At 71.4% G+C, this 44,808-nt stretch carries 41 protein-coding genes and 2 pseudogenes; 12 read left to right on the top strand and 31 right to left on the bottom strand.

Annotated features, from left to right (window positions below; genetic code table 11):
* Nucleotides 1-350: 350 nt before the first annotated feature.
* From ABZX96_RS14380 to ABZX96_RS14305, 16 genes are all read right to left on the bottom strand, one after another.
* A complete protein-coding gene (locus tag ABZX96_RS14380; protein ID WP_355543219.1) occupies nucleotides 351-3,107 on the bottom strand; it encodes a BTAD domain-containing putative transcriptional regulator in 2,757 nt (918 codons plus the stop codon).
* A complete protein-coding gene (locus ABZX96_RS14375; RefSeq protein ID WP_355543216.1) occupies nucleotides 3,104-3,583 on the bottom strand; it encodes a hypothetical protein in 480 nt (159 codons plus the stop codon). The genes ABZX96_RS14380 and ABZX96_RS14375 overlap by 4 nt, the downstream gene beginning before the upstream one ends.
* Nucleotides 3,580-4,041 carry a TadE family protein gene (locus tag ABZX96_RS14370; RefSeq protein ID WP_355543213.1) on the bottom strand — a complete coding sequence of 154 codons (462 nt, stop codon included), beginning with the start codon at nucleotides 4,039-4,041 and terminating at the stop codon, nucleotides 3,580-3,582. Before ABZX96_RS14370 ends, ABZX96_RS14375 begins: the two co-directional genes overlap by 4 nt.
* A 5-nt stretch (nucleotides 4,042-4,046) precedes the next feature.
* Nucleotides 4,047-4,496 carry a TadE/TadG family type IV pilus assembly protein gene (locus ABZX96_RS14365; protein WP_355543210.1) on the bottom strand — a complete coding sequence of 150 codons (450 nt, stop codon included), beginning with the start codon at nucleotides 4,494-4,496 and terminating at the stop codon, nucleotides 4,047-4,049.
* Nucleotides 4,496-4,693: a hypothetical protein gene (locus ABZX96_RS14360; protein WP_355543207.1), complete on the bottom strand. Its 198-nt coding sequence runs from the start codon at nucleotides 4,691-4,693 to the stop codon at nucleotides 4,496-4,498. The genes ABZX96_RS14365 and ABZX96_RS14360 overlap by 1 nt, the downstream gene beginning before the upstream one ends.
* Nucleotides 4,694-4,720: 27 nt before the next feature.
* Nucleotides 4,721-5,626, bottom strand: coding sequence for a type II secretion system F family protein (locus ABZX96_RS14355; protein ID WP_355543204.1), 906 nt, complete (start codon nucleotides 5,624-5,626; stop codon nucleotides 4,721-4,723).
* A complete protein-coding gene (locus ABZX96_RS14350; protein ID WP_355543201.1) occupies nucleotides 5,623-6,528 on the bottom strand; it encodes a type II secretion system F family protein in 906 nt (301 codons plus the stop codon). The genes ABZX96_RS14355 and ABZX96_RS14350 overlap by 4 nt, the downstream gene beginning before the upstream one ends.
* Nucleotides 6,525-7,835 (bottom strand): ATPase, T2SS/T4P/T4SS family, encoded by a 1,311-nt coding sequence (locus ABZX96_RS14345; protein WP_355543261.1) that lies wholly within the window; start codon nucleotides 7,833-7,835, stop codon nucleotides 6,525-6,527. The genes ABZX96_RS14350 and ABZX96_RS14345 overlap by 4 nt, the downstream gene beginning before the upstream one ends.
* Nucleotides 7,836-7,882: 47 nt before the next feature.
* Nucleotides 7,883-8,719 (bottom strand): hypothetical protein, encoded by an 837-nt coding sequence (locus ABZX96_RS14340; RefSeq protein ID WP_355543198.1) that lies wholly within the window; start codon nucleotides 8,717-8,719, stop codon nucleotides 7,883-7,885.
* Nucleotides 8,716-9,291, bottom strand: coding sequence for an SAF domain-containing protein (locus ABZX96_RS14335; RefSeq protein ID WP_355543258.1), 576 nt, complete (start codon nucleotides 9,289-9,291; stop codon nucleotides 8,716-8,718). The genes ABZX96_RS14340 and ABZX96_RS14335 overlap by 4 nt, the downstream gene beginning before the upstream one ends.
* A 291-nt stretch (nucleotides 9,292-9,582) precedes the next feature.
* Nucleotides 9,583-10,053 (bottom strand): hypothetical protein, encoded by a 471-nt coding sequence (locus ABZX96_RS14330; protein WP_355543195.1) that lies wholly within the window; start codon nucleotides 10,051-10,053, stop codon nucleotides 9,583-9,585.
* Between the two features lie 407 nt (nucleotides 10,054-10,460).
* Complete coding sequence (locus tag ABZX96_RS14325) at nucleotides 10,461-11,000, bottom strand: hypothetical protein (protein ID WP_355543192.1); 540 nt, start codon at nucleotides 10,998-11,000, stop codon at nucleotides 10,461-10,463.
* 226 nt (nucleotides 11,001-11,226) lie between these two features.
* Entirely contained in the window at nucleotides 11,227-11,709 is a 483-nt protein-coding gene (locus ABZX96_RS14320) for an ATP-binding protein (protein WP_355543189.1), read from the bottom strand.
* Between the two features lie 519 nt (nucleotides 11,710-12,228).
* The gene (locus ABZX96_RS14315) at nucleotides 12,229-12,738 is read right to left on the bottom strand and encodes a gamma-glutamylcyclotransferase family protein (RefSeq protein ID WP_355543186.1); all 510 of its coding nucleotides are present in this window, start codon (nucleotides 12,736-12,738) and stop codon (nucleotides 12,229-12,231) included.
* Entirely contained in the window at nucleotides 12,735-13,313 is a 579-nt protein-coding gene (locus ABZX96_RS14310; protein ID WP_355543183.1) for a GNAT family N-acetyltransferase, read from the bottom strand. The genes ABZX96_RS14315 and ABZX96_RS14310 overlap by 4 nt, the downstream gene beginning before the upstream one ends.
* The gene (locus tag ABZX96_RS14305) at nucleotides 13,310-14,626 is read right to left on the bottom strand and encodes a hypothetical protein (RefSeq protein WP_355543180.1); all 1,317 of its coding nucleotides are present in this window, start codon (nucleotides 14,624-14,626) and stop codon (nucleotides 13,310-13,312) included. The genes ABZX96_RS14310 and ABZX96_RS14305 overlap by 4 nt, the downstream gene beginning before the upstream one ends.
* Nucleotides 14,627-14,897: 271 nt before the next feature.
* On the opposite strand from ABZX96_RS14305, the gene ABZX96_RS14300 reads away from it, so the two are divergent.
* The 10 genes and pseudogenes from ABZX96_RS14300 to ABZX96_RS14255 all read left to right on the top strand — a co-directional run bounded on the left by ABZX96_RS14300 (nucleotide 14,898) and on the right by ABZX96_RS14255 (nucleotide 23,955).
* The gene (locus tag ABZX96_RS14300) at nucleotides 14,898-15,449 is read left to right on the top strand and encodes a hypothetical protein (RefSeq protein ID WP_355543177.1); all 552 of its coding nucleotides are present in this window, start codon (nucleotides 14,898-14,900) and stop codon (nucleotides 15,447-15,449) included.
* Nucleotides 15,450-15,505: 56 nt separating this feature from the next.
* Nucleotides 15,506-15,925 carry an ATP-binding protein gene (locus tag ABZX96_RS14295; RefSeq protein ID WP_355543174.1) on the top strand — a complete coding sequence of 140 codons (420 nt, stop codon included), beginning with the start codon at nucleotides 15,506-15,508 and terminating at the stop codon, nucleotides 15,923-15,925.
* A 125-nt stretch (nucleotides 15,926-16,050) separates the two neighbouring features.
* Nucleotides 16,051-16,227: pseudogene (locus ABZX96_RS14290) on the top strand (DUF6302 family protein); the annotation flags it as partial.
* A 50-nt stretch (nucleotides 16,228-16,277) separates the two neighbouring features.
* Complete coding sequence (locus ABZX96_RS14285; protein WP_355543171.1) at nucleotides 16,278-16,466, top strand: DUF5999 family protein; 189 nt, start codon at nucleotides 16,278-16,280, stop codon at nucleotides 16,464-16,466.
* A gap of 10 nt (nucleotides 16,467-16,476) precedes the next feature.
* Nucleotides 16,477-17,124 (top strand): hypothetical protein, encoded by a 648-nt coding sequence (locus tag ABZX96_RS14280; RefSeq protein WP_355543168.1) that lies wholly within the window; start codon nucleotides 16,477-16,479, stop codon nucleotides 17,122-17,124.
* A 109-nt stretch (nucleotides 17,125-17,233) separates the two neighbouring features.
* Nucleotides 17,234-18,484, top strand: a complete 1,251-nt coding sequence (gene fxlM, locus ABZX96_RS14275) for a methyltransferase, FxLD system (RefSeq protein WP_355543165.1) — start codon at nucleotides 17,234-17,236, stop codon at nucleotides 18,482-18,484.
* Between the two features lie 61 nt (nucleotides 18,485-18,545).
* Complete coding sequence (locus tag ABZX96_RS14270; protein ID WP_355543162.1) at nucleotides 18,546-18,743, top strand: FxLD family lanthipeptide; 198 nt, start codon at nucleotides 18,546-18,548, stop codon at nucleotides 18,741-18,743.
* A gap of 69 nt (nucleotides 18,744-18,812) precedes the next feature.
* Nucleotides 18,813-22,004: a lantibiotic dehydratase gene (locus ABZX96_RS14265; RefSeq protein WP_355543160.1), complete on the top strand. Its 3,192-nt coding sequence runs from the start codon at nucleotides 18,813-18,815 to the stop codon at nucleotides 22,002-22,004.
* The gene (locus tag ABZX96_RS14260) at nucleotides 21,926-22,984 is read left to right on the top strand and encodes a lanthionine synthetase C family protein (protein WP_355543255.1); all 1,059 of its coding nucleotides are present in this window, start codon (nucleotides 21,926-21,928) and stop codon (nucleotides 22,982-22,984) included. Before ABZX96_RS14265 ends, ABZX96_RS14260 begins: the two co-directional genes overlap by 79 nt.
* Before the next feature lie 14 nt (nucleotides 22,985-22,998).
* The gene (locus ABZX96_RS14255; protein WP_355543157.1) at nucleotides 22,999-23,955 is read left to right on the top strand and encodes a thiopeptide-type bacteriocin biosynthesis protein; all 957 of its coding nucleotides are present in this window, start codon (nucleotides 22,999-23,001) and stop codon (nucleotides 23,953-23,955) included.
* Nucleotides 23,956-24,160: 205 nt separating this feature from the next.
* Here the strand turns inward: ABZX96_RS14255 and ABZX96_RS14250 are convergent.
* Nucleotides 24,161-24,367, bottom strand: a pseudogene (locus ABZX96_RS14250) (transposase); the annotation flags it as partial.
* Between the two features lie 6 nt (nucleotides 24,368-24,373).
* Between ABZX96_RS14250 and ABZX96_RS14245 the strand changes: the two are divergent.
* Complete coding sequence (locus tag ABZX96_RS14245; RefSeq protein ID WP_355543154.1) at nucleotides 24,374-24,943, top strand: transposase; 570 nt, start codon at nucleotides 24,374-24,376, stop codon at nucleotides 24,941-24,943.
* Between the two features lie 98 nt (nucleotides 24,944-25,041).
* On the opposite strand, the gene ABZX96_RS14240 is transcribed toward ABZX96_RS14245, so the two are convergent.
* The 3 genes from ABZX96_RS14240 to ABZX96_RS14230 all read right to left on the bottom strand — a co-directional run bounded on the left by ABZX96_RS14240 (nucleotide 25,042) and on the right by ABZX96_RS14230 (nucleotide 28,143).
* The gene (locus ABZX96_RS14240; protein WP_355543151.1) at nucleotides 25,042-25,245 is read right to left on the bottom strand and encodes a hypothetical protein; all 204 of its coding nucleotides are present in this window, start codon (nucleotides 25,243-25,245) and stop codon (nucleotides 25,042-25,044) included.
* Between the two features lie 40 nt (nucleotides 25,246-25,285).
* Entirely contained in the window at nucleotides 25,286-26,449 is a 1,164-nt protein-coding gene (locus ABZX96_RS14235) for a Glu/Leu/Phe/Val dehydrogenase dimerization domain-containing protein (protein ID WP_355543252.1), read from the bottom strand.
* Nucleotides 26,450-26,514: 65 nt separating this feature from the next.
* Complete coding sequence (locus ABZX96_RS14230) at nucleotides 26,515-28,143, bottom strand: thiamine pyrophosphate-dependent enzyme (RefSeq protein WP_355543148.1); 1,629 nt, start codon at nucleotides 28,141-28,143, stop codon at nucleotides 26,515-26,517.
* A gap of 303 nt (nucleotides 28,144-28,446) precedes the next feature.
* Between ABZX96_RS14230 and ABZX96_RS14225 the strand changes: the two genes are divergently transcribed.
* Nucleotides 28,447-29,361, top strand: coding sequence for a phytanoyl-CoA dioxygenase family protein (locus ABZX96_RS14225; protein ID WP_355543145.1), 915 nt, complete (start codon nucleotides 28,447-28,449; stop codon nucleotides 29,359-29,361).
* 51 nt (nucleotides 29,362-29,412) lie between these two features.
* Here the strand turns inward: ABZX96_RS14225 and ABZX96_RS14220 are convergent, their stop codons facing one another.
* The 11 genes from ABZX96_RS14220 to ABZX96_RS14170 all read right to left on the bottom strand — a co-directional run bounded on the left by ABZX96_RS14220 (nucleotide 29,413) and on the right by ABZX96_RS14170 (nucleotide 44,648).
* Nucleotides 29,413-29,850: a MaoC family dehydratase N-terminal domain-containing protein gene (locus ABZX96_RS14220; RefSeq protein ID WP_355543142.1), complete on the bottom strand. Its 438-nt coding sequence runs from the start codon at nucleotides 29,848-29,850 to the stop codon at nucleotides 29,413-29,415.
* Between the two features lie 26 nt (nucleotides 29,851-29,876).
* Nucleotides 29,877-30,677 carry an ABC transporter permease gene (locus ABZX96_RS14215; protein WP_355543139.1) on the bottom strand — a complete coding sequence of 267 codons (801 nt, stop codon included), beginning with the start codon at nucleotides 30,675-30,677 and terminating at the stop codon, nucleotides 29,877-29,879.
* On the bottom strand, nucleotides 30,661-31,656 hold the full coding sequence (locus ABZX96_RS14210) for an ATP-binding cassette domain-containing protein (protein ID WP_355543136.1): 996 nt from the start codon (nucleotides 31,654-31,656) through the stop codon (nucleotides 30,661-30,663). The genes ABZX96_RS14215 and ABZX96_RS14210 overlap by 17 nt, the downstream gene beginning before the upstream one ends.
* Nucleotides 31,640-32,398 carry an enoyl-ACP reductase FabI gene (gene fabI, locus ABZX96_RS14205; protein ID WP_355543133.1) on the bottom strand — a complete coding sequence of 253 codons (759 nt, stop codon included), beginning with the start codon at nucleotides 32,396-32,398 and terminating at the stop codon, nucleotides 31,640-31,642. Before fabI ends, ABZX96_RS14210 begins: the two co-directional genes overlap by 17 nt.
* Nucleotides 32,399-32,427: 29 nt before the next feature.
* Nucleotides 32,428-33,132 carry a 3-oxoacyl-ACP reductase FabG gene (gene fabG / locus ABZX96_RS14200; protein ID WP_355543130.1) on the bottom strand — a complete coding sequence of 235 codons (705 nt, stop codon included), beginning with the start codon at nucleotides 33,130-33,132 and terminating at the stop codon, nucleotides 32,428-32,430.
* 29 nt (nucleotides 33,133-33,161) lie between these two features.
* A complete protein-coding gene (locus ABZX96_RS14195; protein WP_355543127.1) occupies nucleotides 33,162-33,617 on the bottom strand; it encodes an SET domain-containing protein-lysine N-methyltransferase in 456 nt (151 codons plus the stop codon).
* A 103-nt stretch (nucleotides 33,618-33,720) separates the two neighbouring features.
* Nucleotides 33,721-39,336 (bottom strand): type I polyketide synthase, encoded by a 5,616-nt coding sequence (locus ABZX96_RS14190; RefSeq protein ID WP_355543124.1) that lies wholly within the window; start codon nucleotides 39,334-39,336, stop codon nucleotides 33,721-33,723.
* Between the two features lie 5 nt (nucleotides 39,337-39,341).
* Nucleotides 39,342-41,105: a fatty acyl-AMP ligase gene (locus tag ABZX96_RS14185; protein ID WP_355543122.1), complete on the bottom strand. Its 1,764-nt coding sequence runs from the start codon at nucleotides 41,103-41,105 to the stop codon at nucleotides 39,342-39,344.
* Nucleotides 41,106-41,132: 27 nt separating this feature from the next.
* The gene (locus tag ABZX96_RS14180; protein WP_355543120.1) at nucleotides 41,133-41,768 is read right to left on the bottom strand and encodes a GNAT family protein; all 636 of its coding nucleotides are present in this window, start codon (nucleotides 41,766-41,768) and stop codon (nucleotides 41,133-41,135) included.
* A complete protein-coding gene (fabF, locus tag ABZX96_RS14175) occupies nucleotides 41,768-43,033 on the bottom strand; it encodes a beta-ketoacyl-ACP synthase II (protein WP_355543118.1) in 1,266 nt (421 codons plus the stop codon). The genes ABZX96_RS14180 and fabF overlap by 1 nt, the downstream gene beginning before the upstream one ends.
* 85 nt (nucleotides 43,034-43,118) lie before the next feature.
* On the bottom strand, nucleotides 43,119-44,648 hold the full coding sequence (locus ABZX96_RS14170; protein ID WP_355543115.1) for a class I adenylate-forming enzyme family protein: 1,530 nt from the start codon (nucleotides 44,646-44,648) through the stop codon (nucleotides 43,119-43,121).
* Between the last annotated feature and the right edge of the window lie 160 nt (nucleotides 44,649-44,808).

Genomic DNA, 44,808 nt, shown 5'->3' with positions numbered 1-44,808 from the left:
GGCACCTTCGGCTTCGCCTGGGTGCCGCCGCATGCTCGTGGACGCGGACGGCCTTCCGCTCAGGCTGGCCGGCAGTGAGGAAGGAGAGGCAGGAAGGGCACGAAGGGCAGACGTGCAGCGGACGACGGGTTTCCATCAGGGGGCCCGCGCCGGTGGTGTGCAGATCGGGGCATGCCTTTGCACCTATATGCAGTCGCACCCCGCCGCCGGTGGCGAATCGGCCGCTGACCTGCCCTGTTGCCCGCACAGGGGCGTCCTTTCCAAGCAGGACCCCCGATTCGACGCCGCATTCGATCACGGGCAGGACGCCCTGCTGGCCAGCGGCCGACGCCGCCGGCCAGCTCGTGCGCTCAGGAGGCGGTCAGCGGCTGCGCCTGCCGCAGGAGTGCGGTCGTCTCGCTGTCCGGGGTGACATCCAGATCGGCGAGTCGGCGGCTGAGCAGGGCATACGTCCGGTGGGCCGCGTCATCCCGACCGGCCGCGCGTTGCAGGCGGATGATGCGCTGGTAGACCGCCTCGTTGAACGGGTCCCACTCGGCGGCCTGGTCGAGGAGGGCCAGCGCCTGGTCAGGATCCGGGTGGCTCTTGGTCGTGTGGTCGGCGAGCAGCACCACGGCGTCGACGGCCTTGCGATGAACGGCTTCCCGCAGCTCATCGGCCCAGGCGTAGTCGGCTCCCTCGCACAGCGGGCCGCCGTACGTGGCGACCGCCTCCTTCAGCGCGGCAGCCCGAGCCGTCTCGTCCGAGGCCGTGGCCGCGGCTCGGACAGCGGTGCTGAACGCCTCGATGTCGGTGGCGACCAGCCCCTTGTCCAGCAGGTGGCGCTCGCCGACGCGCACGACGAAGGCTGCCTGGTGCGCGCCGGTTGCCTGGCGCAGACTGCGCCGTACGGCACGGCGCAGATTGGCGAGCTCACGTCCCGCCCGCTCCGGATCGGACGACATCCGCAAAGCCTCGGTGATCTCCTCGCTGCGAATTCCCTTCGGATGGGCAGCGAGCAGGGCGAGGAATTCTCGGGTTTCCGCTCGCATGCCGTGGCCGAATTCCTCTTCTTTCCCCCGTGCCCGAATTCGGAACCTGCCAAGCACATGCACGGTGACCGGTGCGGAAGGCATTTCTCTTCCACGATCTTCCGTTTCGGAACTCTCGGATCTGCACGGTGCGAGCGACTGGTTCGCGTCTTGGCCGCTCGGTCGTTCCGGAGCCTGAGGTGGTTGCGGCGCCAGCGGGCCCGGCGCCTGGTGCGGCGGAGGAGCGGGGGCCGTGGCAGGCGACGGGAGGGTCGCCCTTGAGGTGACGTGGCCGTGGGCGGCGTAGAGGGTGTCCAGGAGCTGGTGCGCCGACGCGCGCGCGAGGACCGACATGTGTACGTCGTCCAGGCGCAGTGACGCGGGTCCGGTCGTCGCGGTGAAGGCCCCGTCCGTGGCGACTCGTGCGCGGCTGGGCCAGTCGTCGGCGCCGAGGACGATGACGGCGAGCCGGCCGGGAGCGGCCTGGTCGGCGATGCCCTTCAGCCGCTCGGCGGACGGCGGGTCGAGGTCGGTGATCAGTAGGTCCATCGGTGGGTCGCCGGCCTGCGAGTCCTCGTCGGTTTCGGCCAGGCGTGCCCGGAGCAGCAGGTCCTGTTCGATCAGGGACAGCGCCTGCGCGCAGTCCCGGGTGATGGCCCAGGCGGGGAGGGAAGGCGGGGCGAGCGGCAGGAGGCGCTGCGCGGTGCTGGCGGGCATCAGCAGGCGCGTCTGTGGCCGGCCGGGGCGAAGGCGTTCGGCGGCGCTGAGGACGGCGATGGTCAGGGCGCGGGCGGCCGAGTCCGCTCCGGGGCCGGTCAGGGCGATGCCTCCGGGGACGGCCAGTAAGTCGACGGTGAGTTCGCGGCCCTTCCGGGTGGCGCAGACGACGGTGCCGGGTGCGGACGGTTCGGCGGGCGGCACGTGTCGTTGCAGCCCTGCTTCGTCCGGCTCGTCCAGTGCTGCCGATTCCGCATCGTCTTGATGGGTGGGCAGGTGGGCGGCCCGGGTGGCGGCCTTCACCGCCTCGGCGAGCGGGGGTGGTGCGGGGGCGCTGAGGTCGGGGTGGCGGCGTCGGCGCGCGTGGGCGCGGGCGAAGGAGACGGCGGTGGCGATGCCGGCGGCCGTGGTGACGCCGATGACGGACGCGGTGCCGACACTGATCTCGACCGCTCTGTCCTGTCCGAGGCTACTGAGAACCGTGGCTGTCGGTCGGCCGCTGGTCTCGGGTGATGGGTTCGCCTGGCCATGGGGGGCCGACAGACCTGTGGTGGGTGTTGGAGCAGGCGGTTGGGGAGACGGAGAGGCTGTGTCACGGTCCGGCGAAGCCGCTGCGGTGCGGTGGGGGGCTCGTACGGTTCCGGTACCCGTCGTATGGGGGCCAGAGCTGGGGAGGCGGAGGGTCCAGCCGGGCCGGAGCAGGTCGGGGTCGCGCAGTCGTTGTCCGTCGGATTGGGTCCGGTCGTGGTTGAGCCGGTAGATCTCGGGCCAGCGCAACGGGTCGCCCAGGCAGGTCCGGGCAATGCTCCACAGCGTGTCACCGGACTGAACCGCGTACGGCTCGGTCACGGAATCCTCGGGCCGTGGGGATTGGCGCATCAGCTCCGTCCCGCTCATCGCCGTGGCGACGGCAGCGATCGGGTGGGAGACGGTTACGTCAGGCGTGGCGTGAGCCGCCGCCGGTCGCCATGCCGCAAGGAGGGCGAACAGCAGGGCGCCGAGCAGAAAGGCCGCGCCCAGCCGGTGGCGGGGAATGGTGCGCAGGCGGGTGCGCAAGGCCGTGGCGTCACCCCGAAGCGCGGGCAGGTGACGGGCCATCCAGAGCGCTTCGCGGACCAGGGTCACCATGAACGCGGCCCAGCAGGTCCAACCCAGGAGGGAGAGAAGGTCGGTCACCAGGGGGTCGCTGACCGGTCGGCTCAGCCGAGTGACGAGGTCGCCGACGGAGGCGGCAGGCGAAGGCCACGGTGTGCCGTTGGCGGCGGTCAAGGCGTAGGGAACGCCGACGGTGACGACCAGCAACGCCGTCGCCGCCAGCAGGGCCTGGAGAACGGCGCGCGGCCAACTGCGGGCGGCGGAAGGTGATCTGTGCTGACTCATCGAGGGGCCTTTTGCTGCCAGGGTGCGGAGATGCCTTGCTCGGCCCGTGCTGTCGCCGACGCGGTGGTCACCAGGTCGTCGATGCCGGCGAGGCTGAGGATCTGTGTGCGCTGCCGGTGTGTGACGTTCACGGTCACGTACCGTTCCCCGGCGCTGGCCTGGCCGGTGTTCCCGGATGCGCGGATGTAGTCGAGCGCGGCGCGTACGGCTCGCTGCCGGTCCAGGCGTACGCGCCGGGAGGTACGTAGCTGGACCAGGTCGAGGTGCTGGGTGCCGACGCGGGCGGCCTCCTGCGCGACGTCGGCCGCCGTGACCTTTCCTGCCAGGGCAAGGCCGCCGTCGAGGACGAGTCCGGCGAAGAGGAACAGTCCCGCCGCGCAGGCCACGACGAACGCCGTGACCTGCCCGCTGTCCGAGGTCCGTACATCGCGGACCACGGTCGTCAGCCGGCCGCCGGGGCCCTTGCGCCAGGTCATGCTTTCCCCCGGTAGGAGTCGATCACCGACAGGGCGGTCCTGGAGACCGTGAGGTGGGCGGGCAGTCCGGTGAGGCCGAGGTCGGCGGTGCAGGCCACTTTCACCCGTGCCGTACCGCCCGGCAGCAGAGCGCCGACGTCCGCCGTCACTGTGAAGTGCGCGCAGGAGGCGCCCGTCAAGGCCAGTGCTCTCTCGGCAGCCGCGTGCGCGTACCGCCGGGCCTCCTCCGCGCTCCGGGCGAGCGAGGCCGAGCGGGCGGCTTGGTACGCGGCGTCGCCGACCCGCAGGCGAGCCGTTGCCAACCGTCCGAAGGCCACCGCGACCAGCAGGAACGCAATCAGGAGGGGGGTCAGCAGGACCAACTCGGTCGTCGCCGCGCCACGATCCCGCCCTCGGCTCGACGAACTCCCCTTGTGCCGGTCGAAAGACGAGGTGAGCGAGAGGTTCGGGCGTCCCACCGCGATCACCTCCGCCCCGTTGGAGTGGTCCAGCGGTCGATGACACCGGCGGCGTGGGCGGACACCGGCAGACCCAGCCCCGGTACGACCGGCTGGGTCCGGCCCCGCACGTCGACGGTGGCGCTGCGACGGGTGCGGGCCACGGTGACCTGCGGGTCCAGCAGCACGCTGCGTCCCAGGGCGCGCAGGGTGGAGGCTGCCTGGGCGCGCCCGGCATCGGCGCTGCCGCCTTCGGTGCGGGTGAGCGCCAGGGCACGGGAGGCCGCGGTCTGCGCGATGTGCTGTGCGTGCCAGACCAGGGCGAACTGCACAACGAGCAGGAGGAGCAGCAAAAGCAGCGGCGTGGCGATGACCAGCTCGGTGGTCCCCGCGCCCCGGTCCCCGCGCCCGACAGGCGCAGGAGCGCGCGTTCGTGGCCTGGTGCGGCGGTGCGCCGACGGATGGGGCCGGGCCATCAGCCGAGGTCGATCCCGCGGGCTTTCCCCATCACCTTCATCGTGATGACGGCCACGGCCGCGATCGCCAGGGCGGCGAGCAGCGCGGTGATGATCACGGTTTCGGTGGAGTACCCGGCGTCGTCCCGGAGGCGGGTCCGTAGCCGCAGCACGGATCCGCGGAGCGGGCCGTGCAGGCGGTGGAGGGAGGGTTTCATGGTCGAGGTTCTCTCTACGCGAAGGAATCACAGGCCGGTCAGCACGTGTGCCATGGCCGGGTAGCCGATGAAGAGCAGAAAGGCGGCGAACAGCAGGACCACGGGCAGTGACATGCGTTCGGTGGCGGACTGGGCGGTGGCGTCGGCCTCGGCGAGGCGGCGGCCCCTCATCGCGGCGGCCTTGGTTTCCAGCGAGTGGCGGATTTTCGCGCCCTCAGCACCGGCCAGGCCAACGGTCGCCGCAAGTTCCGTCAGTTCGCGCACGCCGGTCCGCTCTCCCAAGGCCGCCAGTTCGTCCCAGACGCTGGTGCGCGCGAGGTGCGCGGTGGACAGCGCCCGCCGGATGCGGGAGGCGGCCCAGCCCTGCGGCGCCACGGCGGCGTCATCGAGCGCCTGCTGTACGCCGGCGCCACCGGCCAGGGCGATGACCACCAGGTCCAGGAAGACGGCCAGCGCCTGGCGCATCTCGGCCCGCCGTTTCGCGGCTTGAGCCCGTACGGCAAGGTCGGGCACCCAGAACAGGACCGTGGCAGACGCCAGTGCCAGCCAAGTCGGCAGCCACCATCCGAGCCGGTTGCCGACAACCGCCTCGGCCAGGACCACGAGGGCGGGCGGAGCCAGGAGTCCCACGGCCGCGCAGGCCGTCTTCTCCGCGAGGTGACGTTCCGCGTCGATCCCGGTGATGTCCAGATCGGCCCGCGTGGAAGCGGTCGGCAGTCCGGCCGCGAGCAGGAACGGTACGCCCCGGCGTCCACACCTGGCGGCCCACCCTCCGGCGGGCCGGGGCTCGGTGGAGCCGTGTCCGGGGCGGCGAGGCGCCGGTCGTCGCAGGGCCGCCAGCGCCACGGCGAGCGGCGGACGGGCCGGTCGCAGGCCCAGGAAGAGGGTCAGGAGGCCACCGCCGAACAGGGCCCCGAGCACCGTCGCAATCACCTGGAGCCTGCCTTTCCTTGAGCGGGCATCGGGGACGACGCCGCCGACGACGTTGTGGGAGTGAGGGCGAGTACGCGAGGTTCTTCGGCAAAGTTGGCGATCTTCAGCAGCCAGGCGAACCCGGCGCTGAACAGTCCACCCACCGTGGCCAGAACCAACTGCCCCGTCAGGCCGGAGAACGGCTGGAGGTAGGGGCGGTTGAGGAGAACCAGTCCGCCGGCCATCGCGGCCGTGGTGACGGTGATCACTCTGACGGAGGTCCGTACGCGAGCCCGGCCGGCGTCCACGCGCAGACGCATCGCCACCTGCTCGCGGGTCGCGGTGGCCAGGGAACCCAGCAGGTCTGCCAGCTTGCGGGCCTGCCGCTCGGCGGCCATCACCAAGGCGGCCGTCACGGTGTCGACGACCGGATCGGACACCTCGTCGGCGAACGCTCGCAGGCTCACCCCCAGCGGCTGGCCGCGCTCGATCCGCGCGGCCAGCGCGAGGGTGTGGGGGCGCAGCACGGGTGGGGCGAGCTGGGCGGTGGCCAGGATGGCCTGCTCCAGCCCGGCAGCGGCCGACAGGGTGTCGCGCAGCATCTCCGCCCACACCGCGACCGCTTCCAGCCGCTCGGTCCGCGCCTGGGCTGCCTTGTCCCGGCCCAGCAGCTGCGGCAGGCATACGGCGGCCAGCGCGGCGAGCACCGCTCCGACGAGCCAGCCGGTCACCGCGCCCGCCATCACACCGGCCAGGCCCATCACCGTCAGGCGCCGCCACCCCACCCGGGCAAGAAGAGCACCACACCGCGGGCGGAAGTCGTGCACGGCACGTTCCAGACACAGGACACCGTGTGCCAGGAGCCACAGGCCACCGCCCGCTGTGGCGCCGAGCAGGAGAGCCAGGACGGAGCTGGTCGTCATGGGCTGCCCCAAAACGGGTCGCGGACCACCGGCTCCCGCATGCCCACGGCCAGCAGGTCGGCGAGTGTCTCCCCACGCAGCGGCGCGGCCGGCACCGCGCGACCGTCCGCCCCCGGGCGGTACACCTCATTCGACATGATCTGAGGGCCGTCCGCGTCGACGATCTCCCGTACGGAATCGATCACCCGGCGACCGTCGGCGGCCCAGCCCAGGTGCACCACGAAGTTCACCGCAGAGGCCACCAGCAGGTTCGTCGCCTCCAGCGTCAGGCGTTCGGGCGCCTGCGCGGCGTAGGCCGCCAGCTTGGTGAACACCCCGCGCGAGGTCGAGGCATGGATGGTCGACAGCGACCCGTCGTTGCCCTGCGACATCGCGTTGCACATCGGCACGACCTCGGAACCCCGAATCTCGCCGACGATCACACGGTCCGGGGACATCCGAAGACCCCAGCGCACCAGCTCCGCCTGGTCAATGGCTCCTTCACCCTCGACGTTCGCCTCCCGGGCCTGCATCGCCACCACGTCCGGGTGGGTCGCCCGGTCGGCCTCCAGGCCGAGCTCGAAGGTGTCCTCGATCGTCACCAGCCGCTCGCCTGCCGGAATGGCCGAGGCCAGGGCCCGCAGCACCGTGGTCTTGCCCACGTTGGTGCCGCCCGCGACGATCACATTACGGCGCGCCCGGACCAGGGCGCCCAAGAAGTCCGCCATCGACTCGTCGCACACCCCCAGCCGCACAAGGTCCGCCAGCGTGGCGGCGCGGAACCGATGACGGCGGATGGAGAGCGACACCCGCCCCGTCACCGCCATCACCGCGAACAGCCGCGAGCCGTCCGGCAGGCAGATGTTCAAGCGCGGCACCGCTCGGTCGAAGCGCCGCTCCTCCAGTCCGGCTCGCGCGGCGATCTGCCGCACCAGGTCGGTCAGCTCCGCATCCGAGGCGGCCAGCGGGGCGGCCTGGCGCTTGCTGCCGTCCGCGTACCGCACCCACACCGTGTCGGCCCCGTTGACCGCGATGTTCTCCACCCGCTCATCCGCCAGCAGCAACTCCAGCGGCCCCATGCCGAACAACGCGTCCAGCACCGCCTGCTCGATCCGCTGCTCCTCCGCCACCTCCAGTGCCGGGCGACCGGCTCCCAGCTCTGCCGCCGCGTACGCGTGGAACTCCTCGGCCAGCAGACGGCGCACCACCTGACGACGCTGTTCAACATCCTCCGGCGGCAGCCCGGCTTCTTCCCGGGCGTGCGCATAACCCGCCATCCGCCCGGCAACCTGCTCCCGCATCGAGGCGATCAGCCGGTTCTCGCCCATCCCGGCGTGTGGCGCCCAGCCCCCGTGTGCCGTGTCCGTCACCGCGCTCACGAAGGTTCACCTCCCGCCACCACTTCCACCGCCACCCGTTCGGCCGCAGGCCGACGGCCCACCGACGAACACGCATCCTCAACGGGCGAGTTCCTGTACTCCGCCCCCTCGGCCGCCAGATCCCGGGCGAGAGCAGTCACGGCTCGCACAAGCGGAGGGACACCACGCCACCTGCGCGGAGCTACCCACGACCTGCCCGCCATGGCACGGACCGTCTTCGCGTCCCATGGCACGCGGTGCACCCGCCGCAGCCCCAGAACCTCTCTGATCTCCGACGCCGAGTACAGACTCGGACCGATCAAGGTCAATTCCGCCTCGCACGCGCACGAGCGGAGATCCACGGCTTGGGCGGCAGCGTGCGCCAGGGCATCCACCTCGCCCCGGGTCACCAAGAGCAACCGATCAGCTGCCTTAACCAGGTCGGCGGTGTCCGGCTGAAACCGCCCCACATCCAGCAAGACGTCCCCGGCTGTGCCCATCCCCGCCCGCAGCAGCCCGGCACCGCCGTCGCCGAACAGCCGCACCGCCGCCGTCGCCTGCCGCGCCCCCGCCGGTCCCGCCACCACGTACGTGTCACCGGGCAGAGTCTGCGTGCACTCCCCCAGCACCCGCGCAGAAGCGGCACGGCGACCCGCTGCGGCCAGATCCACCAGCCCCGGGGAATCCGAGATCTCGAAGCGGGCCGCCACATCACCTCCGGACGGGTCCGCCTCCACCACCAGCGGCCGAGGCTGCCGCGCGGAGGTGGGCCAGCATGCGGCCAAGAGCAGCGCCAGGGTCGTCGCCCCGGGCGATCCCTTGGCGGACCCGATCGCCACCAGCGCCCGCGTCACGGCACCTCCCGGGTCATCGGGCTGAGGACGACCACGCGAGGCTTGTCGATGGTTGCTGCTCGTCCCGCGGCTGCGGTCTCCACCAGCGCCGTCACCGTCGAAGCAGCCGAATCCGACTCCCCCGCTTCCACCTCCCTCACCGTGCCCACGAGGGGAGCCGGGGCTCCGCCCCGCATCCGGTCTCCTGGCTCCGCTGCCGCTACGGACGCAGCGCCGGGCAGTACGGCCACACGCTGACCTGCCGCCAGACCGGCCGGCAACCCACCTGGTTCTACGGCGAAGGACACTTCCGCCTTGCCCGCCGGTGGGTAATCCGCCTGGTCCCCGAGCTCCTGCGGTGCCAACAACGCCCCTTCCACCAGCGGGACCGTCGTCGTCCTGCCCACCACCGCGTTCCGGTCCGCCGCCAGAACGACGTGCCCGGCCGCGTCGTCCACACCGAGCCGCACCTCCCGCACGTCACGATCCGACACCACGGCCCCAGCAGGCATCGACCGTGTCACCACCAAAACCGGCACCTTCCGACCTGCCTGTGCCAGCAAGGCCGTGAACCCGACCGAGGAAGCGATCACCACAGCCACACCCGCCCACACCAAGGCCGGTCTGCGGCGTGTACGTCTGCTCACCGGGGCCGACGGTTCACCTCCCGGTGATTCCTGCCTGGGATCTGCCCGAAGCCGACCGAGTACGCCGGCAGGCCGCTGCGATGTCGGGGCCGAGCTTGAGGAAGAATTCGAAGAAGAAAAAGAAGAGGACATAGGCACACCTACGCTTCGGCCGCATTGCCAGTGATTTCTCATGCCTCTGCCGGGCACGTCGCACCTCCGGTCATGTACCGGCTCCGTCCCGGCCATAGGCGTCGCCTATATCGCGCCCGACTTGTCGGTGACCACGCCCTGCACCTCCGACACCCGCACCGGCGCCTGCGTCGCCGTCCGCAGCCCGGGAATACGTCCGCCTTTGCCGGCGCCATGCCACGTCACGTCCCACGTGACGGTGGCCCGGACAGTGAACGCCTCGTCCGGCTGCCCGGCCGACGACCGCGTGTAGACATAACCGCAATCCGGCGAGGGAGAGGCCGCCGAGAACCTCGCCGAGTAGGGCGTGCCGGGCCCCTGACACGTCACGGAATCGCCGTTCCCCATCGACCACACCACTCGCTGCGGCTTCGCGGTCGCTGTCACCGAAGCGCCCGTTACCTTGACCGTCTCGGTCACCGGTCGCCATCCCGATCGGCCGATCCATATCCAGGTGGGAACGTTCACTACTTGGGAAGCACCGGCGTCCGGGTTCAGATGCATGTGCGGCATCGGCAAGCGCAACTCGGTTGCCACTTGCTGAGCGAGGGCTTCAGAGGACGGTTCAGCCTGGCGCTCAGCCGGAGCAGGCGATGGCCCTGGCGTTCCCGTCGCCAGACAGACGCCGTCCGTGTCCGTCATCCAGCAGCCTGGTGGAAGAACCTTGGCAGGGGCCCGTCGCGCTTGCCCGCGCTGCCGTGGAGACAGTGTCCGAGCGGTGACGGGTCTCGCCTTGGCGGCCCCTGCCTTTCTCCCGGGAGAACGAACCGTCAATTGGCATTCGTCCTCTGCGCAATCGACGGACGAGAACGCACGCTGAGCACCATCGAAGATCCTACCCATGCCGTCATCAGCAGCCGAATGATGGGCCGAAAGGAACGCGACCAGGAATGCACCAAGCCCACCGAAAAGGCAAGGAAGCACGGTTCTTCGCGGCTGACTGATCAGCACGAGCCGGCCTTCCCAACTTTGAGCTCCACCGCTTTCCAAGCGTTACCGAACCGCTGCATGGTCGCCCTGTTGTCATGATGGCCGCCAGGCACATTGTTTTTCAATCCACCATCGGACTTGTACAGCAGCCACTGCGAAGCATCGGCACAGTCTCGGATTGTCACCCGAGTTGGGTGGGAACCGGGTACAACGGATTCCATCCGTGGCGAGAGGGTTGACGTCCCCTTGGCAACTACTCCTTGCCGGCGATACTCAGACAGGACGTACTTCAGCAGTCGTAGTGCGGCGCCGGTGGCGTGCTCATCCAGTCGAGGATCAGCCGGATCGGCGGTAAGAGCGGCCCTTTCCATGTCCTTCCACATGGCGCGGTAAGCATTTACGGCCCCACGAACTCCTTCGCGCTGGGCAGCGTGTCCCGGGGAGGACGGCGCCGTTGCCGGCGCCGGGGCAGCATTCCCGTCAGGGCCCGTCGAGATGCCCTGTTCACTGGCGCAGCCGACCAGCCCCAGATTCGACACCACAAGGAATGCCATGACGTGAGCGAATCGGCTTTTCCCACCCACCAGTCCCCACCTCTCACCGCCTCGCCGCTTACGGACAGCGACCGCTGGTCACCAAAAGCTACACCTCAGTTGCAGCTCCCCTTGCGCTCGACCCGCCACGAAAGAAGGAACTGCGGAACGGCAGGTTGCCATCCCCGAAGCCAGCCGCCGTGAGGTAGCGCCCCGGGCAACCGCCGACAATTCACAGTCGACGCACCTAGTGGCTGGAGAGTCCACTGCTGAAGGCGACCCAGGCGATCTTCTTCCCTTTTCCCGGGAGCAGAAAGCCCCAGCAGCCCTCGGAGAGGTGGTTGACGATCCGGAGTCCTCTCCCTCGTTCCGACAGAACTCGGCACAGGGCTTCCACTCCGCCCATGCGGTCCTGCGGGCCCGGTGCGAACGGCGGCTCGTCGATGGCGGGCGGGAGGTCGGGCACGCGCGGGTCGCGGTCATGCACTTCGCAGACCACTCCGGTCACGCTACGCCGCAACCACAGTTCGTACGGGCCGCAGGCGTGCTCAGTGGCGTTGGCGACCAATTCGGAAGTCGCGAGTACCAGATCACTGATCATGTCGACCGGCAATTCACAACTGACCAGGGTCTGCCGGAGCACCGTGCGGGCGCGGGCCGCCGGGCTGGGAGTGGCTCGTGTCCAGGTACACAGGAGCTGACGGCCCTGCGGGAGACGAGGAGAGGTCACCGGGCACCTCCCCGGGCAGCGTGCCGCCCCAACGGAACACGGCGGTGCCGCCCCGTTCCGGGGCGTACACAGGCTCGCGCCCCGGTCCGGACGTGACCTGTGACGGCGAGAAGTGCGGCGAAAAGCAGGATGGACAGCACCACGGCGCCTCCAAAATGATCGTGGCTTTTGGAACGCGACCACGACACCCCACCTCTCCGGAAAAGGGGAACCACCCTTCAGCAACATTTTCACCGTCAAACCGACATAGACAGAGATTTGCACCAAACAGCAAACGACCACTTTGCCTTTCTCAGCGATGGCGATAAAGACTGCCATGGCCTAGCCCATTTAATGGCCCCACTAGCGGCGAACCCGACGCGGAGACTTTTCTGCGCTCTTCGGCCCAAGAGGCCGTTGCAGTGGTCGCGGCGGTGCCGAATCGCACTCTTCTACGGGGGAGTCCGGGTTCGTACGGCAAAATTGTGCTGGCCATTCCTACAAGGCCACAACAGCTATGGCCTTCGTACGCCGCGCTGCTTACCGTCCCGTATCCGCCGCGCCGCGAGCCAGCGTGGCGGAAATTCGCCCGCACCGGGCGGCGTACTCATGGAGGTGGTGGACCGCGAAGTACTGAGCATCCCAGTTCTCAGCCCGGACCTCGTCGTCGGGCCAGACGTACGCCCATCCTCGGCCCCCGGAAGAGAGGGTGAGCTCGCGCAGGTCGTACCGGTCGTCCTCGAACGCGTCGAGGACCGCCCACTCCTCGTTGGTGAGGTCGGTCAGCAGCAGGCCGGTCGCGGTGGCGTCGGGAGCGGCGACGAGCCCGGGGTACAGCCGGCCTTCGAGCGCCGCGGCGCGCCAGCCTGGTGCGGAGGCCGGTGTGCGCTGCGGTACCCGGCTCAGCAGGGCGTCAAGGACGGCATCGAACTGGAGCGTCCCGTAGACGAACAGGACGTTGGAGCCGGGCGAAAGCCGGTACCGGCGATGGCTGATCGCCGGGACGTGGGCGGACTGCGTGACCGCGTGAGGCGTGGCCGCTTCGGTCATCGCTGGCTGGGCAGGAACATCGCGTCGTAGACGGGCGACTCCGGGGCGTGCTTGATCTGTCCCATGATCGTGTACCCCCAGCGCAGGTACGCGTCGTGTGCGGGCTGGTTGTCAACGATGCAGGTCAGCGCCGTAGCACTCTCCGCCCGGCCGGCGATGACCGTGTCGTGGATCTGTCGTCCGAGTCCCTGGTTCTGGTACTCCGGAAGCACCATCAGCTCCCGTAGCCAGAAGACCTGACCTGCGTCGGCCAGCTTCCGCAACTCTTCCGGTCGGCGGTCACCAAGTGATGTCCACCACGGCTTGTCCGACGGAAGAGTAGCGCCGTGCACATATCCGATGATCCGGCCGTCCCGGCGAGCGGTCACGGTTTCGAACCCCTCAGCGTCGAAGGCGGCGTCCAGGCGGTCACCATACGACTTCACGGAGAAGAACGGGTCCCCGGCGTACGGCGGCACGTCGTACACCTCGGCGTACACCTCGAGCAACTCATTGGCGATGCCCTTCGCTGACGGCCCGTCGTACCGCTGATACTCCGCATCCACTGTGTGCATCTCTCCCTCAGCTTTGATCACGCGACGTACGTGCGGATCTGTTCGAGCAGGTCCCTTACCCCGGCGGCGCGGTGATGGCGGGCCAGTCCGTCGTGAATCATCTTCATCTGCTCGACCGCCCTGTTGGAAGACATACCGCCCTCGATCAGTCGCAGTGCTTCCTTGGTGGCATCGACGCTGTGGTCGATATCCCCATTGCCCAAGGCAGCGGCGGACAGCCGACCGAGACACATTCCGCGGTTCCGCGAGTGCGCCACGTCCTGGGTGGCTTCGGACTTCGCGAGCAGCTTCTGGGCACGGGCCGTCTGCCCCAGGTCGAGGCGGCACATACCTTCCAGGCAGGTCAATTCGGCCAGGTTCAGGAACGTGGTCCAGTCCGGGTCGCGGTCGCCGGTGCCGCTCTCCCACTCCTTCCATGCACGCTTGATGGCGGCCTCACAGTGGAGGGCATCACCTACTCGGGCGTGCCCCTGGGCCTCGCGGATCGCCAGCAGGGCCAGTACCCGTGTGGGTGCCCGCCACTCGCTGGCGTGAACGTAGGCGAGCCGGGCGAACCTCACTGCTTCACGTCCCTTGTTGAGGTCCACTGCCTGACGGGCCATGTTGCTGAGGGTGCGGCACGCGAGTACGTCATCGCCCGTCAGCATCGCGGCGTTCAGTGCCTCGGAGAAGTACTGGCGAGCCTGAGCCTGCAGGCCGGCGTCGTAGCAGAACCATCCGAGGCTGGTGGTGAACTTCCCGGCGACGGCGTGGAGCCGTTGGCCGAGCGCGTCATCGTAGATGCCTCGGTCGATCATGTGGTGCACCCAATAGAGATGCGCGCGGGTCGGTCGCCACAGCCGGTTCCCGCCGAACTGCTGGTCAATGGCGTCCATATCGTCTGCGGCGTCCCGAAGGAGCTCAACCTCCGCCTCGCCGATGCGCCAGTCCGTACTGCTGGCGGCATCCGTCGTGGTCTGTGCAAGCCACGGCGGTGGTGCGTGGTCGTTCACCGGCGAGGACTCGCTGGCGGTGGAGAGCGGTTCCCCGGCGGTCCCCCGGGAGATCAACGGCACCGGCATCAGCACAGGCGGATCCGGGGAGCTGGTGCTCTGTGGTCGGAATCCCAGCTCCCCGACCGGCCTCTGCCAGTAGACGGAGAGCACCGTACGAGCGTCGGGGTGCGGCCAGGGCGGGTTCTCCCCCTCCCACTTGGAGTACTGACGAACGCTGAAGGTCGGGCGCTTCTTGATGCGGCCCTCCGAGGCGAGGCACGCAGCAAGGTTGGTGAGGTCGTCGACCACCGCTTCCTGAGTGCGATTGAGGCTTTCTCGCAACCGCTTTATCTCGGTCATGGCTACCCCTCGCCGTTCGCTCTCCACTCACCGTAATGGCAGCGGCACGCTTCCCGTGAAGCGTCGTCCCGGAACCCGCACGCGAGCGAGAAAGGGCGGGTCGAAGGACGTGTGAAGGGCAGGCAGAGGGCTGCCGGAGTTCAGGCGAAAGGACCTGGTCACCACCGCCCACCTTCGATGCACTGGTGACACGACGCGCGCTGTGCGTGCCAACGGCGTGACACCTGGAGGAACTGTGGGATCTTGCACCGACATCAGCGAAAGCGAACGCTTGTCCTCTTGGCTCGCTGCGGCAACTCCCACGCCCGAGATCGCCATCGAACGGTGGCGGCAGAACCCGCACCTGCCGCGTCGGCTCACCAGCGGCATCACCTTTGACATCGTGCTGGCCGACCAGCGGATCGTGGAATTGGCCTACGAGATCCTGCGCAGGTACCAGCAGCAGCTCGGGCCGGCCGTCGCCTTCGCCAACCTCGGTTCCGCAGCCGTATTTGTTCCGCGCGGCACCGCGGTCCGATGGAACGCGCTGATGGCCGCCTCCCACTGGCCCGAGCGGATGCGCCGTCCGGCCTGCCTCGGGCAGGGACACGCGATCCGGGTCCCCGCACCGTCACCGCCCCCGTTCCCCGTGGTCGCCCGGTGGCTGGAGGCACCTGGTGACTGCCTTTCGATAGGGCGCGGCCCGTTACTCACCAGCCCCGCCCCGCTGTCCCGGTGCCTGGCCGAAGCCCGCTCCGTCCTCATGCCCAACAACGAGCGGACGCCCATGCGCAGGGCTCTGTGCGCAGTCCGTTCAGCACTGCGCACACCCCAGAGGACGTGATGACGACGACTGCGACACAGCCGCGCTCGCGCTCCCTTCCGCGCGATCACGACTTGATGAAGACGACGTTCACGATCGCCGAGCGCGGAAGGAACGAACAGCTGCCCCTGGAGGACGCTTCCCGGGTAGGCGCAGTGCGACGCCTTGCCAAGGCGCACCTGAACTACCGCGGTCTGACGTGCCTGTCGGACGACGTGGCGCTCATCGTCTCCGAACTGGTCAGCAATGCGGTCCTGCACAGCAACGGGACGACGATCACGGTGAAGCTCCTTCTTCAAAACGGCTGCCTGCACATCGCTGTCCGCGACGAGATGCCGGGGCGCCCTGTGATCCGAGCCCCGGACGATGACGAGGAGTCGGGCCGCGGCCTGCAGCTCGTGGAACGGCTCTCGGAAGACCACGGCGGAGCCTGGGGAACCAGCGCCGATGGCACCACGACTTGGTGCACCCTGGCCGTACCGGAAGCGCGCCGATGAACGCGCCGACCGCCGACTCCCCTCATCCCTCCCCCGCGGCTACCTCGCCGTAGACCAGTTGGTCATGGCCCTCGGCATCCGACACCTCCTCGCCAACCGACCCGGCTTCCCGAACGTGCGCGCGCTGGTCGCCCTACGAGGACACCTGCCACGTGATCCGGTGGGGACCCGAGCCGCCGTCCTGGGACAACGCCGAACGCGGCCGGTTCTACGGCTACAGCGAAACCGCCATCGCCGCCTTCCTCCAGCGGAATGCGTCCCCGTCTCCTCGCGTGCGCGACCTGCTCCTGCCGGCTCCGTAGCCGCCGAAGCGGATTCCTTTCCTCACGACACATCCGAGAGGCCCAGAACCATGTGCCGGCACATCCCTCGATGTCCCACCACGACATCGCCCCACCGGCGAGCCACGAAGGTCACTGCGCTGTTTGCGCTTCAGTGGTGGCGGCTTCGAAGCAGCTCGCTCGCTCTCGACGGCGTCGGCGAGCCGCTGCCGAACGGCAGGATCGCCGTCCTCCACCGGCCGCTCGCGGCGCGGACGTAAGGAGGCTCGGGTGGAAGCCGTCACCGGCAAGGTCGTCCCGTACATCACCGCACGCCAGGGGGAAGAGGCTGATTCCCATTTCTCTCTGTGCTCGCGGTTCGGCAAGGACGGCCGACAGCAACTTGCCTACATCGACGAGGGACCGGACGACCGCGACCCACGCGGAGTCCTGTGGGCGCGGCTTTCGCATTCGATTCACCCCGACGGCCTGCCCGCCGGATCTCCGAAGTGGCGAATGGTCCATCCGGCCCGGCAACGCGAATGCATGCTGCTGCTTCGCTGCCAGGTCTGCGTCCAGCCGCTGAAGCACCCCAATGGCGTGCTGTTTTTGGAGACAGCGGCCCAGGCGGCCCCGGATGGTCCCGTGCAGACAGCCCAGCCGCCCGTCTGCCTGCAGCATGCCCGCATGGCTGCCGAGCGGTGTCCCCATCTCGCCCGGAAGGGGCACGTCGCCCTTATGGCCAACAGGTACCCGTTGTACGGAGTGATCGGCACGCCGTATCAGTACGGGAGCCACGGCTTGACCGCTCTCGCCTTCGACGACCGTCCGATCCCCTACGGGAGCCCCCTCCTGCGGTGGCTTCTCGCCTCCCAGCTCGTTCGCGAACTGCGGGCCTACCAGGTCGTCCGCCTGGACGACCTCGTGCCCGTCGCCTAGACCGCCGCCCGGCGGTCCTGGCGTGACAGACCCGACCGCCGGGCGGCCCCGAAACACCCATACCGCCCGCCCCGCGCCTCGGCGCTCGCCGCCGAGAAGGAGAATGCACATGGATAACACCCCCGGGTCAACGCCCCGGAACAGCGAGACGACCACCGCCACCGAGCAGCAGATGCGCGAGGCCATGGTGACGCGGCTCATCGAACTGGGGGCCCTCCGCGATCCTCGCGTGGCGGCTGCGTTCCGTACGGTTCCCCGGCACCTGGCCCTGCCCGGCATGGAGCTGAGCACGGCGTACGGCGCCGAGTCCGCCCCCATCACCAAGACCGACGCGACCGGCACCCACATCAGCTCGGTGTCCGCCCCACGCGTGCAGGCCATGCAGATCGAGCAGGCCGACATCAAACCGGGCATGAGCCTGTTGGAGATCGGCTCCGGCGGCGTGAACGCGGCCTACCTGGCCGAGGTGGCCGGCGACCAGGGCCGTGTCGTCACGGTGGACATCGATCCCGACGTCACCCAGCGCGCACGCGACTTCCTCAAGGCCACCGGCTATGACCGGAACGTCACCGTCCTGACCGCCGACGGCGAGCACGGCGCGATCGAGCACGCGCCGTACGACCGGATCGTCGTCACCGTTCAGGCCGCCGACATCCCGCCCGCCTGGCTCCACCAGCTCGCCGAGGGCGGTCGACTGGTCGTCCCACTGCGGATGCGCGGCATGACTCGCACCGTCGCCTTCGTCCGTGACGGCGAGCGTCTGGTGAGTGACGGCTTCGAGTTGTGCGGCTTCGTCCCGATGCAGGGCGCCGGTGAGAACCGGATTTCCCTGGCCCTGATCCACGACGCCGAGGGCGAGGAGATCGGACTGCGCCTGGACGGTCATCCCGAGCCCGACTCCGCAGCCCTGCGCACCGCGCTGCGGATGCCGCGTGTCCACGCGTGGTCCGGGGTGACGCTCGCGGGCGACGAGTCCAATGAGCACGTGGATCTGTGGCTGATGAGCGCGCTGGACAACCTGCCGCTCATGGCCGCCAAGCCCGCTGCCCGCGATCGCGGTCTCGTCGCTTCTGTGTCGCCGATCGGCGTCCCCACCCTCGTGGACGGGGGCAGCTTCGCCTACCGCACGGCGCGCCCGACCGACGCCGTCGACCGGTACGAGCTCGGCGCGATCGGCCACGGCCCACAGGGACAGAAGCTCGCGCAACGGCTGGTTGAGGAGATGCAGACCTGGGACCGCGAGCACCGCGACCACCGCCCGCGCATCGAGGTCCACCCGGCCGGTACGCCGGATAACCAGCTCCCCTCAGGCCGACTCATCGACCGCCGGCACACGCGCATCACGATCGTCTGGCCGTAGCCGCGAGCGGTCGCGGCCAGGTGGCACAACACATCCCCACCACCATGTGAAGGAGAACGAGATGGCACCACAGATCGCCGGGAAGAGCATGCTGCCGGCCGGGACGGACGTCATGTCCGACGTCGGGTCGGACTTCGACCTGAACATCGAGACCGTCGCCTCCGCTCCCGTGATCGGCGCGCTGCTGAACGACACAAGCGACAACTGCACCGCCACCTGTCAGTCCGCCTGTTCCAACAGCACCTGTATCAACGGCTGATGACCCATCCGTGCGGGCGAGGCGACCCCTTGCCCCGCCCGCACCCCTGTACCAAAGAAGAGGGACAGCATGTATCACGCGATCGGAGCGGGCCTGATCAGGGCGTCTGCTTTCCCGCTGACCGCCACGCTGCCACCTTGCCCGGTGCCCTACGGGGACGCTGCCGTCCACACGGCGAACTGCCGTCAGTGGATCGCCCACGTCTGGAGGGACGACTCCCGCGCCGACGCCATCGAACTCGCCGCCCCCGCACTCGCCGACGCTATCCGCAAAGTACTCGACGGAACGGCCCGCCCTTCCCGCATCCGCCGCACCACTCTCTCCCTGACCCGCTACCTGCTGCGGATGCGATACCGCGCCACCCCGTTCGGCCTGTTCGCCGGCGCCACTCCCGTACGCGTCGGCCGCGAGGCCCATGTCCACTGGGGAAGCCGGCACACGGTGTTCGCCAGGGCCGATGCCGCATGGCTGCACAAGGTCATCGCCGACCTGGAGCAGGACCCGGACGTACTGCGGCGCCTGGCCGTGGTGGCCGATCCCACCTGCACCGTGCGGGGCGTCCAGATCACCGTCTCGCACCAGCCGGGCATGGATGGCCCCACCGAGACGACCCTGCGGCGCACCCGCGCGGCGGAGGCAGTACTGGCCTTGGCCCAGTCCCCCATCACGGTTGCGGACCTCGTGGCCAAGCTCCGCGTCGACTACCCGAACACTTCCCCGCAGACGATCGAGGCCATGCTGTGCGACCTCGTCGCCCACCGCGTTCTTCTGACAACCCTGCACGCCCCGATGACCTGCGACGACGCGCTCGGCCACCTGGTCGCGCAGCTCGACGCCGCCAGGAGCAGTACGGGCCCGGGCACCACGCCGACCGCGGAACTGCGTCAGATCCACCAGCTTCTCCAACGCCACGATCGTGCCCGCCCTGCCGCTCAACGAGAACTGCGAGCACAGGCGACTGCCGCGATGACCGCCCTCGCCGGGCCCACCGAGCACCATCTGGCGGTGACCATGCATCCGGCCTGCGACATCATCCTGCCCGAGGCCGTGGTTCAAGAGGCGCAGCGGGCCCTAGAGGTCATCGCTCGCACCACGCCGTACCCGAACGGCACACCGGCCTGGCAGGACTACCGCGCACGGTTCCTGGAGCGCTACAGCCTGGGCACCGTTGTGCCGGTGCGCGACTTGACCGATCCCGACATCGGCCTGGGGTTCCCCGCCGGCTACCGCGGCACGGTCCTGCCTCATCCCGTTCTGGCCACGACATCCCGTGACGAGCACTTGCTCGCGCTCGTCCAGGACGCTGTCCTCACCGACCGACGGGAAATCACCCTCACCGAGGACGCCGTCCAAGCCCTGTCCACCGGGACGCCTGTCCAGGTCCCCGCGCACATCGAGTTCGGCTTCACCGTGCTCGCGCAGTCCGCGCGCGCCCTGGCCGCGGGCCGCTTCGCGCTGTCCACCGTGGGGCTGTCGCTGGCCGCCGGCACCACTACCGGACGGTTCCTGGCCACGCTGGAGCCTGCGGACCGCGATCGGATCGCTACCACACACCCCGCCCTGCCCACTCTCACCACAGGTGCCCTCCGTGGACAGGTATCCGGACCGCCGCTGAAGGTGCCGATCACCAACGTCGGCCGTGCTCCCCGCGTCGTCCCCGAGCTGCTGACCATCGGCGAGCACGACCCGGATGCCACCCTCGACCTGGATGACCTCGGCATTGTCGCCGACGCGGATCGCCTCTACCTGGTGTCCTTCTCCACGGGACGGTTCATCGAGCCGTCGGTGATGAACGCTGTCGAGCTGAGCAGCGGTACCCACCCGCTGATCCGCTTCGTATGCGAGGTGCACCGCTCCCACACTGCCGTTCTCATCCCCTTTTTCTGGGGCGCGGCGTCCCGGCTGCCGTTCCTTCCGGAGGTCCGCGTCGGCCGCACCATCTTGTCCGCCGCGTGCTGGCGGCTGCGCGCCCGTGACCTCGGCGACGGTAGGGACTGGCACGTCCGTCTCGCCGACTGGCGCCTTCGTTACGGCGTGCCCCGCACCGTCTACGTCGGCAACAGCGACCAGCAGCTCCGACTGGACCTCGACCTGCCCACCCACCAACAACTCCTGCGCGCCGAACTGAACCGCCACCGCACCGCCGTACTGCACGAGGCGCCCCCCGAAAGTGCCTTCGGCTGGATCGGTCACGCCCACGAAGTGACCATGCCCTTCGCATCCGACCAGCCGCCCATTCCCCCGCCGGTCGGCCCCACCGTCGTGGCCGACCAGGGCTCCAGCCGTCTGCCAGGCGCCTCGGAGTGGCTGTACCTGAAGCTGTACGGCAGCAAGGCGCGGACACCCGAGGTACTGACCACCCACGTCCCACGGCTTGTGCGCGCATGGGGTCCCGCCGCCGCATGGTGGTACACCCGCTACGCCGACCCCGACCCCCACCTACGGCTGCGCCTGCGCCCACCCGGCGGCCCGAAAGCCTTCGGGAAGACGGCCCAGCGCACTGCCGCGTGGGCGGCCGAACTGCGCAACGAGGGGCTGATCCAGCGTGTGCAGTGGGACACCGACCAGCCGGAACACGGCCGTTACGGCACCGGTGCCGCACTGGAGGCCGCCGAGAACGTCTTCGTCGCGGACTCCGCCGCCGCCCTCGCGCAGCTGTCCCTGCAAGTGCCCGCCGACCTCCAGCCAGCCATCACCGCGGCCTCGTTCGTGGACCTCGCCTCCGCCTTCCTCGGTTCCGCGCAGGCCGGGCACGCCTGGCTCACCACGCACCTGCGCCGCTCCGATGGAACCCCGGCTCCACGGAACGTCCAAGCGGAAGCCAACCGCCTTTCAGCAACCGCTTACGATCAACATCCGATTCGCGAACTGGCGGGCGGCGACCGCGTCGCCGCAGCCTGGGATGCGCGGCACCGCGCCCTCGACGGCTACCGAAAGGTGCTCGACGCGACCGGCACCGACCCGGCGGCCGTCCTGCCGTCCCTGCTCCACATGCACCACAACCGGGTCGCCGGCATCGACCGCGACGCCGAAGCGACGTGCCGCCGTCTCGCCCGCGCCGCCGCCCTGTCCTGGACCGCCCGCACCGAAGGAGCAGTGCGATGTCCCCCGCCCCGCCCGGCCCTGCCCCACCCCTCGCAGCCCGGCAGTCGCTCGCCCACGGTCCTCTCGGTGCCACCCTCCTGCACATCGAACGCGCCCACCGCGACGCCGGCGACTGGCACACCGTCCACCGCCACCTCGCCGCCATCGGACCGCTGATCGACGGAGACGACGCGAGCCTCTACCTCGGCGCACCTGCCATGGCCTACGTCCTGCACCTGGCCGCCGCCGACACCAACCGCTACGCCAACGCCCTGCGCACGCTCTACGGGCTCGTGGCCGCACACACCCGACGCCGACTGGCCGCCGCGCACGCCCGCATCGACCAGGGCGGCTACACCACCTTCGCCGAGTACGACCTTTTCCGCGGCCTGACCGGCATCGGCGCTCTCCTGCTGCACCGTCGGCCCGGGAGCATAGAGATGAAGGGCATCTTGGAGTACCTCGTCCGTCTGACCGAGCCGGTGTCCGGGCCTTCCGGCCGACCTGTACTCGGGTGGTGGACCGACCACGCCCCGAGCACCCACACAGCGGCCACCCCAGGCGGGCACGCGAACGTCGGAATGGCGCACGGCATCGCCGGCCCCCTGACCCTGCTCGCGCTGGCCAAGCGGCGCGGCGTCACCGTAGCGGGGCACGAGGAGGCCATGTACCGGATCTGCCACTGGCTCGACCGTATCCGCTACTTCGACTACCGGTGGCCTCGGTGGATCAGCGCGGAAGGACCCGCGCCCGCCATTCCAACGGCACCCTCTTGGTGCTACGGCACGCCTGGCCTGGCCCGCGCACAGCAACTCGCCGGCATCGCCCTGAACGACGAGAAACGCAAACGGATGGCCGAGCGCGCCCTCCTGCACTGCCTGTCCGATCCCCAGCAATTGGACGAGATCACCGAGCGCGGCCTGTGCCACGGCTTCGGCGGCCTCCTGCGCACCGTGCAGCGCGTCGCCCAGGACGCACAGACCCCGCACCTGTTCACCGACCAGCTTCCCCCTCTCCGCCAGCGGTGCCTCACAGCGCCCCCTCCCCAGGAGTCCGGGTTCCTCCAGGGAACGGCCGGAGCGGCCCTCGCCCTCCAATGCTGCGCACCGGGCGCCGGGCCAGCAGGCGACTGGGACGCCTGCCTCCTCCTGGCCTGAGAGAGGAACACCCCGTGCACCAGCAGGACACCAACCCAGCCGAAGAAGCCGTACTGTCCGTCCTCGCCGGAATACCCATCGAAACCGCCGCCAAGTCCACCGGCACATCCACCGCCTGGCTGACCCGCGCGGTCGAACGCTACCGCGCCGCGGGACGAGCGACACTCGACGCCCACCTCACCGGGTGGCACCAGATGCATATCCAGTTCTCCCACTACCCCACTGCGGCACGCGTCTTCCGGGCCCACCTCCTCCCAGCCCTGGGCACCAATTCCATCGGAACCTGGTGGTTCGTCCGCAAATACCCTTGCTGGCGCCTGCGCGTCCATCCCGCCCCCGGCGCGACCACCCAGCAGACAGCCGCGCACCTCGCCGAAGCGCTCGACAACACGGTTTCGTCCGGGGCCATCCAGGACTGGTGGTCTTCCCCGTACGAGCCGGAAACCGTCGCCTTCGGCGGCCCGATCGGGATGACGATCACCCACGACCTGTTCCACGCGGACAGCACCGGAATCCTTGCCTATCTCCACCACTCCGCGATCGGGACTGCCGGAATGCTCGATGCCAAGGCCACCTCCTTCCTCGTCACCGCGGCGGCACTGCGGGCCGCCGGCCTGGAGTGGGGCGAACAAGGCGACGTATGGGGACAGCTCGAAGTGCACCGCCCCTTGCCCGAAGACACAGACCCGGAAAAGGTCACCAGGATGGTTCAGCCTCTGCGGCGACTGCTCAAGCTCGACCCTGACCCCTTCGTCGCCAACGGACCGCTCGCTCCCATCCAGAACTGGGTAGGAGGAGTGCAACGCGGCGCTCGGGCCCTCGCGGACACGGCACGCAGTGGGCGCCTTCAGCTCGGCCTCCGCGGCATCCTCGCACGACACGTCCTCTTCCACTGGAACCGCATGGGATTCACCACCCAACAACAAGCCATCTGGTCACGCGCCGCACGTGAAGCAACTCTCGGCCGCTGACTGAATGGCGTCTAAGCCTTACTACGGGAACAGTGCCGCAAAGGGCCTGTGTATTCAGACGACACATCCGTGCAGCGGCTCAACCGGGCTGACAGTCGATGCCATCGCTGATCACCGGAACTTTCCTGCCAGGACGCCCACGTCACCACACCCGGAGTGATGATCGGCATCTTGCGGTACCCAGAGGTCGTTTTCTCCCCGCGTTTCATCCCTGGATGCCGGATCCGTTGTGTTTGGCCGGGTCGTGCCAGGACACGGTGGTCTCGCCGGTGAGGCGGCGGGCCATCAGGTCGGCCATGGCCAGGTGGATCATGGCTTCGGAGCGGGCGAGGAGGGTCTCGTAGTCGCGGGCCAGGCGGCGGTGACGCATCAGCCAGCCGTAGGTCCGCTCCATCGCCCAAGCACACTGCACCTATGGATGGCCCGGAGAGTGAGCGGGGGCCGATCGGCCGTGAGGGGCTGCGGCGGCGGCTGGCCGCGGTGGCCGGGCAGCTTCAGGCCCGTGAGGGGGATGAGTCCTCATGCGCGACGGATGCGACGTGGGCCCCAGACGAGTGCGCGGACGACGCTGAGCGATCGGGTGTGGACGCGCCTGCCGGAGGCGAACCGGCAGGACGCACCGCAGTTCACGAAGCTCATGGGACGCATTCGCATCGCCCGGACCGGAGGCGGACGTCCACGCACTCGTCCGGTCCGTGTCATCGCCGACCGGGCGTACTCGTCCCGTGCGATCCGCACCCACCTGCGCCGCCGACAGATCGCGCACACCATCCCGGAGAAGCGTGACCAGGCCGGACACCGGCTCCGCCGGGGCTCGGCGGGCGGCCGCCCGCCGAGCTTCGACCGTGATCTCTACAAGCGCAGGCACAAGGTCGAATGCCGGATCGGCCTGCTGAAACAGGCCCGGGGCGTGGCCACAAGGTACGACAAGCTCGCTGTCCGCTACGAGGCGACCGTCCAACTCACGCTGATACGGCAGTCGCTGTGACCACATCTCAAACACTTCCTAGCGGACCTCCACGGGCAGACGGGACACCACTTCGCGCGCCAGGCAGGGGCTGACGAGACCGAAACCCGCGATCGCGTTCACGGGCCCGGGTAGCCGTGGCCCGGCGGCGGATATTCACCGTCCGGGACCTCGGCGACGCCATAGAGGACGATCTGCTCGAACTCCGACCGCTTCCCCGGCAAGCCGGGCCCGTCGCCGCCGGCCTCGCCGATCGCTTTCAGCAGCCGCGTCGGCCGCGGCCGGTGCAGGGCGCCCGCGTGCCAGGCACCGGCCAGCACCACGGACCCGGCAGACCGGACCCGCGGGAGGCCGGCGGGTCCCTCAGACGTAGGTGCCGTGGACCTCGCCCAGCGCGGCCAGGTGGTGCCGGGCCAGGGTGCGTGCCGCGGCGCGGGGTGACGTGCCGTCGGCCGCGGCCGTGTCCAGGACGAGCGTGACGAGCCGCCGGATCGACGTACGGACCTTGGCGAACGCCTCATCCGCGTCGGGGCCGATGTCCCCGAAGAGGGTCCACCACCACCAGGCGTTCGTCCCGGAGTTGGCGACGACATCGGGGACGACCGTGATCCCGCGCGCCGCCAGGAGACGTTCGGCCTCCGGCAGCACGGGCAAGTTCGCCGCCTCGACCACGTACCGGGCGGATATCCGGGCCTGTTCGGCGGGGCCGATGCAGTAGGAGACCGCCGCGGGGACGAGGACCTCCGCTTCGGTGGTGAGCCACGCACCGCCGGGCAGGCACGCGTCCCCGGGGCGCAGGGCGGAGCGTGACACGACGCCGCGGGCGTCCCGGGCGGCGAGCAGCGCCTCGACGTCCAGCCCGTCCGGGTTGGCGATCGTCCCCCGGGCGTCGGCGACCGCGACCACCTTCAGCCCGGCCCGGGCCAGGAAGCGGGCGGTGGCGCCGCCCATGGTGCCCATCCCCTGGATGGCGGCGCGGGTGCCACGGCGGGGGACGCCGTCGCGGTCCAGGACGGTGAGCACGGCCTCGGCGACGCCGCAGCCGCCGACGAGCTCGTCGAGTCCGATGCCGTGCTCCTCCATGTCGAAGGCGGCCGCGAGCCGGGCGCGCGCCTCCGTCTCGTCGGTGAGGAGGGGGAACACGGCCTGCACCGAACTGGCCAGCCCGGCGTCCCGCACGGCTCGGTCGATGTGCGACTGCCTCAGACCGAGATCCTCCCCGGTCGTCCAGAAGCGTTCGACGTACGGCGCCATGGCCCGCAGGTACCGGACGAGGATCCCGTAGGCCTCGGGGTCGCCCGGGTTGCAGTCGATGCCGCCCTTGGCGCCGCCGAGCGGCACGTAGCGGGCGCCCGGGTCGTAGTGGAGGGCCTCCTTCAGTGTCATCGCCGCGGCGAGCTCGCCCACTTCAGCGAGGGTGCAGCCCTCCCGCATACGCAGGCCGCCGCTCGCGACACCGCGCACGAGCCGGTCGACGACCAAGAAGCCGTTCTTCCCGGTGACGTGATCCGTCCAGGTGACCTGCATCAGCGGTCCGTCCGGGCGGGCGGCGCCGGTGGGCGCGTTCAGACGGTGTGCGGTCGGGGCGGCGTTCATGCTCCGGTCTCCTCGGGTACGACGATGACGGTGGGTCCGGCCGTGCGCAGCGCGGTCGCGAGCGCGGCGGCCAGTTCGCCCGGCGTCCGGCAGACGACGCCGTCGCCCCCGTACGCACGGGCCAGTGCGGGCAGGTCCGGGGACGGCAGGTCGACCGCGACCGGGGTGTCGCCGCGCGCCACCATCTGGTCGCGGATCTCCCCGTAGCCGCCGTTGTCGAAGACGACGACGGGGATCGGACGGCCGAGCTGGACGGCGGTGGCGAGTTCCTGGACGGTGAACTGGAACCCGCCGTCGCCGCTCAGGGCGACCACCTGGCGGCCGGCGTGCGCGGTCGCGGCGCCGATGGCCGCCGGCAGGGCATAGCCGAGGGTGCCGAATCCGGTGGGGTGCAGCATGCGGCCCGGGGGGTCGATCGGCACGTGCGGCAGGGCTCCGTAGTAGCAGGCCGTGGCGCTGTCCGAGGTGACGACGGCGTCGTCGGCCAGGACGCCGCGCAGGGCGTCGAGGTGGGGGATCCAGCGGGCGTCGCGAGCAGCCTGCTCCGCCCGTGCGCTCTGGCGCAGGCGCCGGGCGAGGTCCGGGGCGCCGCCGGCGTCCTCGCAGGGCCCCGGCAAGCGGCGGAGCAGTTCGTCGAGCACCGTGGCCGCGTCGCCGGTCAGCGCGATGTCCGCGGGCGGATCGGCGTACATCCGGTCCGGGTCGATGTCGATCCTGACGAGAAGGCCTCCCGGCGTCGGCGGCGCCCGCCAGAAATCGGACTCCGCCAATTCGGTCCCCACCGCCACGACGGTGTCGCACGCCGCGAGCCAGCGCTGAACGGTGTCGGTGTGCAGGGAGACTCCCAGGGACAGCGGATGGGACTCCGCGACGGTGCCCTTGCCGTTGGCCGTGGTGGCCACCGGGGCGCCGAGCAGTTCGGCGAGCCGGGTGCAGGCCGGCCCGGCCGCGCGGGCCCCTCCCCCGATGACCAGGGCGGGGCGGCCCGGGCGGCGCAGTCTTTCGGTGGCCCGGCGCAGTTCACCGGCCTCGGCGCCAGCCGGGGCGGCCGGCGCGACGCCCCGGGGCCGCGGCCCGACGGGCCCGGGCTCCTCCAGGAGGTCGAGCGGTATCTCGATGTGCACGGGCCGGGGCCGGCCGGTGCGGAAGGCCGTGAAGGCCCGGGCGATCGCGGTGTCGATCTCCCCGACCGAGGTGACGCGGTGGCTGAAGGCGGTGACGCCCTCCATGGCCCGCTGCTGACCGGGGGCCTCGTGCAGCCGCCCGGTGGGCAGTGCGGGATGCCGCAGCGGCATGCCCGGCGACAGCACGAGCAGGGGGACGCTGTCGGAGTAGGCCTGGCCCACGGCCGCGACCGTGTTGAGCAGGCCCGGCCCCGTCGTGGTCAGGACGATGCCCGGGCGGCCGCTGACCCGGGCGTAGCCGTCCGCGGCGTAGGCGGCGCCCTGTTCGTGCCGGGTGGTCAGCGGGGTGATGCCGTAGCGGCGCAGGTGGGCGTACACCTCGAGGTTGTGGGTGCCAGGGATGCCGAAGAGCACGTCGACCCCGTGTGCGGCCAGGGCCCGTGCCACGGCCCGGCCGCCGGTCATGCTCGTCACCGTGGCCGTGGCCGGCTGGAATGGCATGGCAGGCTGCTTTCTCCGTCGCTGTGGTGGGGGCGCCGGGGACCGCGAGCGGGGGCCTCGGAGCCGCCGGAAAAGAGGGTGGGGTGGACGGGGGGAGCACCCGTCGAGATCGCTTCCCTGCACCATAACCCCTGTTCGGGGCCGAGTTGACGGGGCAGGGATGGCGGCGCGCAAGCGGTTGCCGGGGATCGTCGGAAAGGTGACCCGATGGTCCTCCGGCAGACGGATGCGGCGTCCGGAAGAGGCGTGATGGGGTCGGACCCGGCAGGGCCGCGAGGGTCCGGACAGGACAGGAAGCGAGGCGTGCGCGTGGTGACAGCGGCACAGGGAACGACACGGCCGGAGCACGAGCCCGCCACGGACCGCATCCCCGTGTTCCGTGCGCCCTACGACTGGGACGCGATCGACGAGGCGGTCCGGCGGCACGGTGCGGCGATCGTGTCCGGGCTGATCGGGGAGAAGCAGGTCGCCCTGTTCAACCGCGAGGTCGACGAGTGGATCGCGGCAGACGAGGGACGGCTGGCGCCGCGGACCGCGTCCGAGCGGTACAACTTGTTCCTCGGCCGGCGCACCCTACGCATCCACGCCCTTCCCGCGAAGATCGAGGCGTCCCACGACCTGATCACCCATCCCGAGCTGCTGGGCTGTGTGGAGCGCCTGTTGTCCCAATGGTCCAACGGGGCGTTGCTGAGCGCCGCCGAGGTGATCCAGATCGGTCCGGGCGAGTCCTCGCAGATCCTGCACCGGGACACCGGCTCGTGGTGGCCGCACCTGGAGCGCGGCGAACACCCCTGGAATGTCAGCGCGATGATCGCCCTGACCCCGTTCACGGAGGAGAATGGGGCGACCCGCGTGGTCCCGGACAGCTACGACTGGCCGCTGGAACAGCGCCCCCACCCGTCCCTGATCCGCCGGGCGGTCATGGAGCCGGGGGACGTCCTCTTCTTCCGCGGCGACCTGCTGCACGGCGGGGGCGCCAACCGGACCGCGGACCAGCACCGGCGCGGGGTGACCCTGAGCTACTGCGCGGGCTGGCTCCGGCCGGTGGACAACATCATGCTGGCCATCCCCCCGGCCCGCGCGGCCGGACTGTCCGACCGGCTGCTGTCCCTGCTCGGCTACACCGCCCACGACTCGACCGGTATCCGCGGCGGGCTGGTCGGCACGTACGACTACACGGACCCGCTCCGGGCGCTGCGCGAGGGCGAACTGCGCTGATCGGCGGCGGCGCCGGTGGACCCCGGGCGGGGGTGCACCGGCGCCGCAGCGTCACGGGCCGAGGACGACGGTGACGACCGTGCAGACGTCACCGCCTTCCTCGTCGCGGACCTCGCTGCGCAGGGTGAGCCGGTGGTAGCCCCCGACGCGTTCCAGGCGCTCCAGCACGGAGGTGGTGGACAGCTGGTCCCCGGCGACGATCGGGCGCCTCGGGATCACGCGTTGCGAGTGGTGGATGGCCTGCGTGGTCTCGAACCCGAACCCGGGGTCCTCCAGCAGGGTCCGGGTCACCATCCCCGCCACCGTCACGACGAAGGTGGGGGGCGCGATGATGTCGGCGTAGCCCAGTGCGCGGGCGGCGGCCGGGTCCCGGTAGACCGGGTTCGGGTCGCAAACCGCCTCGGCGAAGGCGCGAATGTCGGTCCTCGTGGCGAGATACGGCTCCGCGCTGTGGAAGGGCCTGCCGATGTACGCGGCGTCGGGGGCCATGCTTCTCCTGTTCCGGATGTGCGGGGTCAGCGCACGCGCCGACGGTAGGCGCGGGCGGCGAGTGGGAGGAAGACGGTGAGGATCAGGGCCGACCACAGCAGCGTCCCCGCGACCTCCCGGCCGGCGGGGGCTCCCGAGAGCAGGGCCCGTACCGCGTCGGTGGCCCAGGTGACCGGGTTGGCCCCGGCCCAGGCCCGCACCCATCCGGGCATGTCTTCCGTCGCGACCAGTACGGAGCTTCCGAAGGCGAGCGGGAAGAGGAACAGCGTCGCCAGCGTCTGAACCCCGGAAGGCGTACGGGCCTTGAGCCCCAGCAGGGTCCAGATCCAGCACAGCGAGAACGCGAAGAGCAGGATCAGCGCGCCGGCCGCGGCCACCCCCAGGACGCCACCCGCCGGACGGAACCCGATCGCCGCTCCGACCGCGGCCATCACCGCGAGGGACAGCCCGTAGCGGACCAGGTCCCCCAGGACGGCGCCCAGCAGCGGCGCGGTCCGCGCGATCGGCAGGGTGCGGAACCGGTCGAACAGCCCCTTCTCCAGGTCGGTGTTGAGGGACAGGCCGGTGCCCAGGGTCGAGAGCACCACCATCTGCACGGCAATGCCGGGGATTGCGAAATCGCGGTAGGTACGCCAGTCCCCCGCCATCGCCTCGCCCATGAGGAAGACGAACAGCGTGACGTAGATGAGCGGCTGGAGGACGAAGCCAACGGTCTCCTCCGGCACGGTCCGCAGTCGGCTGATGCTGCGCCAGGCCAGGGTCAGTGACTGGCCGACGGCCGCGCGGACCGGGCCGGCCGGGCCGGGCCCCTCAGTCGCGGACAGCACGGGCGGCTCCTTCCGGAAAGGCCCCGGCCGGGTGCCGGCCGCCGGTCAGGGCCAGGAATACCTCGTCGAGGCTCGGATAGCCCAGTGAGATCTCGCCGGCGGTCAGCCCGCCGTCGATCAGCTGCCGGGCGAGGTCGGGGAAGGCCGCGGCGTCCTCCAGGCTCATGCGGACGACGTCCCCCTCGGCCTCGGCGGGCCGGCCGGTGAGCACGGCGGCGGCCCGTGCGACGGCCTCGGCGCGGAACCGGTCGGGCGGGTGGAACTCCACCCGCCGCCCGCCGACGCGCTGCTTGAGCTCACGGGGCGGGCCGGTGACGACCACGCGGCCCCTGTCCACGACGATCACGTCGTCGGCGAGCCGGTCCGCCTCCTCCAGGTACTGCGTGGTGAGCAGGACCGTCGTGCCCTGTGCCACGACGTCCAGGACGAGGCTCCACAGCTCGCCGCGGCTGCGCGGGTCCAGGCCCGTGGTCGGCTCATCGAGGAACAGCACCCGGGGACGCCTGACCAGGCACGCCGCAAGGTCGAGGCGCCGTCGCATGCCCCCGGAATAGGTCCGCACGAGACGCCCGGCGGCCTCGGACAGCCTTAGCAAGTCCAACAGTTCGGCGGCCCGGGCGTGGGCGGCCCGCCGGGAGAACCCGTTCAACCGGGCCACCAGGACGAGGTTCTGCGTGCCGGTCATCATGTCGTCGACGGCCGTGAACTGCCCGGTCACGCCGATGGCGCCGCGCACCCGGTCGGCTTCGCGGAAGACGTCGTGCCCGGCCACCGACGCCCGCCCCGCGTCCGGGAGCAGCAGGGTCGTCAGGGTCCGCACCACGGTGGTCTTGCCAGCGCCGTTGGGACCGAGCAGGCACAGCACGCTCCCCTCCGGTGCGGCCAGGCTCACCCCGTCGAGTGCGACGGCTTCGCCGAAGCGCTTGACTAGGCCCTCCGCCTCGATGGCGAACCGCCCCCGGTCACCCGCCGATGGCATGCACACCGCCGTCCACGTGGACGATCTCCCCCGTGGTGGCGGGGAACCAGTCCGACAGCAAGGCCGCGCAGGCACGCGCCGTGGGCTCGAAGTCGTCCCCGCGCCAGCCCAGCGGCGCCGTCTCGTCCCACTCGTCGGTCCCGAAGCCCGGAACGCTGCGCGCCGCTACGCTCCGCAGGGGACCGGCCGCCACGAGGTTTACGCGGATGCCGTGCGGGCCGAGGTCACGGGCGAGGTAGCGGGAACACGCCTCCAGGCCCGCCTTGGCCACGCCCATCCAGTCGTAACCCGACCAGGTGCGCGAGGCGTCGTAGTCCAGGCCCACGATGGAGCCGCCGGAGCCCATCAGCGGGAGGCATCCCATCGCCAGCGACTTCAGGGAGTACGTGGATACCTGCAGTGCGGTGGCGACGTCCGGCCACGGGGTGTGGAGGAAGTTGCCGCCGAGCGCGGACTGCGGGGCGAACGCGATGGCGTGGAGGACGCCGTCGAGTCCGTCCACGTGCTCCCCCACGCGTTCGGCCAGCGAATCCGTCTGGGCGGGGTCCGTGACGTCGAGTTCCACGACCGGGGTCGGTTGCGGGAGTCGCTGGGCGATGCGCCGTACGAGGCTCATGCGGCCGTAGCCGGTCAGGACGACCTCTGCGCCCTCCTGCTGGGCGACGCGGGCGACGTGGAAGGCTATGGAGGAGTCGGTGAGGACGCCGGTGACGAGAAGGCGCTTCCCGGTGAGGATGCCCATGAGTTTCTCCTTCGGGTCGGTGCGGAGGGCTAGAAGCCCATGGAGGAGCCGCCGTCGACGGGGAGCACCACGCCGGTGACGTAGGCGGCCTCGTCGCTCGCCAGGAACCGGACGACGTGGGCGACCTCCGCGGGTGCCGCGCTCCGGCCGAGGGGGATGTCGCGGATGTACTGCTGCTGCAGTTCGGCGGGCAGGCCGGCGGTCATGTCGGTCTCGATGAAGCCGGGCGCGACGACGTTGACGGTGATGCCGCGCGGGCCGAGTTCCCGGGCGAGACTGCGGCCGAAGCCGATCAGGCCCGCCTTCGACGCGGCGTAGTTCGTTTGGCCAGCCGCTCCCTGGAGGGCGACCACGGACGAGACGAGCACGATGCGGCCGTAGCGTGCGCGGACCATGCCCCGGACGGCCCGCTTGACGACCCGGTAGGCGCCGGTGAGGTTAGTGTCGAGGACCGAGGTGAAGCCGTCCTCGGGCATGCGGGCGAGCAGTTGGTCCTTGACGATGCCCGCATTGACGACGAGTACCTCGACCCGGCCCTGGCTCTCCTCCACCTCCGCGAAGGCCCGTTCCACCTGTGCGGGGTCGGTGATGTCGCAGACGGCGCCGGGCAGGCCGGCGGGCGGCTCACCGGTGCGGTACGTGACCGTCACCCGCTCGCCCGCCTCCTGCAGGGACCGGGCCACGGCGAGTCCGATCCCCCGGTTCCCGCCGACGATCAGACAGGAACGGTTCATGCCTTCTCCCCCTCCCGGTCGTGCCGCGCTCAACGGCCGGATCCGGCCCGGCCCGCCAGCAGGTCCGCGATGTGCGGGTTGAGCGCGTACCGCTCCAGCACCTCGGGGGGAAGGTCCCGGGCACCGCTGACGGTGCCGATGCAGCGGTCGGCACCGCACAGGCAGGCGAAGGGACCGACCATCTCCCACTCGGTCGACGGGTAGAAGAACGTCAGTTCCTCGCCCGCGGCGATCGGGCGCAGCGCCACCACCTGGAGCCGGACGGTGTCGACATGGGTATTCGGGTCGCAGGAGTGGTTCAGGTGGCGCACCCGGGGGCCGTCGATGTGGCGGCCGCCGACGTCGATGGTGTAGATCGACGGCGCGTCGGCCTCGATGCATTCGCCGAGGTCGGTGACGACCTGCCCGGCGGCCACGTCGTATGCGGCGGCGACGCCGTTGCCGTAGCTGAGGTCGTGGAGGGGGGTGAGCGTGTCGGACTGCATGGTCTTCCTTCTGTTGCGTCCGCGGCGGTGGGTCGCCGCGGGTGGTGTGTCTGATCGGCGGGGTGGGCGGTGCGGACGCCGGAGGTCCGGACCGCGCCGGCGGTCAGCGGGCGGTGTCGCCCCCGCCCCCGTCCATGAGGTCCAGCAGGGTCTCCGCGAACCCGTTCACGGTGGGGTTGTCGCGCAGGGCCGTGGGGCGCAGACCCGGCACCAGCACCTTGAGACGGCGGATGACGGTCATCGTGCGCAGGGAGTCCAGACCGAGGTCGAAGAAGCGGCGCTCGGGGTCAAGCGCGGCCGCGTCCGGCAGGTCGAGCACCGCGGCCACGACCTCCCGCACCTGTCCCCGCAGCAGGGCGCGGCGCTCCGCGCGGCCCGCCCGTTCCAGCGCGGCCGGCAGCGCGGTGGTGGATTTCCCGCTCGGGGCGGGCACGGGAGCGGGATGGGCCAGCGCGGCCTCGTGCGCCAGCAGGGGTGTCGGCGTACAGGTCGCGTAGGCGGCGGCCAGCCGCGGCCAGTCGGCGTCGGCGACGACCCACTGCGTGTCGCGGGCCCCGATGACGTGGTCCAGGGCCGCCACGGCGCGTTCCCCGGCCATCAGGCGCATGCCGGTCGCCGTGATCAGGCCAGCTTCCGGAGTGCCGTCCAGGCCGGTGGCCCACGTGCCCCAGTTGACGACATGCGCCTCCCGGCCCGTGCGGCGCCTCAGGTGCAGGAGTGCGTCCTGGAAGGCCCCCGCGGCGGCGTACGCGGCCATCGAATGGGAGCCCAGCAGCGCCGTGGTGGAGGAGTAGCACAGGAACTCCTCCACCGGCAGGTCCGCGCTCAGCCGGTGCAGCACGGCGGTGCCCGTGACCTTGGGCCGCAGCACGTCGGCGAGCCGCCGCGCGTCGAGCTCCGCCAGTGGCGTGACGTCCTCCGCGAAGGCCATGTGGTAGACGCCGCGCAGGGCGGGCAGGTCGTTGCCGAAGCGGGCGAATAGGGTGCCCATCGCGTCCTCGTCGGCGACGTCGGCCCGTACCGCGGTGAGTTCGGCGCCTTCGCCGCGGACCGCGTCGGCCACGGCGTCCGGGACGCCGCGGCGGCCGACGACCACGAGGTGACGTGCGCCGAGCCGCACGAGGCGTCGCAGCAGGAGCGGCCCCAGCCGCCCCGTCGCCCCCACCACCAGGTGCGCGCCGTCGGGGTCCACGGGCCGGGGCCGCGCGGGTCCGGGGAGCACCGCGCGGACCAGCCGTGGTACGAGCCGGACGCCGTCGCGGTACGCGCACTGCACGCCGGACGCGCCCGAGGCCAGTTCGGCCCGGACGGCGGCGGCAAGGGTGGCGCCGTCGGAGGTGTCCAGGTCGATCAGGCCGCCCCAGGAGTCCGGGTGTTCCAGGGCGAAGCACCGTCCCATGCCCCACAGTTGGGCCTGGGCTGGGTCGGTGTCGTGGTCGCCGGCGGCCTGTGCGAGCGAGGTGACCAGCCAGAGGCGGGCGCCGCCGCCCCGGCGGCCGACGGCTTGGAGGAGGTGCAGGGTGTCGACGGCGAGGCGTACGGCCGCCGGGGCGTCCGTGCCGTCCCGGGGTGCCGTGGCGGGCGCGGCGCAGTGGACGATGTGCCGTACGTCCGCCAGGTCCCCGAGCCGTTCCAGGACCGCCTCTGCGGACAACCCGGCCAGCTCCGCGGTATCCACCGTCCGGCAGGGCCCCCCGGACGCGCGTATCTGTGCGGCCAGCGAGGGGCCGACGTCGCTGCGGCCCGTGAGGACCAGGACCGCCCTGTCCCGGTCGCCCGGGGCTTCCGTGGCCGCGGGCAGCGGTTCGGGCCGCCATTCGACCCGGTGCACCCATGCCGCGGGCACCGCGGCGGGGGCTGCCGTACGCCGCACCCGCACGCCCCGGGCCCAGCCGACCCGTACGCCGTCCCGGTACCAGTCCACATCGGCGACCACGGAACCGTCGCCGTCGTCGCGGGTCCTGGCCGTCACCCGAAGGCCAGCCGCCGTGTCCGGGGCGCCGCCGGCGGGGAAGCGGAAGCGGTCCACTCCGGTGACCACGGCGCCGCCGCCCTGCCCGCTCGCCTGCGGGAAGCAGGCGGCGAGCGCCTGGAAGCCGGCATCGACGACCGCCGTACCCGGCTCGCGGCGCGGTGTCCCCCTGCCGTCACCCTCGGAGGGGAGCAGGTCGGCCGCTGCGAGGCCGTCGCCCCGCCAGAGCCGGTGGAGCGCCCATAGCCTGTCGCCGTACTCGATCCCGGCGGCGGCCAGAGCGGCCCGGTGGACGGCGGGGTCCACGGCTTCCAGCCCGGCGGGATCCGCGAGCGCGTCCCCCACCTGCGGGGCGGCCCCGCTTACGCGGAACGGGTCGGCGTCGTCCGCGTCGTCCGGATGCAGGCGCGCCGAGGCGTACAGGGTCCACGAGCGTTCACCGGCGGCCCGGCCGTGGAACTCCAGCGAGGCGGGTCCGCCCTCGGCCGTGGCGGCCCGCAGGCAGGTCTGGACGGTGACCCCGGCACCGGACGGGAGCACGAGCGGGGCGTGCACGGTCAGGTCCCGGACGGTAACGGGCCCCAGGCCCGCGTGACCCGCGGCCTCCAGTGCCGTCCTCAGGTACGCGGACAGCGGCAGCAGGGCGCGTCCGGCCACGTGGTGCTGGTCGAGAGGTGCGTGGTGTCCGGCGCGCAGCCGCGCCTGCCACAGGAAGGTTCCGGGCAGTGCAGCCGCCTCGGTCATCTCCCCCGGCAGCGGCGCGGAGCTGGCGGCGCCGCACCCGCGACCGGCCGGCGGCCTGGCCGTGGTCCAGTGCCGGCGGCGCTCCCACGCGAGCCTCGGCAGGTCCAGCAGCCGGCCTTGCCGGGACCACAGCTCCCAGGGCAGGGAGGCTCCGAGGCGGTACAGGCCGCCGAGGGAGGTCAGGAAGGCCTCGCGCGGATCGGTGTCGCGGCGCAGCGTCGGCAGGACGTGGGCGGCGGCCCCGGCCTCCCGCAGGGTCGCCGCGACGTCCCGGGCCAGCACCGGGTGCGGGCTGACTTCGACGTACGTGGTGAACCCCGCTTCCGCCGCACGCCGGACGGCCTCCGCCAGCCGGACGGGAGCGCGCAGATTATCGGCCCAGTAGGCGGCGTCGCACAGCGGCTCGGTACCGGAACGCCCGCCCACGGTGGTGAAGAAGGGTATCTCCGGCGTCCGGGGCCGCAGGTCCGCCAGCGCCTCGCGCAGCGGCGCGAGCAGCGGGTCCATCTGGGGCGAGTGCGAGGCGATGTCGACCCGCACGGTACGGGCGTCGACCTCGTCCTCGTCGCACGACGCGACGAGTCGGCGCACCGCGTCCGGGTCCCCGGAGACGACGACGGCCCGGGGTCCCGGGACGACGGCTATGCCGAGGGTCCGGTCGAGCCCGGTCCGGGCGAGGCGGCCGCACATGCGCTCCTCGGACTCCCCGACCACGGCCATGGCCCCGGCTCCGGCGACCTCGGTGAGCAGAGCCGACCGGCGGCAGATGACCCGCACCCCGTCGGCCAGGTCGAGCGCCCCCGCGACGACGGCGGCCGCCACCTCGCCCATGGAGTGCCCGATCACGGCGGCGGGCCGTACGCCGTGGGCCCTCCACATCGCGGCCAGGGCCACCTGCATCGTGAACAGCAGCGGCTGTACGGCGTCCACGCCCTCGGGAAGGCGTCCCGAGCGGAGCACCTGCTCCACCGAGAAGCCGGCTTCGGCCCGGACGAGGGGGTCGAGGTCCGCGACCACGCGGGCGACGGAGGACTCCTCGCTCAGCAGGCGCCTGCCCATGTCCTCCCACTGGGATCCCTGCCCGGAGAAGACCCACACGGGTCCGCGGCCGCCGGCCGTAGGGGTGTCCGCCTTCCGCTCCACTGCCGGAGCGTCAGGGGCTTGCGCGTGGGCGCGGAGCCCGCGGACGAGTTCGGCCCGGTCAGCGGCGACCACCGTGAGACGGTAGGGCTCGTGCGATCGGCGTGTCGCGAGCGTGTGCAGGACGTCGCCGGGAGCGGCTTCCTGATGATCCGCCAGCCAGTCGGCCAGCCGCCCCGCCTGCGCCCGCAGCGCGGCCGGTGAGCCCGCGGAGACGGGGAACAGCATCGGTCGGCCGGGGACCGTGCTCCGCCGGCAGTCGGGCGCGGGCTCGGCCGCGGGTGCTTCCTCGACGATCAGGTGGGCGTTGGTGCCGCCGAAGCCGAAGCCGCTCACCCCTGCCCGGCGCGGCTGGCCGGGCCAGCGTCGCCAGGGCGTGTTGGCCGTGACGACCTTGACCGGCAGACGGTCGAAGGGAATGTGGGGGTTGGGGCGGTCGAAGTGGAGGCTCGGCGGCAACTGGTCGTTGGCCAGGCTCAGGACGACCTTGATGAGGCCAGCGATTCCAGCCGCCGCCTCCAGGTGCCCGATGTTGGTCTTCACGGAGCCGATGAGCAGGTCCCGTGCCCGGGGCCGGTCCGGCGGCGCCAATGCCGCCGCGATGCCTTCCAGTTCGACGGGGTCGCCGAGTTCGGTGCCGGTGCCGTGCGCCTCGACGTAGTCGATGCCGTCCGGCTCGGTGATGCCCGCGGCGCCCAGCGCGGCTCGGATCACGGCGTGCTGGGCATCGGGGTTGGGCGCCATGAGCCCGTTGGAGGCGCCGTCCTGGTTGACCGCACCGGCTCGCAGTACGGCGAGGACGGTGTCGCCGTCGCGCCGTGCCCGCGAAAGGGGTTTGAGGACGACGAGCCCGCATCCCTCGCCGCGTCCGTAGCCGTCCGCGCCGGCGGCGAAGGCCTTGCTGCGACCATCAGCCGCCATGACCCCGGCGTCCTCGAAGTTGACGGTCGCCGCCGGGGACAGCAGCAGGTTGACACCGCCGGCGAGTGCCAGGTCGCACTCGCCGCTGCGCAGGCTCTGCATCGCGAGGTGGACCGCCACCAGCGAGGACGAGCAGGCAGTGTCGACGACCATGCTGGGGCCGTGCAGACCGAGGGTGTAGGAGATCCGGTTGGCGATGATGCTTAGCGCGGATCCCGTTCCACTGAAGGCGTCCACGCGCTCGATGTCGTTCATCTGGAGCATGCCGTAGTCGGACGCCGAGGCACCGACGAACACTCCTGCCGCGCCGCCCCGCAGGGAACGGGGCGGGATCCCGGCGTGCTCCAGGGCCTCCCAGGCGACTTCGAGCATCAGCCGCTGCTGGGGGTCGACGGCCGCCGCCTCGCGCGGCGAGATGCCGAAGAACTCCGCGTCGAAGGCCGCCGGATCCTCTGTGAGGAAGCCGCCCCGGGACGGGGTGCGGGCCAGGACCTCTTCTCCGCCCTCCGCCTCGGCGGCGACGGCCCACCGGCCGGGGGGTACGGGGCCAGTCGCGTCGCGGCCCTCGCGCAGCAGGCGCCAGAACGCGGCGGGTGTGTCGGCGCCACCGGGAAAGCGGCAACCGATCCCGATGACCGCGACGGGTTCGCCGGCGGCCCCCGTCGCAGTGTCGGACGCGGAGTCCGTGGCGGGCGCCGCGTCGGCGACCGGCGCGCCGGTGAGGTGCCGGGCGAGCGAGGCCACCGTGGGTGCCCGGTAGCCGACGACCGGGGACAGCGGACGGTCGAGCAGGTCCTCCAGCGCACCGGACAGCTGGACCAGCATGCGCGAACCGACGCCGTAGTCAGCCAGGGGGCGGTCCTCGTCGATGGTGTCGGCCGCCAGGTCGAGTTCGGCGGCCAGCCAGGCGGTCAGCCAGGCCCGCAGTGCCTGCTCGTTCATGGCGGTCACCATTCCGTGTCGTCGTGGTACAGGGAGCCTTCAGCGAAGGCGGCGGCACAGGATCCGCGGCGGATCTTCCCGCTGCTGGTCTTGGGCAGCGCCCCCGGACGGACGAACAGCACCTCGGCGACGTCGACGCCGTGGTGCACGGACACCGCCCGGCGCGCGGTGCGCACCGCCTCGTCCCGGGTGAGGTCGGGCCAGGCACGGCGTGCGCGGCGCAGTTCGACGGCGATCACGAGCCGTTCACCGCCGTCGCCGGGGGCGGCGAAGGCGGCCACTGCGGCGGGCTCGAGTACGGCCAGCGCGTCCGTGACGGTCGCCTCGACGTCCCCGGGATAGTGGTTGCGGCCGTCGATGATGACGAGGTCCTTGCGGCGTCCCGTGAGGAAGAGCTCCTTCTCACTCAGGAAGCCCAGGTCGCCGGTACGGAGCCAGACGGGCTCCGTGGCCCCGCCGTCGGCGGTGATGAGGACGGCCCCGAACGTCTCGGCCGTCTCCTGCGGCCGGCGCCAGTAGCCCGCCGCCACGTTGGGCCCGCTGACCCAGATCTCGCCGACGGTCCCGTCGGGCACCTCCTGTCCCGTCCCGGGGTCGGCGACGGCCACATGCAGACCGGGCAGCGGGGTGCCGCAGCCGACGAGGCCCCAGGCCCGGGAGTCGTCCGCGTCACAGGGCAGCGCCGTGCCGCGTGCGACGGCGTCGCGGTCGAAGGAGCGGATCACCGCACCGTCCGGGGCGGTGGTCACGCCGAGGGTCGCCTCGGCCAGGCCGTAGCCGGGAGCGTGCCCGCTCAGCGTGAATCCGCACGGGGCGAAGGCCTCGGTGAACGCCAGGACGCTTCCAGGGCGGACCTGTTCACTGCCGTTGCACAGGGTGTGCAGGGAGTCCAGACGCAGTCCGGCACGCTGTTCGGCGGTGACGCGGCGCACGCATAGGTCCAGGGCGAAGTTGGGGGCCGCGGTCCACGTGCCGCGGTAGCGGCTGACGAGTTCGAGCCAGCGGTGGGGCCGCTGGATGAACGCCGTGGGGCTCAGGTGCACGGCGTGCGCGCCCACGCTGAGCGGCATGGCCACGCCGGTGATGAGCCCGAGGTCGTGGAAGTACGGCAGCCAGGACACGACGACGTCCTCGGCGACGAGCTGGGAGCGCACGCTGCTCTGGCGGGCGGCGGCGAGCAAGTTCCCGTGGCTGACGATCACGCCCCGGGGCGAGGACGTGGACCCGGAGGTGTACTGCAGGTAGGCGGGCGTCTCCGGCCGCATCGGAGGGCCGTCCGCGGCAGCCGGCGTCCGCGGCAGCTCGTCGAGCCGTACGACGGGCAGTTCGTCCCCCAGGTCAGTGCGGCCCAGCTCTCGAACGGCCTCCACGCTCTCGGCGACGGTCAGCAGGCAGGCCGGGGCGCTGTCCCGCAGGATGCCCCGGAGGCGGTCGTTGCTCCGGTACGCCTCCGGCGCGTGGAGGGGTACGGCGATGACTCCGGCGTACAGGCAGCCGAGGAAGCCCACGAGGTAGTCCAGCCCCTGCGGGGCCAGCACGGCGGCGCGGTCTCCCGGGGCGCAGTGCCGCAGCACCGCCTCGGCCGCGGCACGGGCCCTCGCGTCGAGCTGCCGGTAGCTGAGACCGGTGGGGACGCCCCGGCGGTCCTTCGCGTACTCCACGAAGGTGAAGGCGGGCGCGGACCCGGCTGTGGCGGCGTTGCGGCGGACCAGAGTCACCAGATCGCCGGCCGCCTCGCCGGGAAGTCGTTCCGGACCAGAGAGTGGCATGTGTGGATCTTTCTCGTGCGAGCGGGTTCAGCGCTCGAAGAGGTCGCGCAGGTAGGTGGCGGACCGGTGCTCGAGGTGCTCGGTGAGCAGCCGCCGGGCATCGGCCTTGTCCTGCGCCGGGACCGTGTCGGCGGCGAGGCCGAGTTCCGCCGTCCGGGCGAGGGCGTAGAACTCCTCGCGGAGCAGGGAACAGGTCACGGCGTCGAAGTGGCGTCCGTCGACGAAGAAGTAGTCGCGCAGGATGCCCTCGACGACGAAACCCGCGTCGACGACGATCTGCAGCATGTGCTTGTTGTGGGTGCCGAGGGTCATCTGCACCCTGCGCGCGTCGAGCGCGTGGAAGAGGTGGTTGAGGAGGAGGACGTTCGCCTCGACCCCGTAGCCCTGGGTCCACAGACCGGAGGCTCCGATGACCGACCCGATGGTGTAGCTGCCGTGGTAGGCCAGCGGACCCCAGTTGACCGCTCCGATCCGCTCGCCCTCGTGGGTGACGACCATCAGGAAGGACATGCCGCCCTGGCGGGCGGCCTGCTGGATCTCCGGGCCGGTGAGCAGCTGCCGGGCCCCTGAGGAATAGGTGCTGGCGGCGGTCATCGACCAGTCGGCGATGCGCTCGAAGTCGGCTTCGGTGCAGCGCTGGAGCGAAACGAAGTCCCCCCGCATCAGTCCTCCCAGCGGCGCACGGCCAGTACGGCGTTGTGGCCGCCGAACCCGAAGGAGTTGCTGATGGCCGTCCGTACGGTGTGCTCCTGCGCCCGGTTGGGGACGAAGTTGAGCTCCGCGTCCTCGGGGTCGTCGCAGTTGAGGGTGGGCGGCACGATCCCGTGGGCCATGGCCTGCATCGTGGCGATCAGTTCCACCGTGCCCGCCCCGGCGATCAGGTGGCCGATCATCGACTTGATGGAGCTGACCGGGATGCGGGTGGCGTGGTCGCCGAACACCGCCCGGATCGTCTCCACCTCGGTGCGGTCGTTGAGGACGGTGCTGGTGCCGTGCGCGTTGATGTAGTCGACGTCCTCGGGGTGCAGTCCGCCGTCCTCCAGAGCCGCGGTGAGGGCGCGCCGGGCGCCGAGACCCTCCGGGTGGGGGGCGGTCGAGTGATAGGCGTCAGTCGTGGCCCCGTACCCGACGATCTCGGCCAGGATGGGCGCACCCCGGCGCAGCGCGTGCTCGAGCTCCTCGACGACGACGATGCCGGCGCCGGCCCCGAACACGAATCCGTCCCGGGCGCGGTCGAACGGACGGCTGGCCCTGTGCGGTTCGTCGTTGCGGCGGGTCAGCGCCCGCAGGTTGGCCATGGCGGCCACGTCGAGCCGGCTGATCGGGTCGTCGGCACCGCCGGCGATCACCGCGTCGACGCGTCCGGCACGGATCATGTGGACGGCTTCGCCCACGCAGGTGGCACCTGTGGCGCAGGCCGTGATGATGGCGCCGGTGGGGCCTTCGGCGCCGTAGCGCATGGCTACCTCGCCGGAAGGGTTGTCTGGGGCGCCGCCGATGGCGTAGTTGGAGTTGATGGACTTGGGGCCGCGCTCCAGCATCTGCTCGACGGCCGCGATGCCAGCGATGTTGGCGCCGTAGCCAGACCCGATGAGCACACCAAGGCGGTGGCCGGTGCCCTCGGGCATTTCGAGGCCGGACTGCTTCATGGCCTGGACGGACGCCGCGACAGCGTAGCGGCCGAAGTGGTCCATGCGGCGGCTCTCGCGCCGGGACATGTACTCCAGCGGGTCGAAGTCGATCACTTCGGCCGCGATGCGGGTGGGCAGGTCGGAGGCGTCGAACCGCGTGATCGGTCCGATGCCGCTGCGGCCCGCGACAAGGGCGGCCCAGAGGTCCTCGACGGTGTTGCCGAGCGCGGTGACCACACCCGCTCCGGTGATGACGACGCGTCGGCGGCCGATGCCGCTGTCCGAGGGGTTGGGCATGGGAAGTCCTTCGGTGTTCGTTGAGGTGTCCGCCCTGTCCGGGCAAGCGGTGGATGCGGCGCCGGAGGGGGCGCAGCGGGCGTGTTCAGTCCTGGGCCGCGACGGCGGGTACGGGGGTGCTGCCGGGCCGGGCCGCGTGGGCGAGCCGCTGCACGGCCCACTCCCGCAGCCTGCGGGTGTCGGTCTTGCCCCGTCGGGTGATCGGGAAGCGGTCGGTCACCAGGACGTGGTTGGGGTGTTCGTAGCCTGGCAGTGCCTCGCACAGGCGCCGGCGCCATACGCGTGGATCGCCGGCGTCCGGGTCCTCGACGACGAACACAAGGGCGTGTCCCCGCCGTTCGTCCGCGAGAGGGACGACCCGCACGGGTCGGCCGCAGGACGACTCCGCCTTGCGTTCCAGGACGTCGGGGTAGAGCGTGTGCCCCAGCCGGTGGACGGCGGCGTTGCGGCCGAGCACGTGCAGGTTGCCCGCGTGGTCGAAGCAGCCCACGTCACCCGTGGGGTGGTCGGCGGCGGACGGGGGCGGGGTCAGCTTCCCGTCCGCCGTCAGGTAGCCCGCCATTAGGTCCGCGCCGGTGATCCGGATCTCACCGACCTCACCGGCGGGCACCGGCCGGCCGGACCGGTCGACGATCCGCACGTGCAGGCCGGGCAGGACGCGACCGCAACCCGCCGGGTTGTCGGGGGTGGCGTAGGCGATGTTGCCCGCCTCCGTACTGCCGTATCCGTCGAGCAGCGGCCCGCCCGCGGTCCGGGCGAAGTCCTCCTGCAGCATCGGGTCAAAGGGGGCGCCGCCGGTGCACCACATGCGTACCCCGCCCAACCCCGCGCGCAATGCGGGGCGGCGGCGCATCAGGTTGACGACGCTCCGGTACGTCGCGGGGGTGGCGTCGACCACGGTGGCCCCGCATCGCACGCCGGCGTCCAGCGCCCGGTCGAGCCGGCCGTACGGGGCGACGAGGAGCGAGCCTCCGCCCAGCGCCGCGAGCAGCACCATCGAGATGCCGTACTGGTGGGAGAAGGGCAGCAGCGGAAGGTAGACGTCGTCCTCCCGGTACGGCATGAGCAGCCTGGTCCGCTCCAGGTTCCCGAGAACGGAGCGGCCCGACTTGACGATGCCCTTGGAGGCGCCGGTGGTGCCAGACGACCACAGCACGAGCGCGTCCGGCCGCGCCCGCCACCGCTCGAAGCCGAACGGCCCGGGCGGGGCCGCCGCGAGCTGCGGGCCTGCGGCCGGGACCGGCGCCGAGGCGAGGGCCCCAGTGGTGATGCCGGGGCAGCCCGGTGGCAGGTTCGACTCGTCGTCCACCACCGCGAACCGCACGCCGGCGGCGGCCGCGGACGCCCGCGTGTCGCGCTCCGGCTGCTCGGTGTCGACGAGCACGACGGACGCACCCAGGTGGACGAGGCCCAGGAAGGCCATGACCTGGTGGGGCGAGTTCCCGGCTTTCACCAGGACCCGGGTCCCCGCACCGACCCCCCGCGCGGCCAGCAGCCGCGCGGTGGCGAGCGCCCCGGCGTGGCCGTCGTGGCCCTGCCCGGGCTCGCGGGCCTCGAGTATCCGCAGGACGGGCGCGGCACCGCGGCGGGGGTGCACCGTGTTCCGCTGGGCCATGGCGAGTCCTGCTCCTCGGATGTCTGGTGGGGGTCGGACGGGAGGTCCGGTGTGGGTCCCGTGGCCGGGACGGGGCATGCTGGGGGTGGCGTGAGCCGAATTGGCCTCGGCTCACGCCACCGCTTCACCGCTGTGGAGCGGTCGTCAGCGGCTTCGGCTG

This window comes from Streptomyces sp. NPDC003077 (assembly GCF_040611095.1).
GTDB lineage: Bacteria > Actinomycetota > Actinomycetes > Streptomycetales > Streptomycetaceae > Streptomyces.
This window is presented reverse-complemented; position numbering and strand designations above follow the sequence as displayed.

Excerpts from the sequence above, each read along its gene's own strand:
- ABZX96_RS14350 (WP_355543201.1), bottom strand. The coding sequence starts at position 6,528 with ATGACGACCAGCTCCGTCCTGGCTCTCCTGCTCGGCGCCACAGCGGGC.
- ABZX96_RS14325 (WP_355543192.1), bottom strand. The coding sequence starts at position 11,000 with ATGGCATTCCTTGTGGTGTCGAATCTGGGGCTGGTCGGCTGCGCCAGT.
- ABZX96_RS14265 (WP_355543160.1), top strand. The coding sequence starts at position 18,813 with ATGTATCACGCGATCGGAGCGGGCCTGATCAGGGCGTCTGCTTTCCCG.
- ABZX96_RS14305 (WP_355543180.1), bottom strand. The coding sequence starts at position 14,626 with ATGACCGAGATAAAGCGGTTGCGAGAAAGCCTCAATCGCACTCAGGAA.
- ABZX96_RS14365 (WP_355543210.1), bottom strand. The coding sequence starts at position 4,496 with ATGGCCCGGCCCCATCCGTCGGCGCACCGCCGCACCAGGCCACGAACG.
- ABZX96_RS14285 (WP_355543171.1), top strand. The coding sequence starts at position 16,278 with ATGTGCCGGCACATCCCTCGATGTCCCACCACGACATCGCCCCACCGG.
- ABZX96_RS14180 (WP_355543120.1), bottom strand. The coding sequence starts at position 41,768 with ATGCGGGGGGACTTCGTTTCGCTCCAGCGCTGCACCGAAGCCGACTTC.
- ABZX96_RS14235 (WP_355543252.1), bottom strand. The coding sequence starts at position 26,449 with ATGCAGGTCACCTGGACGGATCACGTCACCGGGAAGAACGGCTTCTTG.
- ABZX96_RS14170 (WP_355543115.1), bottom strand. The coding sequence starts at position 44,648 with ATGGCCCAGCGGAACACGGTGCACCCCCGCCGCGGTGCCGCGCCCGTC.
- ABZX96_RS14360 (WP_355543207.1), bottom strand. The coding sequence starts at position 4,693 with ATGAAACCCTCCCTCCACCGCCTGCACGGCCCGCTCCGCGGATCCGTG.
- ABZX96_RS14195 (WP_355543127.1), bottom strand. The coding sequence starts at position 33,617 with ATGCAGTCCGACACGCTCACCCCCCTCCACGACCTCAGCTACGGCAAC.
- ABZX96_RS14375 (WP_355543216.1), bottom strand. The coding sequence starts at position 3,583 with ATGACCTGGCGCAAGGGCCCCGGCGGCCGGCTGACGACCGTGGTCCGC.
- ABZX96_RS14210 (WP_355543136.1), bottom strand. The coding sequence starts at position 31,656 with ATGCCATCGGCGGGTGACCGGGGGCGGTTCGCCATCGAGGCGGAGGGC.
- ABZX96_RS14380 (WP_355543219.1), bottom strand. The coding sequence starts at position 3,107 with ATGAGTCAGCACAGATCACCTTCCGCCGCCCGCAGTTGGCCGCGCGCC.
- ABZX96_RS14315 (WP_355543186.1), bottom strand. The coding sequence starts at position 12,738 with ATGACCGAAGCGGCCACGCCTCACGCGGTCACGCAGTCCGCCCACGTC.
- fabI (WP_355543133.1), bottom strand. The coding sequence starts at position 32,398 with ATGGGCATCCTCACCGGGAAGCGCCTTCTCGTCACCGGCGTCCTCACC.
- ABZX96_RS14295 (WP_355543174.1), top strand. The coding sequence starts at position 15,506 with ATGAAGACGACGTTCACGATCGCCGAGCGCGGAAGGAACGAACAGCTG.
- ABZX96_RS14185 (WP_355543122.1), bottom strand. The coding sequence starts at position 41,105 with ATGCCACTCTCTGGTCCGGAACGACTTCCCGGCGAGGCGGCCGGCGAT.
- fabF (WP_355543118.1), bottom strand. The coding sequence starts at position 43,033 with ATGCCCAACCCCTCGGACAGCGGCATCGGCCGCCGACGCGTCGTCATC.
- ABZX96_RS14190 (WP_355543124.1), bottom strand. The coding sequence starts at position 39,336 with ATGAACGAGCAGGCACTGCGGGCCTGGCTGACCGCCTGGCTGGCCGCC.
- ABZX96_RS14245 (WP_355543154.1), top strand. The coding sequence starts at position 24,374 with ATGGCCCGGAGAGTGAGCGGGGGCCGATCGGCCGTGAGGGGCTGCGGC.
- fabG (WP_355543130.1), bottom strand. The coding sequence starts at position 33,132 with ATGAACCGTTCCTGTCTGATCGTCGGCGGGAACCGGGGGATCGGACTC.
- ABZX96_RS14270 (WP_355543162.1), top strand. The coding sequence starts at position 18,546 with ATGGCACCACAGATCGCCGGGAAGAGCATGCTGCCGGCCGGGACGGAC.
- ABZX96_RS14220 (WP_355543142.1), bottom strand. The coding sequence starts at position 29,850 with ATGGCCCCCGACGCCGCGTACATCGGCAGGCCCTTCCACAGCGCGGAG.
- fxlM (WP_355543165.1), top strand. The coding sequence starts at position 17,234 with ATGGATAACACCCCCGGGTCAACGCCCCGGAACAGCGAGACGACCACC.
- ABZX96_RS14345 (WP_355543261.1), bottom strand. The coding sequence starts at position 7,835 with ATGGGCGAGAACCGGCTGATCGCCTCGATGCGGGAGCAGGTTGCCGGG.
- ABZX96_RS14230 (WP_355543148.1), bottom strand. The coding sequence starts at position 28,143 with ATGCCATTCCAGCCGGCCACGGCCACGGTGACGAGCATGACCGGCGGC.